This is a genomic window from Mycolicibacterium hodleri, from assembly GCF_025822245.1.
GTDB lineage: Bacteria > Actinomycetota > Actinomycetes > Mycobacteriales > Mycobacteriaceae > Mycobacterium > Mycobacterium hodleri.
Window position 1 is genome coordinate 57672 of record NZ_JACKTL010000026.1, and the last position, 57167, is coordinate 114838.

58 protein-coding genes (2 of these 58 cut by a window edge) are annotated in these 57167 nt (G+C 67.8%); 20 read left to right on the forward strand and 38 right to left on the reverse strand.

Features of this window, described 5'->3' with window-relative positions; translation table 11 throughout:
* From H7J06_RS08485 to H7J06_RS08505, 5 genes are all read right to left on the reverse strand, one after another.
* Positions 1-759, reverse strand: partial view of a WD40/YVTN/BNR-like repeat-containing protein gene (locus H7J06_RS08485; RefSeq protein WP_264038298.1) — the 5' portion only. The gene continues 270 nt to the left of window position 1, outside the view; 759 of the gene's 1029 nt are visible here — the first part of the coding sequence; the start codon lies at positions 757-759; its stop codon lies off the left edge, out of view.
* Between the two features lie 28 nt (positions 760-787).
* Positions 788-1582, reverse strand: coding sequence for an SDR family NAD(P)-dependent oxidoreductase (locus H7J06_RS08490; RefSeq protein ID WP_264038300.1), 795 nt, complete (start codon positions 1580-1582; stop codon positions 788-790).
* The gene (locus H7J06_RS08495) at positions 1579-3108 is read right to left on the reverse strand and encodes an aldehyde dehydrogenase family protein (RefSeq protein WP_264038301.1); all 1530 of its coding nucleotides are present in this window, start codon (positions 3106-3108) and stop codon (positions 1579-1581) included. Before H7J06_RS08495 ends, H7J06_RS08490 begins: the two co-directional genes overlap by 4 nt.
* Complete coding sequence (locus H7J06_RS08500) at positions 3105-4658, reverse strand: acetolactate synthase large subunit (protein ID WP_264038302.1); 1554 nt, start codon at positions 4656-4658, stop codon at positions 3105-3107. The genes H7J06_RS08495 and H7J06_RS08500 overlap by 4 nt, the downstream gene beginning before the upstream one ends.
* A gap of 163 nt (positions 4659-4821) precedes the next feature.
* Positions 4822-5562, reverse strand: a complete 741-nt coding sequence (locus H7J06_RS08505) for an IclR family transcriptional regulator (RefSeq protein WP_264038303.1) — start codon at positions 5560-5562, stop codon at positions 4822-4824.
* Between the two features lie 173 nt (positions 5563-5735).
* Here H7J06_RS08505 and H7J06_RS08510 point away from each other — a divergent pair, with 173 nt between their 5' ends.
* Genes H7J06_RS08510 through H7J06_RS08520 form a run of 3 tightly spaced genes read left to right on the forward strand, consistent with a single transcriptional unit; the run spans position 5736 to position 8592 of the window.
* On the forward strand, positions 5736-7217 hold the full coding sequence (locus H7J06_RS08510; protein ID WP_264038304.1) for an aldehyde dehydrogenase family protein: 1482 nt from the start codon (positions 5736-5738) through the stop codon (positions 7215-7217).
* A 46-nt stretch (positions 7218-7263) separates the two neighbouring features.
* A complete protein-coding gene (wrbA, locus tag H7J06_RS08515; RefSeq protein ID WP_264038306.1) occupies positions 7264-7887 on the forward strand; it encodes an NAD(P)H:quinone oxidoreductase in 624 nt (207 codons plus the stop codon).
* A gap of 36 nt (positions 7888-7923) precedes the next feature.
* Positions 7924-8592 carry a DsbA family oxidoreductase gene (locus tag H7J06_RS08520; RefSeq protein WP_264038307.1) on the forward strand — a complete coding sequence of 223 codons (669 nt, stop codon included), beginning with the start codon at positions 7924-7926 and terminating at the stop codon, positions 8590-8592.
* Here H7J06_RS08520 and H7J06_RS08525 read toward each other — a convergent pair whose 3' ends face one another.
* The 3 genes from H7J06_RS08525 to H7J06_RS08535 are packed head-to-tail and all read right to left on the reverse strand — an operon-like array spanning position 8593 to position 11282.
* Complete coding sequence (locus H7J06_RS08525; RefSeq protein WP_264038308.1) at positions 8593-8904, reverse strand: NIPSNAP family protein; 312 nt, start codon at positions 8902-8904, stop codon at positions 8593-8595.
* Positions 8901-10682 carry a bifunctional 3-(3-hydroxy-phenyl)propionate/3-hydroxycinnamic acid hydroxylase gene (locus tag H7J06_RS08530; protein ID WP_372515271.1) on the reverse strand — a complete coding sequence of 594 codons (1782 nt, stop codon included), beginning with the start codon at positions 10680-10682 and terminating at the stop codon, positions 8901-8903. Before H7J06_RS08530 ends, H7J06_RS08525 begins: the two co-directional genes overlap by 4 nt.
* Positions 10683-10709: 27 nt before the next feature.
* Positions 10710-11282 carry a PadR family transcriptional regulator gene (locus H7J06_RS08535; RefSeq protein WP_264038310.1) on the reverse strand — a complete coding sequence of 191 codons (573 nt, stop codon included), beginning with the start codon at positions 11280-11282 and terminating at the stop codon, positions 10710-10712.
* A 120-nt stretch (positions 11283-11402) separates the two neighbouring features.
* Here H7J06_RS08535 and H7J06_RS08540 point away from each other — a divergent pair, with 120 nt between their 5' ends.
* Genes H7J06_RS08540 through H7J06_RS08555 form a run of 4 tightly spaced genes read left to right on the forward strand, consistent with a single transcriptional unit; the run spans position 11403 to position 14278 of the window.
* Positions 11403-11816: a nuclear transport factor 2 family protein gene (locus H7J06_RS08540; RefSeq protein ID WP_264038311.1), complete on the forward strand. Its 414-nt coding sequence runs from the start codon at positions 11403-11405 to the stop codon at positions 11814-11816.
* A 9-nt stretch (positions 11817-11825) separates the two neighbouring features.
* A complete protein-coding gene (locus H7J06_RS08545; protein WP_264038313.1) occupies positions 11826-13037 on the forward strand; it encodes an acyl-CoA dehydrogenase family protein in 1212 nt (403 codons plus the stop codon).
* Positions 13038-13241, forward strand: coding sequence for a hypothetical protein (locus H7J06_RS08550; protein WP_264038314.1), 204 nt, complete (start codon positions 13038-13040; stop codon positions 13239-13241).
* On the forward strand, positions 13241-14278 hold the full coding sequence (locus tag H7J06_RS08555; RefSeq protein ID WP_264038315.1) for an LLM class F420-dependent oxidoreductase: 1038 nt from the start codon (positions 13241-13243) through the stop codon (positions 14276-14278). Before H7J06_RS08550 ends, H7J06_RS08555 begins: the two co-directional genes overlap by 1 nt.
* A 155-nt stretch (positions 14279-14433) precedes the next feature.
* Here the strand turns inward: H7J06_RS08555 and H7J06_RS08560 are convergent, their stop codons facing one another.
* A complete protein-coding gene (locus tag H7J06_RS08560) occupies positions 14434-14700 on the reverse strand; it encodes a hypothetical protein (protein WP_264038316.1) in 267 nt (88 codons plus the stop codon).
* 139 nt (positions 14701-14839) lie between these two features.
* Between H7J06_RS08560 and H7J06_RS08565 the strand changes: the two genes are divergently transcribed.
* Positions 14840-16276, forward strand: a complete 1437-nt coding sequence (locus H7J06_RS08565) for an APC family permease (RefSeq protein ID WP_264038317.1) — start codon at positions 14840-14842, stop codon at positions 16274-16276.
* 52 nt (positions 16277-16328) lie between these two features.
* A complete protein-coding gene (locus H7J06_RS08570; RefSeq protein WP_264038318.1) occupies positions 16329-18242 on the forward strand; it encodes a primary-amine oxidase in 1914 nt (637 codons plus the stop codon).
* A gap of 24 nt (positions 18243-18266) precedes the next feature.
* Here the strand turns inward: H7J06_RS08570 and H7J06_RS08575 are convergent, their stop codons facing one another.
* The 5 genes from H7J06_RS08575 to H7J06_RS08595 form a co-directional block, all read right to left on the reverse strand.
* Entirely contained in the window at positions 18267-19256 is a 990-nt protein-coding gene (locus H7J06_RS08575) for a 2-hydroxyacid dehydrogenase (RefSeq protein WP_264038319.1), read from the reverse strand.
* Complete coding sequence (locus tag H7J06_RS08580) at positions 19253-20809, reverse strand: xylulokinase (protein WP_264038321.1); 1557 nt, start codon at positions 20807-20809, stop codon at positions 19253-19255. Before H7J06_RS08580 ends, H7J06_RS08575 begins: the two co-directional genes overlap by 4 nt.
* 62 nt (positions 20810-20871) lie before the next feature.
* On the reverse strand, positions 20872-21714 hold the full coding sequence (locus tag H7J06_RS08585) for a class I fructose-bisphosphate aldolase (RefSeq protein WP_264038322.1): 843 nt from the start codon (positions 21712-21714) through the stop codon (positions 20872-20874).
* A gap of 52 nt (positions 21715-21766) precedes the next feature.
* A complete protein-coding gene (locus H7J06_RS08590) occupies positions 21767-22861 on the reverse strand; it encodes an alcohol dehydrogenase catalytic domain-containing protein (RefSeq protein ID WP_264038323.1) in 1095 nt (364 codons plus the stop codon).
* Positions 22858-23775 carry a DeoR/GlpR family DNA-binding transcription regulator gene (locus H7J06_RS08595; RefSeq protein ID WP_264038324.1) on the reverse strand — a complete coding sequence of 306 codons (918 nt, stop codon included), beginning with the start codon at positions 23773-23775 and terminating at the stop codon, positions 22858-22860. Before H7J06_RS08595 ends, H7J06_RS08590 begins: the two co-directional genes overlap by 4 nt.
* Positions 23776-24037: 262 nt before the next feature.
* Between H7J06_RS08595 and H7J06_RS08600 the strand changes: the two genes are divergently transcribed.
* On the forward strand, positions 24038-25384 hold the full coding sequence (locus tag H7J06_RS08600; RefSeq protein ID WP_264038325.1) for an MFS transporter: 1347 nt from the start codon (positions 24038-24040) through the stop codon (positions 25382-25384).
* A gap of 60 nt (positions 25385-25444) precedes the next feature.
* On the opposite strand, the gene H7J06_RS08605 is transcribed toward H7J06_RS08600, so the two are convergent.
* Together H7J06_RS08605 and H7J06_RS08610 are read right to left on the reverse strand one after the other, a co-directional pair.
* A complete protein-coding gene (locus H7J06_RS08605; RefSeq protein ID WP_264038326.1) occupies positions 25445-27025 on the reverse strand; it encodes an ABC transporter substrate-binding protein in 1581 nt (526 codons plus the stop codon).
* Complete coding sequence (locus tag H7J06_RS08610; RefSeq protein ID WP_264038327.1) at positions 27022-27666, reverse strand: cysteine hydrolase family protein; 645 nt, start codon at positions 27664-27666, stop codon at positions 27022-27024. The genes H7J06_RS08605 and H7J06_RS08610 overlap by 4 nt, the downstream gene beginning before the upstream one ends.
* Before the next feature lie 225 nt (positions 27667-27891).
* On the opposite strand from H7J06_RS08610, the gene H7J06_RS08615 reads away from it, so the two are divergent.
* The gene (locus H7J06_RS08615) at positions 27892-28563 is read left to right on the forward strand and encodes a TetR/AcrR family transcriptional regulator (RefSeq protein WP_264038329.1); all 672 of its coding nucleotides are present in this window, start codon (positions 27892-27894) and stop codon (positions 28561-28563) included.
* Between the two features lie 27 nt (positions 28564-28590).
* Here H7J06_RS08615 and H7J06_RS08620 read toward each other — a convergent pair whose 3' ends face one another.
* Positions 28591-29475, reverse strand: a complete 885-nt coding sequence (locus H7J06_RS08620) for a LysR substrate-binding domain-containing protein (RefSeq protein ID WP_264038330.1) — start codon at positions 29473-29475, stop codon at positions 28591-28593.
* A gap of 93 nt (positions 29476-29568) precedes the next feature.
* On the opposite strand from H7J06_RS08620, the gene H7J06_RS08625 reads away from it, so the two are divergent.
* Both H7J06_RS08625 and H7J06_RS08630 read left to right on the forward strand, forming a co-directional pair.
* The gene (locus tag H7J06_RS08625) at positions 29569-30264 is read left to right on the forward strand and encodes a 3-oxoacid CoA-transferase subunit A (protein WP_264038331.1); all 696 of its coding nucleotides are present in this window, start codon (positions 29569-29571) and stop codon (positions 30262-30264) included.
* Positions 30261-30941 (forward strand): 3-oxoacid CoA-transferase subunit B, encoded by a 681-nt coding sequence (locus H7J06_RS08630; RefSeq protein WP_264038332.1) that lies wholly within the window; start codon positions 30261-30263, stop codon positions 30939-30941. Before H7J06_RS08625 ends, H7J06_RS08630 begins: the two co-directional genes overlap by 4 nt.
* A gap of 4 nt (positions 30942-30945) precedes the next feature.
* Here H7J06_RS08630 and H7J06_RS08635 read toward each other — a convergent pair whose 3' ends face one another.
* From H7J06_RS08635 to hglS, 4 genes are all read right to left on the reverse strand, one after another.
* Positions 30946-31752 (reverse strand): SDR family oxidoreductase, encoded by an 807-nt coding sequence (locus H7J06_RS08635; RefSeq protein ID WP_264038333.1) that lies wholly within the window; start codon positions 31750-31752, stop codon positions 30946-30948.
* Between the two features lie 8 nt (positions 31753-31760).
* Complete coding sequence (gene htpG, locus H7J06_RS08640) at positions 31761-33674, reverse strand: molecular chaperone HtpG (protein WP_264038334.1); 1914 nt, start codon at positions 33672-33674, stop codon at positions 31761-31763.
* 89 nt (positions 33675-33763) lie between these two features.
* The gene (gene amaB, locus H7J06_RS08645; protein WP_308205734.1) at positions 33764-35308 is read right to left on the reverse strand and encodes an L-piperidine-6-carboxylate dehydrogenase; all 1545 of its coding nucleotides are present in this window, start codon (positions 35306-35308) and stop codon (positions 33764-33766) included.
* Positions 35305-36534 (reverse strand): 2-oxoadipate dioxygenase/decarboxylase, encoded by a 1230-nt coding sequence (gene hglS, locus H7J06_RS08650; RefSeq protein ID WP_264038335.1) that lies wholly within the window; start codon positions 36532-36534, stop codon positions 35305-35307. Before hglS ends, amaB begins: the two co-directional genes overlap by 4 nt.
* Before the next feature lie 30 nt (positions 36535-36564).
* Between hglS and H7J06_RS08655 the strand changes: the two genes are divergently transcribed.
* Complete coding sequence (locus tag H7J06_RS08655) at positions 36565-37026, forward strand: Lrp/AsnC family transcriptional regulator (RefSeq protein WP_264038337.1); 462 nt, start codon at positions 36565-36567, stop codon at positions 37024-37026.
* Positions 37027-37078: 52 nt separating this feature from the next.
* Positions 37079-38419 carry an L-lysine 6-transaminase gene (lat, locus tag H7J06_RS08660; protein WP_264038338.1) on the forward strand — a complete coding sequence of 447 codons (1341 nt, stop codon included), beginning with the start codon at positions 37079-37081 and terminating at the stop codon, positions 38417-38419.
* Between the two features lie 12 nt (positions 38420-38431).
* On the opposite strand, the gene H7J06_RS08665 is transcribed toward lat, so the two are convergent.
* The 4 genes from H7J06_RS08665 to mbp1 form a co-directional block, all read right to left on the reverse strand.
* A complete protein-coding gene (locus H7J06_RS08665) occupies positions 38432-38980 on the reverse strand; it encodes a restriction endonuclease (protein WP_372515272.1) in 549 nt (182 codons plus the stop codon).
* A 110-nt stretch (positions 38981-39090) separates the two neighbouring features.
* Complete coding sequence (locus H7J06_RS08670) at positions 39091-41697, reverse strand: molybdopterin-dependent oxidoreductase (RefSeq protein WP_264038339.1); 2607 nt, start codon at positions 41695-41697, stop codon at positions 39091-39093.
* On the reverse strand, positions 41694-42518 hold the full coding sequence (locus tag H7J06_RS08675; RefSeq protein WP_264038340.1) for an FAD binding domain-containing protein: 825 nt from the start codon (positions 42516-42518) through the stop codon (positions 41694-41696). Before H7J06_RS08675 ends, H7J06_RS08670 begins: the two co-directional genes overlap by 4 nt.
* Positions 42519-42625: 107 nt before the next feature.
* Positions 42626-42856: a microaggregate-binding protein 1 gene (gene mbp1, locus H7J06_RS08680; RefSeq protein ID WP_264038341.1), complete on the reverse strand. Its 231-nt coding sequence runs from the start codon at positions 42854-42856 to the stop codon at positions 42626-42628.
* Positions 42857-43268: 412 nt separating this feature from the next.
* Between mbp1 and H7J06_RS08685 the strand changes: the two genes are divergently transcribed.
* Positions 43269-43703: an ATP-binding protein gene (locus tag H7J06_RS08685; RefSeq protein ID WP_149480987.1), complete on the forward strand. Its 435-nt coding sequence runs from the start codon at positions 43269-43271 to the stop codon at positions 43701-43703.
* The gene (locus tag H7J06_RS08690) at positions 43700-44488 is read left to right on the forward strand and encodes an RNA polymerase sigma factor SigF (protein WP_264038342.1); all 789 of its coding nucleotides are present in this window, start codon (positions 43700-43702) and stop codon (positions 44486-44488) included. The genes H7J06_RS08685 and H7J06_RS08690 overlap by 4 nt, the downstream gene beginning before the upstream one ends.
* Positions 44489-44495: 7 nt before the next feature.
* Here H7J06_RS08690 and pucL read toward each other — a convergent pair whose 3' ends face one another.
* The 4 genes from pucL to H7J06_RS08710 are packed head-to-tail and all read right to left on the reverse strand — an operon-like array spanning position 44496 to position 48178.
* A complete protein-coding gene (pucL, locus tag H7J06_RS08695; protein WP_264038344.1) occupies positions 44496-45395 on the reverse strand; it encodes a factor-independent urate hydroxylase in 900 nt (299 codons plus the stop codon).
* 4 nt (positions 45396-45399) lie between these two features.
* A complete protein-coding gene (gene uraH, locus H7J06_RS08700; RefSeq protein ID WP_264038345.1) occupies positions 45400-45720 on the reverse strand; it encodes a hydroxyisourate hydrolase in 321 nt (106 codons plus the stop codon).
* Positions 45721-45724: 4 nt separating this feature from the next.
* Positions 45725-46246 carry a 2-oxo-4-hydroxy-4-carboxy-5-ureidoimidazoline decarboxylase gene (gene uraD, locus H7J06_RS08705; protein ID WP_264038765.1) on the reverse strand — a complete coding sequence of 174 codons (522 nt, stop codon included), beginning with the start codon at positions 46244-46246 and terminating at the stop codon, positions 45725-45727.
* Between the two features lie 15 nt (positions 46247-46261).
* Positions 46262-48178 carry a PbuX/PucJ/PucK family nucleobase permease gene (locus H7J06_RS08710; protein WP_264038346.1) on the reverse strand — a complete coding sequence of 639 codons (1917 nt, stop codon included), beginning with the start codon at positions 48176-48178 and terminating at the stop codon, positions 46262-46264.
* Positions 48179-48211: 33 nt separating this feature from the next.
* Between H7J06_RS08710 and H7J06_RS08715 the strand changes: the two genes are divergently transcribed.
* Together H7J06_RS08715 and H7J06_RS08720 are read left to right on the forward strand one after the other, a co-directional pair.
* Positions 48212-48757, forward strand: coding sequence for a nucleotidyltransferase family protein (locus H7J06_RS08715; RefSeq protein WP_264038347.1), 546 nt, complete (start codon positions 48212-48214; stop codon positions 48755-48757).
* A 110-nt stretch (positions 48758-48867) separates the two neighbouring features.
* Entirely contained in the window at positions 48868-49221 is a 354-nt protein-coding gene (locus H7J06_RS08720) for a histone-like nucleoid-structuring protein Lsr2 (RefSeq protein ID WP_264038348.1), read from the forward strand.
* On the opposite strand, the gene H7J06_RS08725 is transcribed toward H7J06_RS08720, so the two are convergent.
* From H7J06_RS08725 to H7J06_RS08765, 9 genes are all read right to left on the reverse strand, one after another.
* Positions 49218-50243: a malate dehydrogenase gene (locus H7J06_RS08725; RefSeq protein ID WP_264038349.1), complete on the reverse strand. Its 1026-nt coding sequence runs from the start codon at positions 50241-50243 to the stop codon at positions 49218-49220. The genes H7J06_RS08720 and H7J06_RS08725 overlap by 4 nt on opposite strands.
* The gene (locus H7J06_RS08730; protein ID WP_264038350.1) at positions 50240-50572 is read right to left on the reverse strand and encodes a hypothetical protein; all 333 of its coding nucleotides are present in this window, start codon (positions 50570-50572) and stop codon (positions 50240-50242) included. The genes H7J06_RS08725 and H7J06_RS08730 overlap by 4 nt, the downstream gene beginning before the upstream one ends.
* A gap of 79 nt (positions 50573-50651) precedes the next feature.
* Positions 50652-52451: an acetyl/propionyl/methylcrotonyl-CoA carboxylase subunit alpha gene (locus H7J06_RS08735; RefSeq protein WP_264038352.1), complete on the reverse strand. Its 1800-nt coding sequence runs from the start codon at positions 52449-52451 to the stop codon at positions 50652-50654.
* A 257-nt stretch (positions 52452-52708) separates the two neighbouring features.
* Positions 52709-53128 (reverse strand): SufE family protein, encoded by a 420-nt coding sequence (locus H7J06_RS08740; RefSeq protein ID WP_264038353.1) that lies wholly within the window; start codon positions 53126-53128, stop codon positions 52709-52711.
* Complete coding sequence (locus tag H7J06_RS08745) at positions 53125-54021, reverse strand: sulfurtransferase (RefSeq protein WP_264038354.1); 897 nt, start codon at positions 54019-54021, stop codon at positions 53125-53127. Before H7J06_RS08745 ends, H7J06_RS08740 begins: the two co-directional genes overlap by 4 nt.
* 31 nt (positions 54022-54052) lie before the next feature.
* The gene (locus H7J06_RS08750) at positions 54053-54181 is read right to left on the reverse strand and encodes a hypothetical protein (protein WP_264038355.1); all 129 of its coding nucleotides are present in this window, start codon (positions 54179-54181) and stop codon (positions 54053-54055) included.
* Positions 54182-54305: 124 nt separating this feature from the next.
* Entirely contained in the window at positions 54306-54959 is a 654-nt protein-coding gene (locus H7J06_RS08755) for a Maf family protein (RefSeq protein WP_264038356.1), read from the reverse strand.
* Entirely contained in the window at positions 54959-55240 is a 282-nt protein-coding gene (locus tag H7J06_RS08760) for an acyl-CoA carboxylase subunit epsilon (RefSeq protein WP_264038357.1), read from the reverse strand. Before H7J06_RS08760 ends, H7J06_RS08755 begins: the two co-directional genes overlap by 1 nt.
* Positions 55241-55272: 32 nt before the next feature.
* A complete protein-coding gene (locus tag H7J06_RS08765; RefSeq protein WP_264038358.1) occupies positions 55273-56910 on the reverse strand; it encodes an acyl-CoA carboxylase subunit beta in 1638 nt (545 codons plus the stop codon).
* Positions 56911-57084: 174 nt separating this feature from the next.
* On the opposite strand from H7J06_RS08765, the gene H7J06_RS08770 reads away from it, so the two are divergent.
* Positions 57085-57167, forward strand: partial view of a GDP-mannose 4,6-dehydratase gene (locus H7J06_RS08770; protein ID WP_264038360.1) — the 5' portion only. Its footprint extends 943 nt past the window's final position; only the first 83 of its 1026 coding nucleotides appear in the window; the start codon lies at positions 57085-57087; its stop codon lies beyond the right edge, outside the window.

The window sequence follows — 57167 nt, forward strand, 5'->3', positions numbered from 1 at the left end:
CGGGGTTCCGTCACCGATTCCCAGCAGCAGCGAGTTGGTGCCGGGGATGCGTGCCACCAGACGGGTGTAGTAGATGCCCCAGGTCGACTTGGTGCCGGTTCGCTTCCACGTCAGTCCGTCGTCCTGACTGACGAAGAAGGCGTTGACGACCACGACGACGATGGTCTTCGGTGGGCCGTCGAGGACCACGATGCAGTGCACGTCGGAGTGGGTGACGCGAAAGGGTAGCGCGTCCTCCGCACCGTCGAGACGTTCCCAGTCGTCGCCGCGGTCGCGGCTGCGCCACAAGCCGCCCTCCTCGACGCCGAACCAGACCGACTTGCCGTCGACGTGGTCGTAGGTGATCGTCAGGATTCGTGGCTTGCTGACCCCGGCGCACTTCTCGGGAAGCTCCGGGGAGAGTCGGTCCCAGGTGACGCCGGCGTCACCGGTGCGGTACATGACGGCTCGAGACGGCGCTCCGGTGCCGACGGTGATGGAATCCGGATCGTGGGGGTCGACGGCGATGGCCCAGACCTGCTGGTCGTTGAACGGCGAATCGACTCGGGTCCAATGTGTTCCGGCGTCGTCGCTGCGGCCGAGTCCGACCTCGGCGCCGGCGTAGACGACGTTCGGCTGTTCGGGGTGCACGGCCAGGGTGCGCACCACCGAGTCGAATTCGAGCCCCTGGTCGAGGGGGATGCGACTCCAGGTGGCGCCGTCGTCGTTGCTGCGTAGCACGCCCTGTCCGGCGGTCGCTACGAGAATGGTGCCCAACATGTGAAGGTTCCTTTCGGCAGTGGTGCGGTTAGAGGAAGATGCCGCGGGTGAGTCCGCCGTCGACGCCCAGCGACTCGCCGGTGATGCCGCCCGCGGTGGGACCGGCGAAGAAGGCCACCGCGTCGGCAACCTCGGCTGCGGTGAGAATGCGGCGGATCGGGGTTCGGTCGACGAAGTTCTGCTCGACCTGTTCTGCTGTGATGCCCTGAGCCGCAGCGTTCTTCGCATACAGCTCGTGAATGTGCTCGGTCTCCACCACACCCGGGTGCAGGGTGTTGACGGTGATGCCGTCCGGACCGAGTTGGTCCGACAACGCCTTCGTCATGTGGACGACCGCCAGATTCCGCATCCCCGACAGGGCGTGACTGGAGCGCCCGGTGAGCCCGCCGATGTTCACGATGCGGCCGTAGCGGTGTTCTCGCATCTGGGGTGCGACCGCCTTGATGCAGCGGAAGTACCCGACGACCTTGGTGTTCAGATCGGCCAGAAGTGCCTCGGGATCTGCGTCGCCGATGTCGTTGCGCACCAACCCAGCCGGTGCCGCGGCGCCGTTGACGAGGATGCTGAGCCGCCCGACCTCGGCGGCGGCCTCGGCCATCGCTTCGACCGATTGGGTGTCGGTGGTGTCGGCGACCACCGGCACGATCCTGGCACCGGTCTCGGCGGTGATCTCTGCGGCTGTCGCCTCCAGGATCGCCATGCGTCTGGCGGCGATGACGACCGTCGCGCCGCGCAGTGCAAGGGCCCGTGTGACGGCCTTGCCGATGCCGAGGCCGCCGCCGGTGACGATCGCAACCTGATTCTTCAAATCCGTTGTAATCACGTGAGATTCACCCATACGCTCTTGGTCTCGGTGTAGTGTTCCAACACTCCGCGACCCATCTCGCGGCCCCAGCCGGACTGCTTGTAGCCGCCGAATGGTGACGCGGGATCGGTTAGGTTGTAGCAGTTGATCCAGACGGTGCCCGCCTTCACGGCCGCGGCGATGCGGTGTGCGGCGGTGATGTCGTTGGTCCAGATGCCGGCCGCCAGCCCGTACGGCGAGTCGTTGGCCTTCTCGATCAGGTCGTCGACGTTTCGCCACGGCATCGCCACCAGGACGGGTCCGAAGATCTCTTCCTGCACCACCCGCATCGACTGGGTGGTCTCCGACAACACCGTCGGGGCGAGGAAGTAGCCGCCGCGGTATTGCTCGTCGAGCCCCGCCGGAGTGACGCCGCCGGTCGCGAGCGTCGCACCCTGGCTGAGGCCGGATTGCACGTAGCCTCTGACGGTTTCGAGTTGGCGCCCGGACACCAGCGGACCCATCTGGGTGGCGGGGTCCTGGCCGGGGCCGACCACGATGTCCCTGGCCTTGTCGATGAGGGCGGACATCACGTCGTCGTAGACGTCGGCGTGGACGTACAACCGTGATCCCGCGGTGCACGTTTGGCCCTGGTTGAAGAAGATGCCGTCGGCGGCCGCGGCGGCCACCGCCACCGGGTCGGCGTCGGCCAGCACGATGTGTGGTGACTTCCCGCCGAGTTCGAGGGAGACCTTCTTCATGTTCCCGGTGGCAGCGGTGGTGATGCGCCGTCCCACCTCTGTCGAGCCGGTGAAGGCCACCTTGTCCACGCCGTGGTGCTCGGCGATCGCCGCGCCGACGACCGTCCCGAGACCTGTGACGACGTTGACCACCCCGGGTGGGAAGCCAGCTTCGGAGATCAGCTCGGCCAACCGCAACGTCGACAGCGACGTCTCCTCGGCAGGCTTGAGCACCAGGGTGTTTCCCGTTGCCAGGGCGGGCGCGAGTTTCCAGGACGCCATCGACATCGGGAAGTTCCACGGCACGATGGCGCCCACGACGCCGACCGGCTCGTGCACGGTGTAGTTGAGGATGCGCATCCCGTTGCGGGGTGACAGCGGGATCGTCGAGCCCTCGAACTTGCTTGGCCAGCCGGCGAAGTAACGGAACAACTTGGCCGTCGTCCCGGCGTCGACGGCGCGGGCGACCGAGAGGGGCTTGCCGTTGTCGAGCGATTCGATGAATGCGAGCTCGTCGGCGTTGGCCTCGACCAGTTCGGCGAGCCGGTGCAACAGCTCGCCGCGCTCCAGGGGATTGATGTCTCGCCAGGCCGGGTTGGACAGCGCGCGCCGTGCGGCGGACACCGCCGCGTCGACGTCGGCGCCGTTGCCCGCGGCGATGGTGGCGAGCGGCGCACCGGTGGCGGGGTTGACGCTGACCAACCGTTCCCCGGAATGGTTTGCGCGCCAAGCGCCGTCGATGAAGAGCCCGTGTTCGCGCGAGATGAACTTGGCCACGGCGGGCGGCGTCGAGGCCGGGAGTGTCGGGTGTTCGACTCTGGTCACAGCGCCATCTCGATCAGGTGGGGTCCGTCCGAGGCGAGGGCGTCGAGCAGTGCCGCGTGCAAGGCTCCGACCCGGTCCACCCGGCGTGCCGGCACTCCGAATCCGGTGGCCAGTGCTACCCAGTCCATCTGCGGTTCGGCCAGGCTGGTCAGGGCGCTGGCTTGCGGGCCGAACTCGGCGTTGTCGTGGCGCGACAACTCGGTACGCAGCACGTTGTAGGTGTGGTTGGCCGCGATGAGGACGACGACGTTGGTGTGTTCCCTGGCCATGGTCCACAACGCCTGCAGGGTGTACAGGCCGCTGCCGTCCGACTGCAGGGCGATGACGCGACGGTCGGGCGCGGCGATGGCGGCCCCGAGTGCGACGGGGAGCCCCTGGCCTATCGCGCCACCGGTGTTGGTCAGCACGGTGTGGGCGGCCGCCCCCGCCGACGCGGTGTAGAAGGGGTAACCGCAGGTGCCTCCCTCGACCGAGACGATCGCGTTCTCGGGCAGGCACGCTGCGACGGTGGCGCCGACGCTGGGGCCGGTCAACGGCTGGTCGGCGGCGGGCAGCCCGGGCGGAGCTGGTGGGGTGGAAGACATTGCCCTGCCGACGAGTTCGGCGAGCGCCACGAGCGCCGCCTCGGCGTCCTTGTCAGGGTCGGCGAGGTGGACGACGGTGTGCGGGGGTGCCAGCTCGCTGGGAATGCCTGCGTAGCCGAAGTAGGCGACCGGCTCGTCTGCGCCTGCCACGACGACGGCGTCGGCCTCCTTCAGGGCGGCTACGGCGTATTCGGGGAAGTAGGGCAGCCGGTCGACGTCAGGTAGCCCGCCGCCGCGTTCGGCGCGCGCCGGGAACGTCTCGCAGTACAGTCTGGCCCCGGTTCCGGCCGAAATGCGCGCCGCCGCAAGCTGTCCTACCTGGCTGAGGGCATTGCCGCCGAGCAGGAGGACCGACCGCGGACCCGCCGCACGGAGCCGGTCCGCGACCTCGCGCACGTGGGCGTCGAGTACCTGCGCGTATCGGACGACGTCCGTGCTGGGTGTCGCCGACGGCTCGACGATGTCTTGCTGATGGTCGGCCGACACGACGATCGTCGCGATGCCTCCGGTGTGGTTGGCCTGATCGACTGCCGCACTGGTGCATTCGTCGACGCTCGCGGCACTGGTGGTGGTGTGTACGGAGCCGACGGTGCCAGCCAAGGCGGCGATGTCGGAGGTCAACGGGGCGTCGTAGGGCAGGTGCCAGCTGGCGTGGTCACCGACGACGTTCACCACGGGCGTGCGAGCGCGCCGCGCGTTGTGAAGATTGGCCAAGCCGTTGGCCAGGCCGGGGCCCAGGTGCAACAGCGTGACCGCGGGTCGACCGGTGATCCTGGCGTAGCCGTCGGCGGCTCCCGTGCAGACGTTTTCGTGCAGGCCCAGCACCGCCCGGACGCCGGGCACCTCGTCGAGCGCGGCGACCAACGGCATCTCCGTGGTGCCGGGGTTGGCGAAGCAGACCTGGACGCCACGTCGGGCCACTGCCTGAATCAGTGCGTCGGCACCGGTCGTCTCTTTCGCGGGCACGAGCCGCCTTTCGATAATCGAACGTCGTGAACGAATATCGTCAAGAGTAGCGGACGCAAAGCCGCCACGGAACCCCCACGGGTCGAGTGGCGGAAGAACCGTCAGCGGCGGGTTGGGCGGGGCTCGCCTGCGAGGACAGGCAAAGTGCTTGCGGGACTGATGTTTACGCTGGGCCTGTGCTCAACGCGACGTCGCCGAGCAGCCGGCGGGTGGCGTCGGCGGCCGCGGTGGTCACGGCCCCGGTCACGCTGGTATCGATGTCCGCCTCGTCGTCGCCGAGGCGGACGATGCCGATGCTGGCCGTCGCCCAGTCGGAGGTGGTGATGGGTGCGGCGATGCCCGCCGCGCCAGCCTGCAACGCCCCGATGCTGACGGCGTACCCCCGTTCCCTGGCTCGACGTATTTCGGCCGTGTCGGTGGGCGCGGGTGGTCGGCCCGCGAGGATGGCCAGCCCGTCGGCGCCGAGGGCCAGCGGATGGCGGGCGCCCTGCCGAATCGCCAGGTGCAGTGTGCTTTCGGCGGGTTCCACGGTGAGCAGGATCAGGGCTTGGTCACCGTCCGCGATGCTCAGAAGCGCGGTGCTGTTCGTGGCTTCGGTGAGGCGGCGCAACACGGGAAGGACGGTGATCTGCAGCTGTGGCCGCAGTCGACTGGCCAGCTCGGCGATCCCCATTCCCAGCACGTACCGGTTGTCGATCCGCCCGACGAGGCGATGCAACTCCAGCGTCCGCAACAACCGGTACACCACGGCGCGCGCGGTCGACAACTCCTGCGCCAACTCCGCGGCGGTCAACCCGTCGGTGTTCTTGGCGAGGAGGGTCAAGACGGTCAAGCCTCGGTCCAGGGTCTGAGAGGTCTCGCCGCCAGCTGCGGAACTCGCTTGTGCCTTCGGCTCTTTGGCCATCGAAACCCCTCGCTCATCGGTGCTGCTCGCGCGCGCCGCGCCTTCCCTGTATTAGACACCACCTCTGTTCGGTTATCGGACGCTCCTAGCGTGAAACGGACGGGGATGCGGTTGACGGCCGGCGGCACGATGGTTATCGTTCGATAATCGACCGAGAAAGACGGTAATCGAACATGACGAATCGCGAAGCCGCCGAGGCGCTCGCCCGCAGTCTGCCAGCTCACCCCTATCTTGCCGGTCGATGGCACACGACGTCCGCCGCCGAACCCTTCGACGTCGTCGACCCGGTGACCGAACGTTCGATCGTCACGGTCGTCGAAGCCGACGCGGCGACCGTCGACGCCGCGGTGACCGCCGCCCGTGCCGCGATGGCCGAGGGGGAGTGGGGGCGCCTCGACGGCCCCACCCGGGGTCAGCTGTTGAACCGCCTCGCGCAACTGATCGAAGACCGCACCGAGGACTTCGCGAACCTGGAATCACTCGACGTCGGCAAGCCCGGGTTCGAGCCACGCGTCATCGACCTGCCCCAAACCGTGGCCACCTTCCGTCATTACGCCGGGTGGGCCGACAAACTTGAGGGCCGCACCATCCCGACCCCCGGCTACATGGGGCGCGCCACCCTGAGTTACACGGTTCGCGAACCGATCGGCGTGGTCGCGGCCATTACGCCGTGGAACTCGCCGACGATGATCGGTGCCTGGAAGATCGCACCGGCGTTGGCAGCCGGGTGCGCGGTGATCCTCAAGCCGCCGGAGGATGCGCCGCTCACCTCCCTACTGCTGGCGCAACTGGCCGAGCAGGCCGGCTTTCCCGCCGGAGCCTTCAACGTCCTTCCGGGGCGTGGGCCGACGACGGGCAGCGCGCTGGTCAACCACCCCGGCGTCGACAAGATCTCGTTCACCGGCAGTCCGCAGACGGGTCACACGGTCGCCATCGCCGCGGCGAACGGATTTCGGCCCACGACACTGGAACTCGGCGGCAAGAGCCCGCAGATCGTCTTCGCCGACGCCGATCTCGAGGCGGCCGCCGACGGCGTGGCGGCGGGAATCTTCGCCAACCAGGGCGAAGTGTGTGCGGCCGGAAGCCGAATCCTGGTGGCCCGCGAGATCCACGACGAATTCGTCGACCTGCTTGCCGTGCGCGCCGCAAAGGTGGTGTTGGGTGACCCGTTCGAGGCGAGCACCACGATGGGCGCGCTCGTCAACGCGAGACAACGCGACCGGGTGGCGCACTACGTCGACCTGGGGCGTTCCGAAGGTGCCCGCGTGGTGGTCGGCGGTGGCCGCCCGGACCGGACCGGCTTCTTCGTCGAGCCGACACTGTTCGCCGACGTGTCCAACTCCATGACCATCGCCCGCGAGGAGATCTTCGGACCGGTGGGCGCCGTCATCGGCTTCGATGACGACCAGCAGGCCGTCGCCCTTGCCAACGACAGCCGCTACGCGCTCGCGGCGACGCTGTGGACCCGAGACCTGACCAGGGCGCACACCGTCGCCCGGCGGGTGCAGGCCGGTGCCGTGGCCGTCAACGGTTGGTCACCCTTGGATCCTCGCTTGCCCTGGGGCGGTTCGAAGTTCAGTGGGCTGGGCCGCGAACTCGGCCGAGCTGGACTCGACGCCTATACCGAGGAAAAGACCATCACCGTCGTGCTGTGAGCGCGACGTTCAATCCATCCTGTTCGACCTAGAAGGGGCTTCACCCATGGCACGCGTACTCGTCACCTATTACAGCGCAACCGGATCCGTCCACCGCCTTGCCGAAGCGGTCACAGCGGGCGCGGATTCCGCCGGAGCCGAGGTCCGGCTGCGCCGGGCACCGGAGCTCGCTCCGGCCGAAGCGATTGCGGCCAACGAGGATTGGGCCAGCCATGTCGCGGAGACGCACGGCTCGATTCCCGAGGTCGAGCTGGCCGACCTGGAGTGGGCCGACGGCTATGCGTTCGGCACCCCGACGCGCTTCGGTGGCCCGGCCGCTCAACTCAAGCAGTTCATCGACACCGCCGGAGGACTCTGGCAGGAGGGCACGATGGCCGACAAGCCCGTCACGACGTTCGTCTCCGCCGCCGAGCAACACGGTGGCCTCGAATCCACCATCTTGGCCCTCAACAACGTGTTCTATCACTGGGGCGCGATCATCGTGCCGGTCGGCTACACCGACGACACCGTCTACGCCTCCGGCGGCAACCCCTACGGCACGTCGTGGGCCGCCGGCTTCCCGTCGTCGCTGCCCGACGAGGCGACGCTGGCGTCCGCCCGTTACCAAGGCAGTCGGCTCGCGCACTTCACCTCCGTGCTGGCTGCCGCCAAGGCCAAGGTCGTGGCGTAACCTCGTCCCCGCTGACCACTGATCGGGGGACCGCCGGTGACCACCACCGTCGACGTGTGGTCGGACATTCATTGCCCCTGGGCGCTGGTTGCCGTGCACCGGTTGCGCGCGGCGCGGGAACGACATGGCCTCGACGTCGTCTTCGGGCCGCGCGCTTGGCCTTTGGAGTGGGTCAACCGGCACGGCACGCCACGTGACGTCGTGGTGACCGAGACCGCCGCACTGGCGAGCCACGAACCCGACCTCTTCAGCGCCTACACCGACGCCTCCTGGCCCTCGACGTTTCTCCCGGCCTTCGAGATGGTGGCGGCGGCGCGGCGCATTCATGGGCTCCGCGCGGCCGAGGACGTCGACTACGCGCTGAGGCTGGCGTTCTTCCGCGACTCGGTCGACGTCAGCGTCAAGGCGGGGTTGGAGGCGGGCCTGTCCGTCGCCCGCGAGAATGGCGCCGACCTCGACGTCGAACGACTGCTGCGAGAGTGGACGATGTCCAACCCGCGTGCGGACGCGTACGACGACTTCGTTCTAAGTGCATCGCTACCGATTCAGGGCAGCCCGCAGATCTTTTGGCCCGACGGCTCCACTACCCACAATCCCGGAATGACCGACCACGACTGGCATGGCGGTCTGGTGCGCATCGGCGCGGTCGACCCGTCTGCGGCCGAGCGGCTCCTGCTGGCCCAGATGGGTCGTGACGCAGAGTAGTCAGTCTCCGGCACCGGGAACGGGCAGCAGGATCCGGTTGTGCTGGCCGACGAGTAGACCGCGCACCTCCCCGCGAAATGCGGTGAACCGGGGATCGTTCATCAGGTGGGCGCGGCGGTCGGCGCGGTCGGCGACGGATGCGTACTGCCACAGATAGGTCAACGTGTTGAGATCGCCCACTTCGCAGGTGAAGACGCCGAGGGGCGAACCGAGGGCTTCGATCTGGGCCTCGCGGCCGTGCTGGTTCCACGCCGCGAGATACCGCGGCACGCCACCGGGAATCATGGTGTAGACGCGTTCTTCGACGATCACGCAGTTCTCCTGTCGGGTGGGGGTGTAGCAAGAGGTGCTGCCAGCGAGAGCAATTCGGACACCTGGTGCCCGAGGTCGAAGCGCGTCGCTGCGGCGGCGACGTAGCGATCGGGGCGTAGCACCACGTAGTCGGATCCGGTGTCCTCGAACCATTGCCTCAGGTCGTTGTCGCGGTCCTCGAGCACCGTCGTGGCGATGTCGTCTACGGCACGGTGTGATGCCGGCGGGCACGAGCCGACCACCTTGACGATCGAGACGCCCATGACCCTCAACTGGTCGAGGACGACGGGAGACAGGTCGACGGCGGGGTCACGCTGCCACCCGAGCACGGTGATCCAATCACCCAGTGCATCGTCGAGTTTGGCGATGTCGCCGGTGGCGGTGCGTACGTCGGGTTGGATGAACATCGTCCCGACACCGGCCGCAGCCACACCTCCGGTGACGGCGAGGCCCTTGTCGTAGCAGGGCATGGGTTTGAACTTCATCTCCAGCGCCCACCGCTTCACCGGGGGCAACCACCCCGAGGCGTGCAGGAAGAGGTCACGGGCGACCGCGACGCTGCGGTGGGTGGGGCTCAGGATCCGGCCAAGCATCGTCGACATGGCGACCATGGCGGCGGCGTGGGGCCTTCGCTCGGTGTCGTAGGTGTCCAACACCGAGCTGGCGAGCTGGCCCCGCAGGACACCGGCCAGCTTCCACGACAGGTTGACCACGTCGCGTATTCCGGTGTTCAGTCCCTGGCCGGCCCACGGTGGCATCAGGTGCGCGGCGTCACCGACGAGAAACATGTTCCCAGAACGGAAGCGGGTGGCGACCCGGGAATGATGGGTGTACACCCGCGCGCGGACGACCTGAACGTCGGCCGGATTCTCCACTCGCCCGGCGAGCAGCTGGCGCACCATGTCGTCGGCCAGAAACGCCTCGGCGTCCTCGCCGGGGAAGAGCATGAACTCCCACCGCCGGAAGCCGTGCGGCAGATGGATGCAGACGTAAGGCCGGGCGGGGTCGCAGTGCAACGCGGTGAACGGAGCGTCGACCGAATCGTTCTCGCAGTCCACGACGACCCACTTGTGCGGGTGGGTGTCACCCTCCATCCGGATCCCCGCCCAGCCGCGCACCGAACTGCGTCCTCCGTCAGCGCCGATGACGAATCGCGCTCGCACGGTGCGTGTTCGACCGTCAGGACCGGTCAGGTGTAGATCGGCGCCCGAGTTTGTCGTGGCCAGCTCGACGACGTCGTGGCCGAGGAGTTGGTGAACCCCTTCGAATCGGGTCAGGCCGCGGCGAAGTTCGTGTTCGAGGTTCTGCTGCATGAAGATGTTGCGCCGCGACCACCCGAACTCCTTCGTGCTTGGCCGGACGTCGGCCACGCATCCGCCCTTGCGGTCGAATAGTCGCAGCGGCACGTTGGAGATGACGTCGTCGACCACGTCGTCGACCAGGCCGGCCAATTGCAGGGCGCGCAGGGACTCGTCGTCGATGCCTACTGCGCGTGGGTATTCCACGATGTCGGTGCTGCGGTCGATCAATGCGGTTTCGATGCCGTATTGCCCCAGCATGTTGGCCATTAGGGCGCCGCAGGGGCCGGCTCCGACGATCGCCACGTCGACGCGCAGCGGTGCTGCTGCTGGCGAACCTCGCATCATTTGGTCCTCGTAAACAGATCGTCCCCGGGTGCAGTTCCGGAGTTGGGCCGGGTCACCATATTGTTCAGTAACCGTACGACATGTTCGCAAATCGAACAATGCCGAGGGCGGCATTGGTCGTCGAGCCGTCATGACGTATGGCCCTGCGGAGTTCGTGTTCTACGAGTCGCTGCCGGAGCGAGGGAACCGACGATCGATGATCGACAGGGCGTGCTCGGCCCAGCGGATGTTGTCCTGTTCGAAGGCGATTCCCCGAAGCAGGGTGAGGTAGGGGCCAACGGCGTTCGTCGTTGCCAGGTGCTGGTCTTCGGAGTCGTCGCCGAGCATCCGGGTCCTGATGCGTTCGAGAAGTACCAATTTGTCCGTGGCCCGATGGATTTGGTTGGCCACGGCGTCGCGAACCGCCGTTGCATCACCTGCGTCGAGGGCTTGCACCATGACGAGCAGATCGTCGCGGATGGCGGTGGGCTTTGGCTGCTGGCAGGTGAACACGCGGATTGCGTCGTGGCCCGCGGTGGTCAGGGTGTAGAGCCGCTTGGTGGGGCGACGTTCCTGAGGGACCACCCGAGCTTCGATGAGGCCGTCGGCGGCCAAGCGGTCGAGCTCACGGTAGAGCTGCTGCGGAGTGGCGGTCCAGAAGTTGGCGACTGAACGGTCGAATCGCTTGGCCAAGTCATAGCCGGAGGCTTCACCCTCGAGGAGCGCTGCCAACACCGCGTCGCGAAGCGCCATCCGACGACACTACCTGTTCGCTAGTCAACGAAGTGAATAGTCGCATCTAGACATTTTGCCGGCACCGCGGTTAGTGTCGCTATCGACTAATCAACTTTATGACTAGGTAGGAGTGGTGGCATGCAGCAGTTTCGCCGGGCAGTCGAGGCGCGCGACGAAGAGGCAATCGCCGCGCTCCTCGCCGAAGACGTGGTGTTCACCAGCCCGGTCGCCTTCAGTCCGTATCCGGGCAAGGCGACCACCGCGGCGATTCTGCGGGCGGTACTGCGGGTGTTCGAGGACTTTCACTACGTCCGCGAGATCGCCGACGCCAACGGTCGGGATTCGGCGCTGATCTTCAAGGCCGTCGTGTCCGGCAAGCAGGTCAACGGCTGCGACTTCCTCCACGTCAACGACGAGGGCTTGATCGACGACTTCACCGTCATGGTCCGTCCACTGTCGGCCGCGGTCGCCGTATCGGAGGCCATGAGCGCCCAATTCGACCGAGTGCAGCGAGAAGCCGCGGCCGCGGCCACTGATCACTCCGACATGTAAGGAACGGCAATGGCATTCAGCTTGGATCTCACCGAGGAGCAACTCGACCTGCAGAAGTGGGTGCACGGCTTCGCCACCGACGTGTTGCGTCCGGCCGCCGCCGAATGGGATGAACGCGAAGAGCTGCCTTGGCCGGTGCTGAAGGAAGCCGCCCAGATTGGCCTGTACAGCTGGGAGGCGCTCAACCAGTTCTTCGCCGATCCCACCGGATTGCTGATGTGTCTGGTCGCCGAGGAGCTGTATTGGGGTGATGCCGGTGCGGCAATGGTGATCTTCGGGACCAACCTTGCGCTGGGCGGCCTGTTGTCGGCCGCGACCCCCGAGCAGTTCGCCGAATGGGGTCCGCAGTGCATCGGTGATGCGGCCAACCCGAAACTCGGGGCCTTCTGCGTATCCGAGCCCGACGCCGGATCCGACGTCTCCAACCTGCGTACGCGCGCCCGCTACGACGAAGCCACCGACGAATGGGTGCTCAACGGGCAGAAGGCGTGGATCACCAACGGGGGAGTGGCCGCAGTGCACGTCGTGGTCGCCTCCGTCGACCCCGAACTCAAATCCCGCGGACAGGCCACCTTCGTGATTCCGGAGGGCACCCCCGGCTTGATCGGCAACCGCAAGATCCTCAAGCTAGGGCTGCGCTCTTCACATACTGCCGACGTCTTCCTCGACGACGTGCGAGTGCCCGGTCGGTGCCTGCTGGGCGGCAAGGACCGGCTCGACGAGCGACTGGCGCGGGCGCGGGAGGGCACCCGCACCGGCACCCAGAACGCGATGCGCACCTTCGAACTGACCCGGCCCATCGTGGGGGCCCAAGCGTTGGGCATCGCCCGCGCCGCATACGAGTACGCGCTGGACTACGCGAAGGGTCGGCACGCCTTCGGGCGGCCCATCATCGACAACCAAGCCATCGCATTCGCCCTGGCCGACATGCGCACCGAGATCGACGCGGCACGTCTGCTGGTGTGGCGCGCGGCGTGGATGGCGGCCAGCGGCAAGACGTTCGAGGCCGGCGAGGGATCGATGTCGAAACTCAAGGCGAGCGAGGTCGCCGTCTGGGCTACCGAACGGGCCGTGCAAATCCTCGGCGGCGCCGGCTACAGCCGCGAACACCCAGTCGAACGTTGGTACCGAGACGCCAAGATCTACACCATCTTCGAGGGTACGTCCGAGATCCAACGCCTCGTCATCTCCCGGGCCATCTCCGGAACCAAGATCCGCTGAATGACCGGCACCATGCATCCGTTCCAGTACGCCGTCGAAGCGCGTGACGCCGCGGCGGTTGAGAGGTCACTGGCCGACGACGTCGTCGTCATGGTCGGGCCGCTGTCGGCGGCCAACGCCTTGCAGGTAGCCATGGGAGCCGACATGGAACGGATTCAGCACGAAGCTACGATGACCGTCGAGTCCGATCGGAAAGAGGCATGATGCGTATAGGCCTGGGTATCAACTACGCCGGTGGGTTCAAGGAAGTCGCCGCTGAAGTCGCGGATCTCGAACGCGCCGGCCTGGACATCGTCTTCGTTCCCGAGGCCTACTCCTTCGATGCGGTCAGCGCGCTGGGGTATCTCGCGGCCAAGACCGATCGCATCCAACTGGCGTCGGGAATCCTGCAGCTCTACACCCGGACCCCCACCCTGACGGCGATGACCGCCGCCGGATTGGACTACGTCTCCGACGGCCGCTACATCCTCGGATTGGGAGCGTCGGGACCGCAGGTGATCGAGGGCTTTCACGGAGTCCCGTACGACGCTCCGATCGGGCGCACCAGGGAGGTCGTCGACATATGCCGGGCGGTGTGGCGCCGCGAGCGGCTGCAGTACGACGGCAAGCACTATCAGATTCCGTTGCCCGCCGATCGGGGAACTGGGTTGGGCAAGTCGCTCAAGCTCATCAATCATCCCGTCCGCGAACGCATTCCGGTTCTTCTCGCAGCCCTGGGACCCAAGAACGTCGAACTGGCCGCTGAGATCGCCGAAGGGTGGCAGCCCATCTTCTTCCTGCCGGAGAAGGCGGAGCAGGTGTGGGGCCAGCCGTTGGCCGCGGGTAGGGCCAAGCGAGATGCCGCGCTGGGCGACCTGGAGGTGTTCGCCGGGCCGCCGCTGGCCATCGGCGACGACGTCGACGGCCTGCTCGAGTGGGTCAAGCCCCACCTTGCGCTCTACATCGGTGGGATGGGCGCCAAGGGGAAGAACTTCTATCACACGCTGGCCGTCAAGTACGGCTACGGCGCCGAGGCCGACCGCATCCAGGAGCTGTACCTGGCCGGCGAGAAGGAGCTGGCCGCCAAGGCCGTACCCGATGCGCTGGTGCGCGACGTGTCACTGATCGGTTCGGCGGCCTTCGTGAAGGAGCGTGTCGCAGCGTTTCGCGAGGCCGGCGTCACCGCCTTGAACGTCGTTCCCTTGGCCGGCACGGCCGCCGAACGCCTGAAGCTGGTCGAGAAACTGCGCGCGATCTGCTGATTGCGTGCGTCGTGCTCGGATGCGGTCGAGAGCGTAATCCGGCTGCCCCGCTTCGCCGTTCGTGACGTGACGTCGTCCGAGGATACCTGCCGCACGATGACGTTGACGTATTCGGATTCGATTTCCAACGTACGTGCGGCCGCTTCGTGTACCGCCTACGTGTGATCGATGGATCCCAGGTAGAACTGGCTCGTTCCGGATGGCGCGTGGCCGTGCGCGACCGCCGACTCGATGATGCTCGCCGTCCGCGGTGCGGTCGACATCGCGATTCTTCTGCCCAATATCGCCGTGGCGCAGGCGATCACGTCGTCCACCGGGACCACCAACTGCGGGGCGGGCAAGGATTCGTCGTCGATGCCCACCGCGCGCGGGTAATCAGCGTCGACGCGCAGCGGTGCGGCTCCTGGTGAACCTCGCGTCATTTCGTCCTCGTGAACAGATCGTCCCCCTGTTGACTTTGGGGGTGGGCAGGGTCACTATTTTGTACAGTAAACGAACGATGTGTTCGAAAATCGTACAGCGATCGTCTTCGGACCTCGAGATGGCAGCCCAAGGAGCGGTATGAGTCAGCCTGCAGTCAACCCGCGAGAGCGCGGCACGGTCTCGATGACGGGAGTGATGGCCCAGTCGGTCGGCTTCATGGGGCCCGTCTTCTCGGTGGCCACCCTGCTGCCCCTGGTCGTCGGCCTCTCGGCCACCGGGCACGGTGCCGGTGTCGCCACCCCGGTGGCGATCATCATCGCCGGCATCGGCATCTTCGGGGCCGGGTGGATCATTGCCCAATACGCCAAGCGAATTCACCTCTGTGGCTCGCTCTACGAGTACATCTGCGACGCGTTCGGACCAGGCCTCGGCGTGGTGGCGGGCTGGCTGTACTACGGCGCGATGCTCGTCCTCGCGTCGGCTACCTTCCTGGTACTCGGCGGCATGACCTCGGATCTGATGCTCAGTGCCTTCGGCGTCGATGTGCCCTGGTGGCCGCCCGCGCTGGCGTTCGTCGTGGTCGTGGTCGCCGTGGTGATCGTGGGCGTACAGATCTCGGTGCGAGCCCAACTGGCCCTGGTGTTGATCTCGTCGGCCGTGATCCTGCTGTTCTCGATCTACGTCATCGCCAAGGGTGGTGCCGGTGGACACAGCCTGTCAGCTCAGCCGCTCAACCCGCTCGCCGTCGCACCGATGGATCTGCTCTACGGCGTGCTCTACGGCATCAACATGTTCATCGGCTTCGAATCGGCGGCGAACCTCGCCGAGGAGACCGACGACCCCAAGCGCCACATACCCCGGGCGGTGCTGTGGTCGCTGACCATCGTGGGCGTGTACTTCGTCATCACCGCATATGCCCAGGCGGTCGGCTTCGGTCTCGACGCCGACGCCTGGAAGACCAGTGTCTTTCCGCTGCAAGCGTTGTCGAACGACTCCGAGTTCGGCTCGACGTGGTTCGGCAACCTCGTGTCGGTGCTGATCATCCTTGACGTGCTGGCCGTCGCCATCGGTGTGGGCGTGGCCGCCACCCGAGGCATGTTCGCGATGTCGAGGGCTGGCCGGCTACCGGCCACGTTGGCCACCCTGCATCCCTCGCGGGGCACGCCCGTGGTGGGCGCGGCCGTGGTCGGCGTCGCCGCCGTCGTCTCGATTGCGCTGGTCGTGCTTGCCGACGGCGTCTTCTCCCGGGCGACCGAGGACCCGACGGTGCTGAGCCCCCAGTGGGCCCCGATGTTCGGCTGGATGGCCGGTTTCGCAGGCACCGGTCTTGCCTTGATCTATCTGGTGGTCAGCTGCGCAGGCGCCAGGGGGTTGTGGAGCGAGGTCAACCGGGTGAAGCTGGTTCTGGCGGCCGGCGCTGGCGTCATCGTGGCGGCCGGGGCCGTCTTCGGCGCCCTCTACAAGACGCCGCTGACGAGTTTGCCGTGGGCCCTGTGCATTTGGATCGCACTCGCGCAGGATGGTCCGCCTACGTGGCCCGACGGCGAACAGTGCTACCCCCGCAACCGGTCATGACCGACAGCAAGTCCGCCTGACCCACCTAGTCCTCAAGGAGCTGGACCTCACCGTGACCGCAACGCAACCGCGCATCTCGACCGCGCATCCCTATGATCCACTCACCGCCGCCGAGATCACCGGCGCAGTGGGCACCCTCAAGGCGGCGCATCCCGCCCTGACCGCACTGAGATTCCCGATCGTCCGACTGGACTATCCGGACAAGCAGGCCGTCCGGGAGGGCATCGCAGGGCCCCGGATGGCGTTCGTGGTGGCCTACGACCGGGCCAGCCGTGCCACGTACGAAGCGCGGGTCGACCTCGGATCCGAGTCGGTGGTGAGCTGGGATCGGATCGAGGGGGTGCAACCCGCCATCATGATCGAAGAGATCATGGAACTCGACGGCATCGTCAAGGGCGATCCGGCGGCGGTGGAGGCGTTGACGCGTCACGGTGTCACCAATCTCGAACTGCTGCAGATCGACCCGTGGTCTACGGGCACCTTACCCGTTCCCGGGGTGGACGCCCGGCGCCGCATCATCCGCGCGAGTGCCTACGTTCGGGAGTTCCCAGAGGACAACGCGTACGCGCGCCCGGTCGGCAACCTGGTCTTCGTCATCGACTGCGACGAGAAGTCCGTGGCGGCCATCGAGGAGGAGGATCCGGTGCCGTTGCCGCCCGAGAGCGGCAACTACGACGTGTCCAGCGTCGGTCCGTTGCGTACCGACGTGCGGCCGTTGGAGATCCACCAACCAGACGGTCCGTCGTTCACGGTGTCGGGCAACGTTCTCGAGTGGCAGCGCTGGCGTCTCCACGCGCACGTCGACGCCGTCGAGGGCTTGGTGATCAGCGACGTGTCCTATGCCGTCGGCGACCGTCGGCGCTCGATTCTGCACCGGGCGGCCATCAGCGAAATGGTGGTGCCCTACGGGGACACCAGCAACGACTTCTACTTCCGCAACGTCTTCGACGCCGGCGAGTACAACCTCGGCAAGACCGTCGGATCGCTCTCACTGGGCTGTGACTGTCTCGGCGAGATCCGCTACCTCGACGCCACGTTGGCCGACGAGTCGGGCAACCCGCACACCATCGTCAACGCCATCTGCATTCACGAGGAGGATTACGGAATCCTCTGGAAGCACTGGAACTTCCGTTACCAAGAGAAGGCCGAGGTGCGCCGCTCACGGCGGCTGGTGGTGTCGGCCATCCACACGATCGGCAACTACGAATATGGCTTCTTCTGGTACTTCTACCAGGATGGCACCATCCAGTTCGAAGCCAAACTGACCGGCATCGTGCAGACCAGGGCCATCGCGCCCGGAGCCGTTCCCGAGTTTGGCACCCTCGTCGCGCCGCAACTCGACGCGCCCAACCACCAGCACCTGTTCAACATGCGGCTGGACCTCGAGGTGGACGGTCCCGGCAACACCGTTGTCGAGGTGGACGCCGTCGGCAGGCCAATCGGACCGGGTAACGAGTACGGAAACGCCATCGTCGCGCAGAAGACCGTCATCGCCAACGAACGTGACGCCCGCCGGTTCTGCAACACGGCGACCGCACGAACGTGGAAGGTGGTCAACCCGAACTCGCACAACAGATTCGGTGAGCCGGTCGCCTACAAGCTCGTTCCGTTCGCCGGGCCGCTCCTGCTGGCCGCGGAGGGGAGCGACCTCGCGCGCCGGGCGGAGTTCGCCCGCACCCACCTCTGGGTGACCCGGTATGACCCACGCGAGCTACATGCCGCGGGAGACTATCCGAACCAGCATGTCGGCGACGGGATCGGGGAGTGGGTCAAGCAGGAACGCGATCTGGTCGACACCGACGTCGTCCTGTGGCACACGTTCGGGACGTCTCACCTGCCCCGGCCGGAGGACTGGCCGATCATGCCGTGCGAGTACGTCGGTTTCACGCTGAAGCCGGTCGGGTTCTTCGACCGAAATCCGTCGCTCGACGTGCCGCCACCGTCATCCGGAAAGCCCTGTCACTGACGACCGACTAGTGCCGGCTCCTCGTCAGCGCACCGGCGTCAGGGGAGCGTTCCCGGACAACACCGCCGCGACGTTGTCGACGGCGAGGATGCCCATGGTGTCGCGGGTCGCCTCGCCGGCACTGGCCGTGTGGGGAGTCAGGACGAGCCCGGGGGTGTCCAGCAGGGCCGGGTTGACCCGGGGTTCGCCCTCGAAGACGTCCAGTGCGGCGCCACGAATCTGGCGCCGGTGAAGGGCGGCCATCAACGCGGCCTCGTCGACCACGCCGCCGCGGGCGGTGTTGATCAGATACGCGGTGGGTTTCATCGCCTCGAGAGCCGACGCGTCGATCAATTGTCGCGTTTGGGGCGTCAACGGCGTGTGCACGGTCACCACGTCGCTGTCGCGCAGCAGGGTGGCCTGGTCGACGAACGTGACGCCGTCTTCGACGCTGCCGGGGGTGCGACTGCGCGAGCACGCGATGACCGTCATGTCGAAGGCGTGAGCGCGGCGAGCCACGGCCTGGCCGATGCGCCCGTAGCCGAGGATCCCGAGGGTCGCACCGGCACTGAGGTCGAGGCCCACCAGCATCCTCGGCCCCCACACCCACGGCTCCTGGCTGCGAATCAGCCTGTCGCCTTCGGTGATTCGACGGGCAGCGGCGAGAATCAGGGCGAAGGTGTGGTCGGCGGAGGCCCGGTCGAGTACGCCGGGGGTGTTGGTGACGGTCACGCCGGCGGCGTGGGTCGCCGACAGGTCGACGTTGTCATACCCGACCGCGACGTTGGCGATCACCTTCAACTGTGGGCCTGCCACGGCGAGCAGTTCGGCGTCGACGCGTTCGGTGAGGGTGATGACGGCGGCGCTCGCACCCGCGATGCCCGCCTCGAGCTCGGAGCGAGACGGTGGCGCCTCCGACCCGACCCGCAGCGGGGCGCCCAGCGAGTGCAGGTGACTCATCGCCCGGTCGGTGAGAAGTCGCGACAGGTAGATCATCCCGGTGACGGGACGGGCTGTTGCGGGGAACGCGGTCACGTGAGGACCCTTCCGGTCTGGGTGCGATATGGCAGTTGGGAGGCGGACGGAGGCGGTTGTCGTACGGACTCGTCCAGGGTGCTGGGCGGCGGCGTCCCCGTGACGCTCGACCAGACGTGGCGGTAGCGCTGCCATCGGTCGGCGACGGGGTCGCGCCATTCCGGTCGTGGCGTCACCAGTCGCGCTCGCGGGGGAGCCACGACGGCGCCCTCCAGCACCTCGACGCACATCGCCGCGGCGCCGATGGCGGGAAGGTGGCTCTCGTCGACCACGAGGATGTCGCGGTCCAGGGCGTCGGCGAGCAGTTGCGGGAGTTCGGGCTCGAAGCCGAATGCTCCACTGGCGTAAAGGGTCCGCTGTTGGTCGCCGATGCAGGATTCGACGATGATCCGGTCGGCGAACAGCACGCCTTCGACGACGCCGCGGGCGGCAGCGGCGGTCGCGGGATCGGGGATGTCGCCGATGAGCGCGGTTCGCGGTTCGGCGAACCACAGCGGACCTCGCTCTGGCCGCGTGTGCGGTATGAACACCGGGGCGTCCGTCACCTCCGTGGGGTGTGCCTGAAAGGCCGTTCCCACCAGTGCTTCGACGGCGATGTCACCACGCCCGTAGCCCAAGAGCTCCGCCCCCTCGGCCAACGCGTCGCCGCCGTTGATGACCCCGTTGATGAGCCAGCGGCCGGCATGCACGTCCACCCGTTGCAGTGCCTTCGCGCGGAAGTCCGGCGCGGCAAGGGCATTGGACACCACGTGCGTGGTCCCCATGATGAGCAGCGGACGACCACCCGGCTCGGTCCCCAGTGCGTAGGAGGCGGCGGGGGTGTCACCCGATCCGACCATGACGGGAATGCCGGAGGGGAGGCCCAATGTCGCCGCGGCGGTGGCCCGTAGGGGGCCGAGCACGCTCAGCGACGGCCGCACCGGCGGCATGTGGTGCGGTGGAATCCCCAGTTCGTGCAGGACTTCGGTCAGCCAGCGGCACGACCCGTCGGTGCTGGCCATCAAGCCGGTGTAGGACGCCTGGGTGGGGTCGATGGCCCGCTCTCCGGTCAGCCACTGACCCAGCCAGGTGCCGGCGAGTCCGAAAGTCGTTGCCGCCAAGACCGCTTCGGGCTCGATGAGTTGCAACAGCCGATGAGCAGCCCCCATCGCGGTGGCGGGCATCAGGTGGTTGCCGACCAGACGACGGTGTTCGGGGTCGAGCGCCGCGATCAGCTGCGCGGTGGGCTCGACCAGTCCTGGGTGATCCCAGGTGACGCCCGCGGTCAGCGGTTCGCCGTCATCGTCGAGCAGCAGAGCGGTCGGACAGTGGGTGTCCATTCCCACGCCTCGGACGGTCGCGGTGTGCGGGGCCAAGGCGAGGACGGCAGCGGTGATGCTGGTTCGCCATGCCGACGGGTCGGCCCGCCCGGCCCTCGCTCCGCGTGCTGCGGGATGCGGAACCCGGGACCGGGCGACGACCGTTCCGTCCGAGGCCAAGACCACTGCCTTGGTGGCGGACGTGCCGACGTCGATTCCGAGGTAGGTCGCCTCAGCGGCGTGCTGATCAGGCATATCGGAACCCACTCCTTCGGGGGTCGCGCACGTGACGGTCGGCGGTGGACCAGGGGGTGTCGTCAGTCGAGCAGCTTGGCCGCGACCTCGGGGCTGTCGCCACCGTGGATGACGGCCTTGAGGGCGGCGACCATCTTGCCGGGCTCCGGTGCCTGCCAGATGTTGCGGCCGGCGGTCATTCCGTGAGCGCCGGCCTCGACGACGGAGGCTGCCTGCTTGAGCACGTCCAGCGGGCTCTCGGCGGGGGCGCCGCCTGCTGCGACGACGATGGCCGGGGTTCCCTCGACGACCTTGGCGAACTCAGAGGTGGATCCGGTGTACCAGGTCTTGACGATGTCGGTGCCCAACTCGGCCGCGGCGCGGGAGGCATAGAGGACCGATTCGGTGGAACCCTTGCGGTCGCCCCACATCTCGCCGGACGGGTAGGCGTGGCACACGACGGGGAGTCCCCAGGTGTGAGCCTCTTCGACGACGCGGGTGAGCATTTCGAACATGGCGACCTGGTTGGAGGACCCGGCCGAGATGCCGACGGCGACGGCGTCCGCGCCCAACCGCACGGCGTCCTGCACGGTCGCGATCGTCGCGTCGTAGGTGGGGTGGAACTCCACCGAGAACATGGACGCCTTGAGGATCCACGGCATCGGCGAGCGGTTGCCGCCGAGCAGCGGGCCGGCGAGGCCCTTGGTGATGGTGACGGCGTCCGGTTCGCCCTCTGCGATGCTGGCGAACGTGGAGCCAATCGTCGCGAGCCGCGGAGCGACGCCCCGGGGCACGGCTTGGTCGAGCGCGACGGTGAGGGTGCGGCCGTCGGCGGCGAAGAGCCTGCGCAGCCGCAGGTTTCGGCCGAGGGCGGCAGTGGTTCCGGTCGGGTTGACGTCGAACGCGGGTGTGAAGGTGGCGGTCATCGTGGGTACTGCTCCTTTGAGTGGTGGGACGGGGCCGGGGACGAGCCTGTGATCAGGCCCAGGGGTTGACGCCGACGCGCATGTCAGCGCCGGAACCGGCGAGGTCGAGGGCCTCGACGGCACGGTCGAGCGGCAACTGGGTGCCGATCAGGTCGGCAACCGGCAGTGCGCCGGAGGCGACCATGGGGGCGACGGCATGGAAGCCGTCGAGTCGGCATGACGAGGCACCGACGATGTTCCACTCGTTGTAGTGCACGTCGTTGGCCGACACGGCCAGATCGGCGTCCGCACCGAACCCGGCGAACACCGACACGCTGGCACCGGGGGCGAGGCAGCCCAAATACGGTGTGAACGCGTCGATTCGGCCGATGGCCATGACGAGCACGTCGATGCCGCCGTCGCTGAAGTCGTTCAGTTGATCGGCGGTGTCTTCGCCAGGCTCGAGGACCAGGTCCGCTCCGAATCGGGTGGCCATGGCTCGCCGCTGGGCGATGGGGTCGACGGCGGCGACCCGTTCCACGCCGAAGCTCTTCGCCAGCCCGGTGTGGATGAGGCCGAGCGGCCCACACCCGACGATGAGTGCCGTCTCGGCACGCGCCATGTTGGCGAGCTTCTGCCCGTTGTAGGCACACGCGACGGGCTCGATGATCGCGGCCTCGGCGGCGGTTACTCCTGGCACCGGAACGAGGTTCTGGCGGGCGGCGGCCGGGACGTGGACGTACTGCGACAGTCCACCGGTCAGCTGATAGCCGAACGCCTTTCGGTTCTTGCAGATGTTCTCGTGTCCCTTGCGGCAGGCCGCACACTCGCCACAGGTGACCAGTGGGTAGACCGCGACCTGGTCGCCCATCGACACGCCCTCGGGCAAAGGACCGTTGACGTCGACGACGGTGCCCGCGAACTCGTGGCCCAGGACCGTGGGGAAGGTGACGTTCTTCTGCTTGCGTCCCTCGAAGATGCGAACGTCGGTGCCGCACAACAGCGCGGCATCGACGCGGAGTAGGACGTCACCGGGTTCGAGTCGCGGCATTGCCACCTCCTCGATCCGCAAGTCGTTGGGCCGGTGCAGGATTGCCTGGCGAAGTGTCGTCCGTTCGGAGGCCGGAACCGACTGCGCTGCCGCAACCGAGTCCGAGGTGGTCGTCACGATGGGGAACCTTTCAGAGTGGTTGGCTCGGTGAGAGCCCGGAGGGGTGAGACGAGATCCACGTCGGCGCCGACGGCGCGCAGGTCACTCAGCGCCTTCGCGTCCGCGTCGTCGTCGGTGATCAGCCGCCACCGGGTCGGAACCGGTGACCAGTAGTTGAATTGGTCGGTGTTGATCTTGCGTCGATCGGCGACGACCACGATCTGACGTGCGCGTTGCATCATCAACGTCTTGAGCCGGCTCTGCTCCAAGGTTCTCGACGCGACGCCGTATTGCGGATGGACCGCGTCGGCGCCGATGAACGCGTAGTCGGCCACGACGGAATGGAGCATGTGCTCGGCCTCGGCCCCGCTGATGGTCTGATTGACCGCGCGCAGCCGACCGCCAAGGACGACGACCGAGACGTCGTCGTTGCCGAGGAGGACGTTGATCGCACCGATGCCGTTGGTGAAGACGGTCGCGTCGTCCGCGTCCAGATGCCGCGCCACGAATTCGGTGGTGGTGCCCGCGTCGAGTATCACGACGGCGCCGTCGGCGACCAGTTCGGCGGCGCGGCGGCCGATCGCGTCCTTCTCCGCAGTGAACTCGAGGTGCCGTTGATGGATCGACAACTCCGCCGGACCGGTCAGGGCAACGCCGCCGTAGGTGCGGGTGATGTGGCGGTCTTGATGCAGGCGGCTGAGGTCGCGGCGCACCGTCGCGAAGGAGACGCCGAACCGCTCGGCGATCTCCTCGACGCTCAACGCCCCGGATTCGACCGTCTGCAAGAGCTGCAGGATCTGCTCGCGCCGCTTGCCGCCGCGAACGTCGCGGCGGCGTGCCACGAGCTCGTCGTCAGTCTGCTCTGCCGTGGTCTGGGGCTCGAACTGCTCCGTGCCGTCCGGCTCACCTGCGTTCGGGTCGTCGATGCTCACAGTGACCCACGCTACATGCGCGGTATGAACGCGTCAATATTATATGCGCATATCAATCATCGAAGGTCCGCCGTTGATCATCTAACTGCCAGATATGCGCACTCAAGCGTGTCCGACATCACTTCTTGACAATGTCGATGATTGGTCCAATCATGTGGAACGAGGATTCTGATTGTGTCGCGCACCACAGCGGCGCCCACTCAGCGTCCGCCTCTCACCTTCAGTGAGCGAAACGATCACGAGTCCACCCTTGGAGACACAGATGACTAGCAGTTCGGCTACGAAATCGGATACGCCGGCAGATCCCTCGGGCACGAGCCGCGCCACCAAGGTGCGCTGGGCCGTAGCGGTGTTTTGCGCGCTCGGTCTCGCCATCAACTACATCGACCGCTCGGCGATCTCGGTCAGCCTGCCGTTCATGACCGCGGACTTCCACCTGACTCCCACCGAGAAGGGTCTCGTTCTGAGCGCCTTCTCGTGGAGTTACGCACTCATGCAGATCCCGGCCGGACGGCTGATCGACCGGTTCGGTGAGCGTGTGATGTTCGGCGCCTCGGTGCTGGTGTGGTCGCTGTTCACCGCCGCCACGGCCGGCGTCTCGAGCTTCGCGGCCCTGATGGGCCTGCGCCTCGGACTGGGCGTCGGTGAGGCCGGCGCCTACCCGGCCGCCGCCAAGACGGTGTCGCAATGGTTCCCGTTGCGGCTGCGCGGTCGCGCCACCTCGGTCTACGACAGCGGTGCCCGCATCGGTAGCGCCGCCGCGACGCCGATCATCGCGCTGATCATCGGGTTGTTCGGATGGCGCGCCGCGTTCGTCTTCGCCGGTGGGATCGGTGTGCTTTGGGCGATCGGCTGGTGGGCGTGGTACCGGCGGCCCGAGAACAAGGCCGGCGTCAACGAACTGGAACTGGAGATCATTCACGAGAGCCACCGTGAGCAGAGCTCCGGCAACCTGCACCCCGACGCCAAGCCGATGGCCATTCTGGACCTGTTCAAGCAGCGCACGGTGTGGGGCATGATGCTGGGCTTCTTCTGCCTAAACTTCATGATCACGTTCTTCCTCACCTGGTTCCCGTCGTACCTGGTCGAAGAACGCGGGTTCAACATGCTCAAGCTCGGCGTCTTCGGCATGATCCCGCCGTTGGCCGCCATCCTCGGCAGCTGGGCGGGCGGCATCGTCGGCGACCATCTGCTGGCGCGCGGCTGGTCGCTGAACAAGGTCCGCAAGACGTGCCTCGTCGGCGGCATGATGGTGTGCTCGGTCATCGCCTTGGCCGCCGTCGCACCCGAGGCGTGGCAGGCGTTGGTGCTGATGTCGATTTCCTATGCGGCAGCAGCCTTTACGATTGTCTCGATCTGGTGCCTGCCGGCCGACGTCGTCGACTCGAGCACCGTTGCCACCCTGGGGTCCACTCAGAACTTCTTCTCCAACATCGGCAGCGCGCTCAGCCCGATCGTGATCGGGGCGCTCTACGGCGCGACGGGCTCGTTCCAGGTCCCGCTCCTGCTCACGGCCGCGATCATCGTCGCCGGGGCATTGTGCTTCGGATTGTTGATCAAGAAGGTCGAGCCCATCCGGCGTCGCGAGCTGAGGGGCACCACGGCCTGACCGCGTCACGTTGGACGGCTACGCCCCCCCGCTTCGGCGGGGGGGCGTATGCGGTACCGGTCAACCGACGCTCAGAGCTGCCAACCGTAGGGTCTGCGGGCTGGTGACGACGTGTGCCTGCTCGACTCCGCGCAACCACGGCTGAGCCACCATGAAGTCGTTGACGTCGGCCATGTTGAGCCAGCAACCGGTGTCGGCTGCGCTACCGGCCGCTTGGGAGAAGGCCTGCGTGTCAGCGCTTTCCAATCCTCGCGCCAAATCTGAGGTGATCGCCGGAGCGGAGCAACCGAAGTAATTCAGTGCGCCGTCGGCGTCCCAGGAGATGTGTCCCCACATGTACGGCGAGGCCGCATCCGGCCAGCCGGTGTAGGTGAGGATGTCGGGTGCATCCGCGGCGTCGGTGCCGATCCACCCGAAGATCTGTGAGGTCGGGTAACTCTGCACCTTGACGTCGAGACCCGTGGCGGCAAGCTCAGCTTGCAACAGGTTGGAGATCAATTGGTTGTCCGGCATGCTCGAGTCGTATCCGACGACGATCGACTTCTGGTCGGCTGGCAGACCGGCGACGACGGTCGTCAGAGGTGCCGGGTCGTGGGTGACGTTCTGCTTCCCCAATTCTGGGGCAATGACGTTCGGCGGAAACATCTGTGAGGCGACCGTGCCGCGCCCCGCATAGGTCTGCTTGACCAAGGTGTCGAGGTCGACCGCCTGCAGAAGGGCCTTTCGGCGGGTGGCGTCGGTCAGCATTCCCCTGCGTGGATTGACGTACAGGTAGTTGGACACCATCGTCGGCAACGAATAGTGGGAGAACTTCGGGTCGTCGAGGTAGGACTGGACCGCCGAGGTGGGGAGATCGTGCAGTACGGCCGCAAGTTGGCCGCTGTTGAATTGCAGCTGCTGAGAAGACGTGTCGGTGACTACCGGTACGTCGACGGTGTGGAAGTACGGCTTTTGTCCCCAGTAGCCGTCGAAGGCCTTCAGCGTGTACTTCGATCCCACGCTGGCCTCGGCGAGCGTGAACGGCCCCGTTCCCAAATCGTGCGTGGTGAGGTAGGTCTCGGCATGGTCGGCACCGGCGTTGGACTTGAGCCCCTCGGGGCTGAGCATGCGCGGACCGTAGGCCGATGCCAGATAGTCCAGGAAGGCGGAATTGGGAGACTTCAAGGTGATGGTGACGTGGTAGTCGTCCTGCGCGACGACGGAGTCGACGCCGGTGACCATGTACGCCGGTCCCTGGTTGACGGCGAGTCGCCGGTCGAACGAGCCCTTGACCGCCGCGGCGGTGAAGGGTGTGCCGTCGTGGAACTTCACACCCTGCCTCAGGGTGAACGTGAAGACCTTGCTGTCCGGCGACTTCGTCCACTCGGTGGCCAGTAGTGGTTCCAGTTCCGGGGTGGCGGTGCCACCCTTGTACTGCAGCAGACCTTCATACAGGTTGGTCGTGAGCAGCAGGCCCTGTCCGGCGTAGAAGATGTCGGGGTCCGGTGGCTGGCCCGGGTCCTGAAGGAATGACAGGTGCAGCACCTTGTCGGTGGGTGCGGCACTAGCGGCCGAGTTCCCGGACTCCGATCCGCTGCAGCCAGACAGGCTGACGACGGCGGCGAGACCGGCTGCGGCGAATGCCCGAGCGCGAGAGCTCATTTGGCGGCTACCTCGAGCCCGGGAGCATCGACGCTGGACAGCTGCTCGAAGGCGCCGAGAATCTCCTCGGAGGTGCGCAACGCGCCCGTCTGCAGGTACTCCATGGCGTCGAGCGCCGCGTCGTGGCGGTACGTCGAAGATCCGCCCACGCAGTCGGTGACCACCCGCACGTAGTAGTCGCGTTGGTGGGCGTCGGCGAAGGTGTAGTGCACGCACACGTCGGTCAGTCCGCCGAGCAAGATCAGGGTAGAGGCCTTGAGACCGCGCAACACGATGTCGAAGTCGGTCCCGATGAAACCCGAGTATCGCCGCTTGACGATGTGGAACTCGTCGTAACCGGGTTCGGGCTGCAGGCTCGGCTCCAGATCGGTGCCGGGACGGCCCTCGACGCAATGAACGCCCTCGGTGCCGTCGAGCTCGCGCCCGAAGTCGACGCCGCTGGGCCGGTGCACCTCTTGAAAGAACACCACGGGCACCCCGGCGGCTCGCGCGGCGGCGACCAACCGCTCGGCGATCGCGACGCGGTCGGAGTGACCCGGCATGTGGACGATGCCGACTTCGTCGGCCGGCATGGCCCCGCTTCGTTGGATGTCGACCACGACGAGAACGGGGTTGCCCACGAGGAGCGGTTGCTTCGGCATGTTGCCCTTCCTGATGTTCGTCCTGGTGTTCGTCGCAGTCCCGACCACTGACCAGAGCTCGTTTAGTTTCCTATCGCGCTATAGTTTATTGGCAGGCAAGGCCAGTGGGTGTCGGGCGTGTTACAGCTGTTGAGAAGTGTATTAACGCGAGGTTTCGTACGTTCCGATCAAGCGAACGAATACATTGTCCTGGCCTTGGGTTCGGACGTCGGGCACGATGAGGCGATGGGTGCGAATGCCGGACAGTCGGGGGCGGCGGTTCAGCGGCGACTGGGAGCGGGGGCGCGCGATCTCATCCTCGACGCCGCCGCGGAACTCTTCACCGATCTGGGATACGCGGGAACGTCCACCAGAGCGATCGCCGACGCCGTCGGCATCCGCCAACCGTCGCTCTACAACTACTTCAAGACCAAGGAGGACATCGCCTGCGCCTTGCTGAACCAAACGGTCACGCCGACCTTGGACCTCATTCCCCACCTGTTGGGCACGACGCCGACGGGTCATCTGCACGCGCTGGCGGTCTTCGACGGCGGTCGCCTAATCAATCGGCGGTGGAACCTCGGCACCCTGTACCTGCAGCCGGAACTGCGTAGCCCCGGTCTGAGCCCGTTCTGGCAGGGCCACGACCGGCTGCGGTGGCACTACCTCAACCTCAGCCAGAGTGTGCTCGCCGAAACCGAGATCGGCCGGGCGGCAGCGGAACTACCGTTTCGGATGGTGGAGTCGTTGGTCTTCATGTGGGACACCGAACCGGGGCCCGACCGCGACGACCTGCCGACTCAAGTCGCGGATGCGTGCTTGCGGGTCCTCGGCGTCGAGGAATCCCATATCGCACGGATCCGTGCGACGAGCCACGAACTGCTCGACCGCTACGCCGCCTCACAGTCGGCCACATAGAGCTGGGCCGGTGGGCGGCGCGCGCGGCTACGGCGCCAGGCCGCGCAGCACGACGAGCGCGCGTGCGACGGCTGGCGGTGCCGCGTCCCCGAGGTGGGCCGCCACCAGGTCGACGCCCAGCGTTGACGGCTCGAGCGGCCGGTAGGTGACCCCGGCGACGTCCAGATCGGCCGTAGGAGCCGGGACCACCGCGACGCCGAGACCGGCGGCGACCAGGGTGACCAGCGTCGAGGTTTCCGATACCTCCTGCCGGATCCGTGGGACGTATCCGGCGTCGGCGCAGATTGCCGACAAGAGGCGTCCCATCACCGAGCGGCCTTGTCCGGCGTGGGCGATGAAGTCCTCATCGCGCAGATCCGCCATGTCGAGGGCGTCCCGTCCGGCGAGCGGATGTGCCGTCGGAAGGGCGACGATCAGCCGGTCCCGACGGACGAACTCGGTCTGCACCTCGGGATCGTCGACCGGCGGCCGCAGCAGGGCGATGTCGACGTCACGGCTGCGGAGAGCGTCGAGTTGGGCGGGGGCGAGCATCTCGCCGCGGATGCTGATCTCCACCAGCGGCAACTGTTCGCGCAGAGCCCGCACCAAGCGGGGCAGCACCGAGTACGTCGCCGAACCGACGCACCCGATCGACAGGTGTCCCTCGAGGCCCTGCGCCACCCGACGGGCCTGGTGACCGGCGTCGTCGACGGCGTCGAGCACGGCAATTGTTCGCCGCAGATACGCTTCGCCGGCCCTGGTCAGTTCGACCCGGCGGGTGCTCCTGGTCAACAGGCTCACGCCGAGTTCGCGCTCCAGTTGGCGGATTTGTTGGGACAGCGGCGGCTGGGCGATGTGCAGCCGCTCGGCCGCCCGCCCGAAGTGCAGCTCCTCGGCGACCGCCCGGAAGTAACGCAGGTGGCGCAGTTCCATTATTGAAACCTCTCACCTATCAATGGCGACGATATGAGTATTTCAGAATACCTATGAGTGGCTTTATGGTCGAGGTATGGACGAGGTGACCTCATGAGCCGCACGACGATCCACGCCGATGCCGCCGACGCCGTGGCGGGGATCGGCGACGGGGCGACCGTTCTGGTCGGCGGGTTCGGCATGGCCGGCATGCCCACCACGCTCATCGACGCCCTGATCGAGCAGGGGGCCACCGACCTGACCATCGTGAGCAACAACGCCGGCAACGGGGACACCGGGCTGGCCGCCCTCCTGTCCGCCGGGCGCGTCGCCAAGGTGATCTGTTCGTTTCCGCGACAGTCGGATTCCTACGTCTTCGACGAGCTGTACCGCGCCGGCAAGGTCGACCTCGAAGTGGTGCCGCAGGGCAACCTCGCCGAGCGCATGCGAGCCGCCGGCGCGGGCATCGGGGCCTTCTTCTGTCCCACCGCGGTGGGGACTCCGCTGGCCGAGGGCAAGGAGACCCGCACCATCGACGGCCGGGAGTACGTCCTCGAATATCCGATCCGGGGCGACGTCGCCCTGATCGGCGCCTGGCGGGCCGACACCGTCGGGAACTTGTTGTACCGCAAGACCGCCCGCAACTTCGGACCCGTCATGGCCACCGCCGCCGAGCTCGTCATCGTCGAGGTCGCCGGCGTCGTCGACGCCGGCCAGATCGATCCGGAGACGGTGGTGACCCCCGGAATCTACGTCGACCGGGTGTTGGACCTGTCCGTGCTGTCCGACGCCCAGGAGGCGGCATCATGACCCGTGTACTCGACGCGACCGTCGAACACCTCGACCGCGGGCCGCTGGACCGCGACGAACTCGCGGCCATGGTGGCCAGCGGCATCCCGCCCGGCTCCTACGTCAACCTGGGCATCGGTCAGCCGACCACGGTGGCCGACCACCTCGACCCGGCCGCCGGCATCGTGCTGCACACCGAGAACGGCATGCTCGGCATGGGCGGGCAGGCCTTCGGAGACGAGATCGACGGCGACCTGACCAACGCCGGCAAGATCCCCGTCACCGAAACTCCTGGCGCGTCGTACTTTCACCATGCGGACTCCTTCGCGATGATGCGCGGCGGTCACCTCGACGTCTGCGTGCTCGGGGCCTTTCAGGTCAGCCGGCACGGCGATCTCGCGAACTGGCACACCGGAGCCCCCGACGCCATCCCCGCCGTCGGCGGTGCCATGGATCTGGCCATCGGCGCCAAGCGCGTGTACGTCATGATGAACCTGTTCGCCAAGGACGGCACTGCCAAACTCGTCCCGCAGTGCACCTACCCGTTGACCGGAGTCCGCTGCGTCAGCCGGGTGTACACCGAGGTCGCGACCTTCGACATCGATTCCGCCGCAGGCGAAGTGGTCGTGCTGGAGACCTTCGGCGTCGACGTCGCAACCCTGTCCGAACGGGTCGAGGTCGCGCTGACGACCCGATGACCGATCAGCCCAGCGTGCCCTGGTAACGACGCATGCCCGCGATCCATCGCTCGTAGTCGTCGCCCTTGCGGCGGTACATGTCCAACACCGCCGGGTGCGGCAACACCAGGAACCGGCCGTCGCGGACCGCGTCCACCGTCATGGCCGCCACCCGATCCGCGCCGATGACCTCTCCTGCGGTGGCCACGGCGGCGCCGGCCATCCGGGCCACGGGGTCGGGAGAGTCCCGAATGCCGCTCAACAACGGCGTGTCCACGCCCATCGGGCACACGCACGACACGCCAATCCCGCTGTCGCCGTAGGTGATCGACAGCCATTCGGCGAAGCCCACCGCCGCATGCTTGGTGACCGAGTACCCCGCCGCTCCGAGCTGGGTGAGCAGGCCAGCCGCCGAGGCCACGCTGACGAAGTAACCCTCGCCGCGCTCGACCCAGTGGGGCACCAACGCCTTCGCCGCCCGCACGTGCGCGCGCAGGTTCACGTCGACGACGGTGTCCCAGGCGCCTTCGTCGTCGCCGAGACCGGGCGGACCCATGATGCCCGCGTTGGCGACGAAGACGTCGACCGGGCCGAATTCCTTCCGCGCACGGTCGATCAGGGCGTCGACGCCGTCGACGGAGGCCACGTCGCCGACCACGGCCACCGCCGATCCACCAGCCGCCGTCACCCGTGCGACCGTCTCCTCGGCACCCTCGGCGGCGAGGTCGCCCACCACCACGGAGGCACCCGCCGCGGCGAAGGCGACGGCCAGTTCACGCCCGATCCCCGAACCGGCACCCGTGACGGCGGCGACCTTGCCCTCGATCTCCACGACGGCGGCTATACCGTCCGGGCCAAGCGGTCGGCCAGCAGCGCCGCGAACCGGGCCGGATCGTCCAGCACCCCACCCTCGGCGAGAAGGGCCGTGCCATAGAGCAATTCGGCGGTCTCGGTCAGACCGTCGGAGGGCTCGGCGGCGGCGCGGGCATCCCGCAGGCCGGTGACCAACGGATGATCCGGGTTCAGCTCGAGGATCCGCTTGCCCACGGGAACCTCCTGGCCCGACGCGCGATACATGCGCGCCAACTGGGGGGTGATGCCGAACGCGTCGGTGATGAGGCACGCCGGCGACGACGTCAGCCGCGTGGAGAGCCGCACCTCCTTGACGTGCTCGGCCAGCGTCTCCTGCAGCCAGGTCAACAGTTCGGCGAAGTCGCCGTGCCCGGCGTCGTCGGAGTCGTCGGAGGCACCGAGGTCGACCTCTCCCTTGGCCACCGACTGCAACGCCTTGCCGTCGAACTCCGGCACCGACCCCACCCACACCTCGTCGACGGGGTCGGTCAGCAGCAGGACCTCGTAGCCCTTGGCCTTGAACGCCTCCAGGTGCGGTGAACGCTCGAGGAGCTGCCGCGACTCGCCGGTGGCGTAGTAGATCTGCTCCTGGCCGTCCTTCATCCGTCCCACGTAGTCGGCGAGAGTGGTGGGAGCAGCGTCGCTGAACGTGGACGCGAACGACGACAGCCGTAGCAGGGTGTCGCGGTTGTCGGCGTCGGAGATCAAGCCCTCCTTGACGACCCGGCCGAACTGCGTCCAGAACGTCTGGTAGTCGTCCGGACGGTTGGCCTGGATGTCCTTGATCGTCGAGAGCACCTTCTTGGTGAGGCTGCGACGAATCACCTTGATCTGGCGGTCCTGCTGCAGGATCTCGCGAGACACGTTGAGCGACATGTCTTGTGCGTCCACGACGCCCTTGAGGAACCGTAGGTACTCGGGCACCAGCTCGTCGCAGTCGCCCATGATGAACACGCGCTTGACGTAGAGCTGCACCCCGGTGTGGCCGTCGAGGTTGAACACGTCGAACGGCGCCATCGAGGGGATGAACAGCAGCGCCTGGTATTCGAAGGTGCCCTCGGCCTTCATCGCGATGACCTCGAGCGGCTCGTCCCAGGCGTGCGCGACGTGCTTGTAGAACTGGGCGTATTCCTCGTCGGAGACCTCGCTCTTGGGCTTGGCCCACAACGCGGTCCGCGAGTTGATCGTCTCGGTCTCGACGGTCACCGTCGGCTCGCCGCCCTCGTCGGCCGCCGGGACGGTCTTCTCGACCTCCATCCGGATCGGCCAGGAGATGAAGTCGGAGTACTTCTTGACCAGCTCCCGGATCTTCCACGGCGACGTGTAGTCGTGCAGCTCGTCGTCGGCGTCCTCGGGCTTGAGGTGCAGCGTCACCGAGGTGCCCTGGGGGGCGTCGTCGACCGCTGCGATGGTGTAGGTGCCGTCACCGCTGGATTCCCAACGCGTGGCGGTGCTTTCGCCGGCCTTGCGGGTCAGCAGCACGACGGAGTCGGCCACCATGAACGTCGAGTAGAACCCGATGCCGAACTGTCCGATCAGCTCTTCGGCATCGCTGGCCTTGTTGGCCTCGCCGAGCTTCTTGCGCAGCTCGCCGGTGCCGGACTTGGCGAGGGTGCCGATCAGGTCGACCACCTCGTCGCGCGTCATGCCGATGCCGTTGTCCCGAATGGTCAGCGTGCGCGCACCCTTGTCGACCTCGATCTCGACGTGCAGATCCGAGACGTCGACGTCGAGGTCCTTGTCGCGGAACGCCTCGAGCCGGAGCTTGTCGAGCGCGTCGGACGCGTTCGAGATCAACTCCCGCAGGAACGAATCCTTGTTGGAGTAGATGGAGTGGACCATCAGCTGCAACAGCTGGCGGGCCTCGGCCTGGAATTCCCTCTGTTCGACGTGCTCGCTCACGTCGCGATGATACCTAGGCGCGAACGTCGAGTTGACGTCGCCGCCCGGCGTCCCGGGCGACGTCAACTCGACGTTCGGCGAGGATGTGTCTAGCCGAAGTGCACGCCCTGGGCCAGGGGCAGCTCGGAGCTGTAGTTGACGGTGTTGGTGGCCCGCCGCATGTAGGCCTTCCAGGAGTCCGACCCCGACTCGCGGCCGCCGCCGGTCTGCTTCTCACCGCCGAACGCGCCGCCGATCTCGGCGCCCGAGGTGCCGATGTTGACGTTGGCGATGCCGCAGTCCGACCCGTCGGCGGCCATGAAACGCTCGGCTTCGCGCACGTCGGTGGTGAAGATGGCCGACGAAAGACCCTGCGGCACGGCGTTGTTGAGCTCGATCGCCTCGTCGAGGGTGTCGTAGGTCAGGACGTAGAGGATCGGCGCGAACGTCTCGTCGTGGACGACGGCGGTCTGTGCGGGCATCCGCACCACGGCGGGCTCGACGTAGAACGACCCCTCACCGAGGTCGCGTCGGTCGCCGCCGGTGACCTGGCCGCCGTCGGCCGCCGCCTTCTCCAGCGCACCGACCATGTCGCGGTAGGAGCGTTCGTGGATCAGCGGCCCGACGAGGGTGCCGTCGGAGGAGGGGTCGCCGATCGGGAGGCTGCGGTAGGCCGCGGTGACGCGCTCGACGAGGGCGTCGACGACCGACGTGTGGGCGATCACCCGTCGAAGCGTCGTGCACCGCTGGCCCGCCGTGCCTGCGGCGGAGAACACGATGCCCCGGACGGCGAGGTCGAGGTCCGCCGACGGGGTGACGATGGCCGCGTTGTTGCCGCCGAGTTCCAGCAGCGACTTGCCGAACCGCTGGGCGACCCGAGGTCCGACCTGCTGACCCATCCGCACCGAACCGGTCGCGCTGACCAACGCGACGCGGGAGTCGTCGACCAGCTGCTCGCCGATCTCCCTGCCGCCCTGAATCAGTCGTGCCACGTTCGCCGGTGCGCCGACGTCGGCGGCGGCCCGCTCGATCAGCGCCTGGCACGCGAGGGCCGTCAACGGCGTGAGCTCCGAGGGCTTCCAGACCACGGTGTCGCCACACACCAGGGCGACCGCGGTGTTCCACGCCCAGACGGCGACCGGGAAGTTGAAGGCGGTGATGACGCCGACGACGCCCAGCGGATGCCACGTCTCCATCAAGCGGTGCCCGGGCCGCTCCGAGGCGATGGTCCGCCCGTACAGCTGCCGCGACAGGCCCACGGCGAACTGGCAGATGTCGATCATCTCCTGCACCTCGCCGAGGGCCTCGGAGGTGATCTTGCCCGCTTCGACGGTGACCAACGTGCCCACGTCCGCCTTGTGCTCGACGAGGAGCTCTCCGAGGCGTGCGACCAGCGCGCCGCGCACGGGCGCGGGCGTGACCCGCCACGCCGTGAAGGCGGCCGCCGCTTCGGCGATGGCCGCGTCGGTCTCGGCGGAGGTGGTCTCCGCGACGGTGAAGAGGACGTCCCCGGTGATCGGGGTGCTGGCCTGCCGGCCGGTACCGCCCGGCTGGCCGAGTTCGACGGCGGAGCCGACGGCCTTCAGCGCGGCGCGCGCCCGGTCGCGGAGCTCGTCGGCGGTGGGAAGTGCGGTCGTCGTCGGGGTGAGCGTCACTGTGCTGCTGCTTTCTCGTAGAGGTCGTACGGGTCGTGCACGTGCTGGCCGATGGCGCTGGCCAACCACGTTGCGTCATAGATGAAGTCGTTCTCGGCATCGGACGGGGCGGAGCGGCCGGTGGTCGGCTCCGCGTCGAGGTTGGACCGGAAGATGCCCGCCGCCGAGATGGGCAGGAAGTCCTCGTAGACAACGGGTTTGGTGGGGTCACCGCCACGGTAGTAGGCCAGACCCTGGGCGGCCAGTTCGGCGTGGCTGGACGGGAAGTGGTCGGACCAGGTCGACGCGGGGTCTGGGGCGTGCATCGCCGCGTCGTAGCGGTCGCGGCCGGCTCGGGTCAATGCGACGCCGCGGGACTCGACCTCGCCGAAGCGCACCCGCAGGGTGCCCTCTGTGACGACGCCCCGGGCGTCGCGGAAGCGGCGTGGTTCGGCGAGCGCGCGAAACGACGTCTGGCGCAACAGCACGTCGGGGCCGTCGGTTCGGGGCGGGCCCTGGATGGCTTGGGTCATGGCGACGCCCTTGGCGACCATTCGGCGGTACAGCTCGTCGATGTCGAGCACCCGCGGGGTCAGATGGTTGACGTGGGTGGTCCGCACGCCGGCGATGTCGGCTGCCACGGCCGACACCCGCGACAGTTCGTCGTACCAGCCGGCGTCGATCGGCTCGCGCGACAGGGCGAACGCCGACACCGCGCGGGTGACGAACTCGTCGGCTTGCTCGGGTCCGCACCCTCCGTCGGCCGCGATGGTCCGTGCCGTGGCGATCAGCTCGGGGTCGAAGAGCTCACGTGCGCCGAGGAATCGTTCGACGCGGGCCCGCAGCCCGGGGTCGAAGAACCTGGTGTCGGCGGTGGCGAGCATCGAGGTGAACACGCGAAAGGGGTTGTGCGCCAATTCGTCGGCGTCGACCGGCCGGAATGCGGTGGAGACCACGGGGACCGGGGAGGCCGCGTCGCGCAGGTCGTAGAAGCCGACCGGGTACATCCCGAACGCGGCGAACAGGTCGGCGACGTCGGCGAGCTCGCGAGGGCTGCCGACGCGTATCGCACCGTGGCGTTCGGCGGTGACGCGCTCCAGCGAGCCGAGACCGTCGTCGCGTCGGTGGTCACGGTTGACCTCGGTGCTGACGTCGACCAACGTCGTGTAGGCGGGCACCTCGGCGCCGTACATCCGGGAGAGCGCCGCCGCGAAGCGACTCCTCAGGTCGGCGGTCATGACGTTCATCCCCGGGACACCCTGCGATAGTCTCCGGCCATGGCCGACGCGTCCGACGAGCTCGACGACATCGACAGGACGCTGGTTCGTGAGTTGGTGGCCGACGGTCGGGCCACGCTGGCGCAGCTGGCGGTGAGTGCGGGTTTGTCGGTGTCCGCGGTGCAGTCCCGCGTCCGACGGCTGGAGACGCGCGGGGTGGTGACGGGGTACCACGCCCGGATCGACCCCGAGGCCGTCGGGAACATGCTCTCGGCGTTCGTGTCCATCACCCCAATCGACCCCTCTCAACCCGATGACGCGCCCGCGCGGCTCGAACACATCGACGCCATCGAGTCGTGTCACTCGGTGGCCGGGGACGAAAGTTACGTCCTCCTGGTGCGTGTCCGGTCGGCGCGGGCGCTCGAAGACCTGCTGCAACAGATCCGGACGGCAGCCAACGTCCGCACCCGAAGCACCATCATCTTACAGACTTTTTACGAGGACCGCGACGTCCTACCGTAGAAAATCCTGCTTTAGGTCGCGCACGCCGTAAATGTTCCGTTAGGATGCCGGTATGACCGCTGTCCTGCCTTCCCGCGTCCGCACGTCCGACCACTCCGTGGCACCCGACGACGTCCGAGAGGTGCTGAGCCGCAGCATCCTGGCCGACGGGCTCGACTTCGTGCTCGACGTCGACCGGTCGACCGGCTCGCACCTCGTCGACGCCCGCACCGGCGAGAGCTATCTGGACATGTTCACCTTCTTCGCGTCCTCGGCCCTCGGCATGAACCACCCGTCGATCGCCGATGACGAAGCGTTCCGGGCCGAGCTCGCCGCCGCGGCGGTGAACAAGCCCAGCAACTCCGACGTCTACACCGTGCCGATGGCCCGGTTCGTCGAGACGTTCGCCCGCGTCCTCGGCGACCCGGCCTTGCCGCACCTGTTCTTCGTCGACGGTGGCGCGCTCGCCGTCGAGAACGCGCTCAAGGTCGCCTTCGACTGGAAGAGCCGGCGCAACGAGAGCAAGGGCGTCGACCCGGCACTGGGCACCAAGGTGCTCCACCTGCAGGGGGCGTTCCACGGCCGCAGCGGCTACACCCTGTCGCTGACCAACACCGACCCCAACAAAGTGGCGCGGTTCCCCAAGTTCGACTGGCCGCGGATCGACGCGCCCTACCTACGGCCCGGCGCGAACGTCGACGAGCTCGAGGCCGAGTCGCTGCGTCAGGCCCGCGCGGCATTCGAGGCCAACCCGCACGACGTCGCGTGCTTCATCGCCGAGCCGATCCAGGGTGAGGGCGGCGACCGTCACATCCGCGCCGAATTCTTCGCCGCGATGCGCGACCTGTGCGACGAGTTCGACGCGCTGCTGATCGTCGACGAGGTGCAGACGGGCTGCGGAATGACCGGAACCGCTTGGGCCTATCAGCAATTGGGTGTCATGCCCGACGTCGTCGCCTTCGGCAAGAAGACCCAGGTGTGCGGTGTGATGGCCGGGCGGCGGGTCGACGACGTCGCCGACAATGTGTTCACCGTCAGCTCGCGGATCAACTCGACCTGGGGCGGCAACCTGACCGACATGGTCAGGTCGCGGCGCATCCTCGAGACCATCGAGGGCGACGGGCTGATGGCGCGCGCCGCGGAACTCGGCGGGTACCTGCTCGGTCGGCTTGAGGATCTGGCTGTCGAGTTCCCCGGGCTCGTCGTCGACCCGCGTGGTCGTGGCCTGATGTGCGCGTTCAGCGTGGCAACGGCAGAACAACGCGACACGCTCATCGCCAAGCTGTGGGACCGCCGGGTGATCATGCTGGCCAGCGGACCCGACAGCGTGCGCTTCCGACCCGCGCTCACCGTCTCGCGGGACGAGATCGACGCCGCGGTCGAGGCGGTGCGCGCGGTGCTGGCCGAGCTCTAACCGCCGCGTCGGCTATCGGGCCGGTTCGGCGTTCACCAGCCGGCGGATCGTCGAGCCGAGCCGCGTCAGACCGTCACCCCCCACCAGGACGCAGCCGTGCCGCTCGGCAAGGCGTCGGGCAGCGGGGGTGAAGTCGTGATTGGTCACGACCATGGTGTGCGCGCAGTCGTGCATCGCGGCCCCGGCCACGACTTCCTGGACGGCGCCCGAGCCGACCGGTCGGGACTGCCGTTTGCATTGAATGGCAAGGCGATTGGGCCGTCGGCCGACCACGAGGTCGACGCCGAAGTCACCCGTCGCCGCCGTCATGATCACCGAGGCGCCGCTAGACCTGGCGATCCGCGCCACGTGGTCCTCGAAGTCGGTGCCGGTCATGGACTGCTTGGCGACGGCGGGATCTTCCCGGGCGGCGGGGGTGCGTGCACCCCTCAGCATGCCCACCAGGAACGCCGGCAGCGCGGGCACCACAACCGCCGCCGCCACGCTCCAGGAGAGATCGAGACCCGCCACGTGGGCGGCGATTCCGGCTGCGACCGCCACGACGGCGTAGACCTTCCGCACGGGGGGAATGGTAGGCCGCCCAACCGACAAGCCGACGACGTTGGCGTGCGCGAACTCGCGAAGGTGACCGGCGTGTCTTCCCCGGACACGCACGCTCGCGGGGAGGGGGATCAGGCGTTGAGTGCGCGCCACACCCGCGCGGGCGTCATCGGCAGCTGACGCAGGCGGGCGCCACATGCCCTCGCGATCGCGTTGGCGAGCGCCGGGGCCACCGGGTTGTAGGGCGACTCGCTCATCGACTTCGCCCCGAACGGCCCGAGCACGTCGTACGTGTCGGCGAAGTACACCTCGGTCACCGGGAGGTCGGCGAGCTGCGGAATGTGATAGTTCCGCAGGGCGTCGGTCGTGACGGCGCCGTCGGGCCCGGTGCGCACCTCCTCGTACAACGCGCTGCCAATGCCCTGGGCGACACCGCCTTCGACCTGGCCGCGGCATTGCTCGGGGTTCATCACCACGCCAGCGTCGGCCGCGTGGACCGACTGCAGGATCCGCACCTCGCCGGTGGTGACGTCGACCGCGACGCGGAATCCCTGCACGTTGAACGCCACCGACCGGGGGGTGCCGTCGTGGCGTCCGTAGCCGGTCAGTGGCCGGGCGTCCGGGGTGGCCTCGAGGGCGGCGCGCAGGTCCCGGCACGCCGCCTGGACCGCAAGCCCGGCGACGACGGTGCCCGCCGAGCCGAACGCCCCGGTGTCGTAACTGGTTGCGTCGGTGTCGGATTGGCGAATGCGCACGCGACTGACGTCGACCCCGAGCTCGGAGGCCACAATCTGCCCGTGCACCGTGGACGTTCCGTTGCCGAACTCGGCGGTGCCGACCGAGAGGGTGAAGTCGCCGTCGACGTCGAGGGAGATCGACGCGTCGGCGAAGTGACCCCGTGGGGGAATGGTGGCGATCATCGCGAGGGCCACGCCCTCGCCGACCCGCCAATGGCCTCCCTCGGGCGGGGCCGCACCCGCGCCTGCGGTCAGTGTCCCCTGGACGAGGTCCAGGCATTGGTCGAGCCCATAGCTGCCGTAGGTCAGGTCGTCGTCGGCGACGTGGGCGTCGGTGAACGGGTCCCCGGGGACGACGACGTTGCGGCGCCGAAGGTCAACCGGGTCGACGCCCAGTTCCTCGGCCAGTTGATCCAACGCCGACTCGACGGCGAAGATGACCTGGCCGAGGCCGTAGCCGCGGAACGCACCGGAGGGAATGTTGTTGGTGTACACCGCCTCTGCGTCGACTCGCTTGTTGGGGCAGCGGTAGACCGACACCGACTCGCTGCACCCGTGAAACATCACGCCGGGGCTGTGGTTGCCGTACGCGCCGGCGTCGACCAGAACGTCGACCGACAGCGCGGTCAGCACCCCGTCCGGCCCTGCCGCGACGGTGGCGTCGACCCGGAACGGGTGGCGGCACGGTGCGCCGGTGAACTCGTCGGAACGGCTGAACTCGTAGCGCACCGGCTGGCCCAGCCGCAGCACCGCCATGGCGACCAGGTCCTCGGTCAGCATCTCCTGTTTGCCGCCGAAGCCGCCTCCGAGCCGGCGGGTGAACACGTGGACGTCGGCGCGGTCCAGGCCGAAGACGTGGCACAGCTCGTCGCGCACCAGGAACGGTACCTGCGAGCTGGTGCGAATCACCAAGCGTCCGTCGTCGTCTCGCCATCCGGTACACCCGTGCGTCTCGAGGTGCACGTGCTGCACGCGCTGGGTGTTCCACCGCCCGCGGACGACGGCGCCACCGGAGCGCACCGCCTGGGCCACGCCCTCGTCGACGTCGCCGACGCCACCGTGCACTTCGGCGACGAGATTGCGCGTCGGGTCGGCAATGCGGGCCTCGGTGGACTTGCCGTCGTGCAGCAGTGGTGCCCCCGCCGCCCGGGCCTGCTCGGGGTCGAACACCGCGGGCAGTTCGTCGTACTCGACGATGATTGCGCGGCAAGCCGTTTCGGCGACGGCCAGGGTGTCGGCGACGACGGCGGCGACCCGCTGACCGACGAATCGGACCGTGTCGTCGAGGACGAAGGAGTCGTCGGGGTCGTCGAGCCTGCTGTCGTGGCGCGCCGTCGAGAACGCGACGGCAGGGCTGTCACGATGGGTGAGCACCAGCCGAACGCCGGGAATCCGTTGCGCCGCAGCCGTGTCGATCGACGCGATCCTGGCGTGCGCGACGGTGCTGCGCAGCACCGCGAGGTGAAGCAGCCCGTCGACGGCGTGGTCCATGGTGTACTGCTCGGTTCCGGTGACCACGCGCATGCCTGCGGGGGCGCCGACGGAATCCCCGGCGCCGCCGACCTTCTTGGTGTTCACCGAGCCGGCGAGGGCATCGGTGATCGCGCGGTAGCCGGTGCACCGGCACAGATTGCCCTTGAGGTTCTGCGGCAGGTCGGCCAGTTGCCCTGGGGTCAACGTGGACGCCGTGGTGATCATCCCCGCGGTGCAGAATCCGCACTGGAACCCGGCGGCGTCGACGAATTGTCGTTGTAGGGCATGCGGTCGATCGGGGGTGCCGAGGCCGGCGACCGTCGTGACGTCGCGGCCCGCAGCCCGGAATGCGGGGTAGATGCACGAATGCACCGGTGCCCCGTCGACCAGCACCGAGCATGCGCCGCAGTCGCCTCCGTCGCAGCCCTTCTTGACCTCGAAGTGGCCGTGGTCGCGCAGGTAGGTCCGCAGGCATTGCCCGGGCCACGGATCACCCTGCAGCGCTTGGCCGTTCACGGTGGTGGTCACGGGCCCAGCTCCGCGCAGATCTGCTCGGCCAGCACCAACGACACCGCGCGGCGCCAATCCGGATCACCGTGCGGATCGACGGTCCAGGCGTCGTCGGGAATGTCGGCGTGGGCCCGCCGCACCGCGTCGACGTCGACCGATGCCAGGGTGAAGACGTAGGGCCGCACCGTCGCCGCGGTGATCGACAGCACGAATGTCCCGTCGCGGTCGACGCGGCCGATGACGACGATCCCCGAGCGACCCAACGGCGAGGGGGCCAGCTTGCGGTATGCGGTGCGCCCCCGCAGGGCCGAGGCCGGCAGATGAATGGAGCGCAGCACGTCGCCGACGGACAGCACGTTCGCCGAGTTGCCGGTCACGAAGTCGGCGACGGGCATTCGGTAGTCGTCCCCATCGGGCCGCCACACCAGGACCTCGCCGGCGAGAGCAGAGCTCAGCGAAATCATCGAACCGGCGGGGAAGGACAGACAGAGGTTGCCGCCGACGGTCGCTTCGGCCCAGACCTTGAACGACGCGAGCAACGCGGTGCAGCACTGGTGGAACAGTGGCGCGGCCAGCCAGTCGGGGTGGGTGAGCGGAAGCTCCGCCGACAGGGCGGACACCTGGGCCACGGTGCAGGTCGCGGCGAGCTCGATCCCGTTCGCGTCGACGAGGACCGGTGCCCACCCCAGCTGGGTGAGGTCGACGAGGCGGCGGGTCCGCAGCTGCGGTTCGGAGAACAACCAGGTGCCGCCCGCCAGGACGGCGTCGGACGCACCGATCGGCCACAACTCGTCGCGCTGACGCGGCGTGCTTACCGTCTCGACGGTGGTCAAGTCCACTCTTCGAAGGTAGTCAAGCTCCGCGACCGCCGCACGTTCTCGTGCGCGACGACCAACGGGCCCGACCGGGGATGCACCCCGGCCGGGCCCGTCACGGTGTCGTAGCGCTACTCGGCGGCCTTCTGGCGCGCCTCGGCTGCCGCGGCGCTGCCGCGGGCGGCCTCGGCCTCGGCTTCCTTCTTCGCGACGTCGCGCTGCGCGTCGGCCTTGTCCTGCTGCGCCTCGCCCTCGCGGGAGAGGTCGTCGTTGCCGGTCACCGTGCCGGCCACTTCCTTCGCCTTGCCCTTGACGTCCTCGACGACGCCCTTGATGCCTGCTTCTGGTCCACTGTCGCTCATGGTTGCCTTTCGATCGTGGGTGCAATGGCGGTGACGCGGGTCACGCCATCCTCGGTTGGGGCGATCCAGCTCTACTCACCCCGTGCACTGAAGGCTGCCCATCGAACCAACGGGCTAAACGAGCACCACGCCGGACGACGGCTTCGCGCCAATTGCGTTGTTTTCCGCCCGAATTGAGACGTGCTGCGACGGGTGGCCCGAGTCGGCAATGGTTTAGTCACAGACGCGCTGGGCATCCCCACCGGGAACGAGTCGTAACAACCTAGCGAGAGGCGGGACGTCATCGTGGCCACACGTACGATCACACCGCCCACCCGTGGTTCCCGTTCGTCCGCATCTCGTGACGGGAGTGCTGGTGGTTAGCTACGAACCACCTCGGGGTAACCTCGCGTGGAGATCAGATGGAGGGCGCGTGTCAGACGGTGAGTACGGCCACGACAGTGGGCATCGAAGCCCCAGATCTGTCGAGGTTCGAGTCGCGGCAAAGCTGGAGAATCTGGCGGTGTTGCGCACCGTGGTGGGCGCAGTCGGTACCTACGAGGACCTCGACTTCGACAGCGTGGCGGACCTTCGGCTGGCGGTGGACGAGGCCTGCACCCGGCTCATCCGATCCGCGACGGCCGACGCCACCCTCGTGCTGGTGGTGCATCCGCTCGAAGAGCAGCTCGTGGTCGACGTGTCGACTGCATGTTCGTCACCTGACATCGTGGTGCCGGGCAGCTTCAGTTGGCACGTCCTGAGTTCCTTGACCGACGACGTCAGTACCTTCCACGACGGTCATGGCCCCGAAGACTCGCACATCTTCGGCATCTCCATGACGACGAGACGAGCGAGCTCGCTGAGGTGACGACGTCGTCCTCCCGGGGTTCGGCGTCACGCTCGAATTCCGAATACGCGGACGTGGTCGACATGTTCCGCACACTGCAGGGGCTCGAAGAGGGCTCGGCCAAATTCCTTCGTCAGCGCGACTCGATCGTGGAGCGGTGCCTGCCGTTGGCCGACCACATCGCCCGCCGATTCGACGGCCGCGGCGAGCCGCGTGACGATCTGGTGCAGGTGGCCCGCGTCGGGTTGGTGAACGCCGTCATCCGGTTCGACGTCGACGCGGGGTCGGACTTCGTGTCCTTCGCGGTGCCCACCATCATGGGCGAGGTTCGCCGCCATTTCCGTGACAACAGCTGGTCGGTCAAGGTGCCCCGGCGCCTCAAGGAACTCCACCTCCGGTTGGGAGCCGCGACCGCGGAGCTGTCGCAGAAGCTCGGGCGTGCCCCCACCCCGTCGGAGCTCGCGGCCGAACTCGAGATGGACCGCGACGAAATCGTCGAGGGCCTGGTCGCGGGCAGCTCCTACAACACGCTGTCCATCGACGGCGCAGGCGGCGGCACGGAAGAGGCCCCCGCCATCGCCGACACCCTGGGCGACGTCGACCTCAACCTCGACCAGATCGAGAACCGGGAATCGTTGCGGCCCTTGCTCGCCAGTCTCCCGGAACGCGAGCGTCAGGTGCTCCTGCTTCGCTTCTTCGAATCGATGACCCAGACGCAGATCGCCGAGCGGGTCGGGATATCGCAGATGCACGTCTCGCGCTTGCTCGCCAAATCCCTGATGCGCCTGCGCGATCAGCTCGAGTGACGGCGGCCTAGGAAAGCCAGCCCTGATAGACGTCCCACGCCGCACCGGCGGGGGGAGCGTCGTCGCGGGTGACCGTGGCCTGGATGAGCCCGTACGGTCGGTCGTCGGCGTTGAACACTTCGTTGTCGTTGGTCAAGCCGAACGGTGACAGGTCGTAGATGAAGTGGTGCTTGTTCGGCGCCGACAATCGGATCTCGGCGATGAACGGATAGGCCTCCAACACGGCCTTGCCCATCTCGAACAGGGTCTGTTGCAAGGCAAGTGACTGCACCACGGCGAACTGCTTGACCAGGTGAGCCTTGATGCCGACATAGGTGGGCTCCCAGTCGACGTCGGTCGTGGTGAACCGCCACTGAGCCACCAGCGATGTCGCCATCACCCGGTCGTGCGTCGGCTGTAGCACGGTGTAGCGATCCTCGAGGAAGCCGGCGAACTCGGAGCCCGTCGACTTCAGGATGACCATGTCCTTGAGGCCGCCGACGACCGTCTCGCCCCGGGCGTCGACGGTGATCGCGGCGGTGCGGACCTCCTGGCCCTTCCGAACCCAGGTGTGGTCGTGCTCGCTGCCGTCGACGATCGCGCGTTCCCAGGCGTACTCCTCGAGCTCGACGCGGGCGCCCTCCACCGGCTCGACGTCGTGAACGAAGTGCCTGGCCAGGGTCAGACCGTAGTCCTCGACCGACGACAACCCCTTCTCCTTGGCATAGGCGTACGCGGTCTGCTTCTGCGTGTCGGTGGGCAGCACCTTCGACTGATCGCCGGTCAAATATGCCTGGCTGAAATCACCACGCAGGCAGGTGGTTACGTTGACGTCGTGGATTTCGTGACGGTGGGTGTCGCGGTAGATTCTGACGACGCGGGTCTCGGCCTTGCCGTACTGGTTGCCGCCCAAGACGATCTCGGACACCGGCTCAACTCCCTCGGTAGGTGGAATAGGCGAACGGCGAGAGCAGCACCGGCACGTGGTACTTGCCTCCCGCGTCGGTGATCTCGAAGGCGACGATCACCTCCGGGTAGAACGTCGCGACGTCGCGCGCGGCGAAATAGGCGCCCGTGCCGAAGTGCAGCCGATACACCCCGGCGGGCAGGTCGACGCCCAACTGCGCGATGCGGCCGTCGTCGTCGGTGGTCGCGGTGGTCAGAGGCCCACCGTCGCGGTCGGTGAGCGTGACGGCGACGCCGGCGGCAGGTCTGCCGGTCGTCGAGTCGAGGACGTGCGTGGACAGACTCATGTGGTCATCTTGCCCCGGGGTCGGCTGGCGGCTCGCTCAGGAGACGTTCGAGCCGAAGCCGGTTGATCTTCGCGAGCTCGTTGCGCATCACCCGGCGCTCGGTCTCGGGATCGTTGTGGAGGCGCTCGGTGAGGATCGCCAGCAGTTCCTCGGCGGAACGCCCGCTGGCGCACACCAGGTAGACGTAACCGAACTTCTCGTCGTATTCGGCGTTCTTCGTGGCCAATTCGGCCTTGACGGAGTCCGCGGCGGTCACCACGGCGGCTTGTTCGCGCGCCGAGGACGCGTTGTCGACCTTGGCGCCGATGCGTGGATGACCGTCCAGGGCGGCGTCGATCTCGGCGTCGGGAAGCTCGGCCAACACCCGGTCGGCGCGGTCGAGCAGGGCGTCGACGTCGCGAAACGGCCCGCCCGCGAGGACCCGTCGCGCCCAGATGGTGGACGAGCAGACGCCGAACAGCACGTTCATCCGCTGCCGCTCGCTCAGCCGGGTGAAGCCGTCCAGGCCCAGTCTCTCTCGGGGCAACCCCACGCCAGGCACCTACTGCAATTCGTTGAGCCGGCCAAACCGCGCTGCGGCAATCGGATTGGCGTCGGCCACCAGGTCGTCGAAGCGGTAGTTGGCGATCTTGGCGATCTCGATGAGCGCGAACGCGCGTTCGGCGGCGGGGGAGTTGTCCATTCGCGACCACCCGTTCTTGAGGACCCGGTCGAATCGCTCGGTCTCGCGCGCGCAGATGATCAGCGGGAAGCCGAAGTGCTCGCGATACGCGCCGGCCAGGTCCACGACGTCATTGTGGTCGTCGTCGTCGAGGCTCGACAGGGCGACGTGGTCGACGGCCAGTGCGTGCCCCGTCTCGTCTTCGGCCCCGAGATCGTGGAAGGCGTTGAGGAGTTCGTCCTGTTGTGCGGACGTGCCCGTCAGCACCGCGTCCTGGAAGGCCTCCCGCAGCGCGGTGGTGCCGGCGAACGGCCGCTGCTCGAAGGCGCGTTCCACCGCCCACGGCACGTCCTGCACCACGTGGCCGAACACCTCCGTGAAGCGGTCCTTCGTCATCGAGTTCACCTCGTCGAGCGTGATCGCACCGCCGCCGGCCACGCGCGGACCCCGCGAACCGGTGTGGAAGAACACGATGTTGAGCAGGATCGCGGCGACCGCCCCGATGCTGATGCCGCTGCCGAAGATCAGGTTCAGCCCCGTCGGCATGGCCTTGGCCAGGTCCGGGTAGGTCGTAACCCACAGTGCGAGAGCAAGACTGGTAGTCACGATGATGAGGTTGCGGTGGTCGGTGAAGTCGACCTTGCCGAGGGTCTGGATGCCGACGACGGCCACGGTGGCGAACAACGTCAGCGCGGCGCCGCCCAGCACGGGATTGGGGATCGACGCGACCACCGCGGCCACCTTGGGAAGGAAGCCCAAGATGATCATGATGACGCCCGCCGCGGCAACCACCCACCGGCTCTTGACGCCGGTGAGACGCACCAGGCCGACGTTCTCGGAGAAGGCGGTGTACGGGAACGAGTTGAAGATGCCGCCGATGGTGGTCGCCACGCCGTCGGCCCGCAGGACGTTGCCGATGTCGGAGGCCTTGACGCGCTTGCCGACGATCTCCCCGGTCGCGATGGTGCTGCCGGTCGACTCGACCGCGGTGATCAGCAACACGATGATCATCGTGAGACAGGCGACGAAGTCGAACTTGGGCAGGCCGAACAGGAACGGCGGCGTGAAGCCGAACGCCGACGCCTCGGCGACCTTGCCGAACGTCATGTCGCCCAGCGCGTAGGCCACCGCGCAACCGACGACGAGACCGAGCAGCACCGCGATGGTCGCCAGGAATCCCCGGAACAGCCGTTGGATGCCGACGATGATCGCAATGGTGCCCAGGGCATACAGGAACCACCGGATGTTGGTCGGGTCGGGTTGGTGGGTGCCGGGATTGGTGACCGCGTCCAGTGCGCCCACCGGCACCAGGCACAGGCCGATGATGGTGATCAGCGTGCCGGTCACCACGGGTGGGAAGAACCGCAGCAGCTTGATGAAGATCGGCGCGATCAGGAACGTGAACACGCCCGCGACGATCACTGCGCCGTAGACGTACAGCAGGCTGGGCGCGCCGCCGCCGTTGGCCAGCCCGATGGCGATGATCGGGGAGACCCCGGCGAACGTCACACCCTGCAGCAGTGGCAGCCGCACGCCGATCTTCCAGAACCCGACGGCCTGGATGATCGACGCGATCCCGCAGGTGAACAGGTCGGCCGTGATGAGCTTGACGAGTTGATCCGCGGGCAGGTCGATGGCGCCCGCGATGATGATCGGCACCAGCACCGCGCCTGCGTAGAACGCGACGACGTGCTGGAACCCGTAGGTCGCGAGCTTGGGCAGCGGCAGCACCTCGTCGACCGGGTGCACGCGCTTCGCGCCGGTGGTGAGTGGCGGGGCCGACCTTGGGGTGGACACACTCCAAGAATCGACCAGGTTGAGACTGTTCGCATGTCGAAAGCTCGCGCCGTGGTCGGCGTCCTGCTGGCCGCCGGGGCGGGAAGTCGCTACGGCATGCCGAAAGTGCTTGTCGGACAGGGTCAATGGTTGCGCATCGCGGTCGGCGCGCTGGCGGGCGGTGGATGTGACGACGTGGTGGTGGTCTTGGGCGCCGCGGTGGTCGACGTGCCACCGCCGAGCCGCGCGGTGGTGGCCGAGGACTGGGCGGCCGGAATGAGTGCGTCGCTGCGCACCGGGCTGGGCGCCGCGGGCGACGCCGACCTGGCCGTTCTGCACCTGGTCGACACCCCCGACGTGGGCGCCGACGTGGTCAGACGCGTCCTTTCGGCGGCAACGGATTCGGAGCCAGGGCTGGCCCGCGCGACCTACGGCGGCCGTCCTGGTCACCCCGTGGTGATCGCGCGGCGGCACTGGGCCGCGCTGTCGGCGACGCTGCACGGCGACGAGGGAGCCCGCACCTTCCTCAGGGGCACGCCGGGCGTCGTCCTCGTCGAGTGCGGCGACCTCGCGACCGGGGCCGACGTCGACGAGCCGTAGAACGGAGGTGGTATACACCTCGTAACGCAAAACTGGGGAGTTCTGCGGACGGTCGCCGACACCGGCTTCCGGGGGGCTGGCGCTTGACGGCGTCATGGCAAGGGGGGCGTGTGGCCACGAGCAAGAAGAAGACAACCGGGTCGGTCGACGCCCTGGACGGCACGACCGCCGACGAGACCGTCCACTTCGGTCTCGACGGTCAGATGTATTCGATCGAGCTGTCGGCGGACAACGCCGCCGAGCTCCGCCGGATCGTCGGCGAATGGGCCGAATGCGGGCGACGGGTGCGGGCCGCGCAGCGACGGCACCTGGCCCGCGTCGACCCGTGGCGAAAGCAGGTCAGCGGTCAGGAGCGCATTCAGATCCGGGAATGGTGCCACGACAACGGCTATCGCGTCGGCAGCCGCGGGCCGCTGCCGTTCGACGCGGTGGACGCCTTCCGGACCGCGAACTCGGTGGGCTAGAGCAGACCGAGCGCGGCCACGGCCGCGCGTTCGGATTCGAGTTCGGCCACCGACGCGTCGATGCGCTGCCGGGAGAAGTCGTTGATCTCGAGGCCCTCGACGATCTGCCACACGCCGTCGACCGCGCGCACGGGCAGCGACGCCACGACACCCTCGGGGATGCCGTACACGCCCGGTGAGGGAAGCGCCACGGACGTCCAATCGTCGGCGTCGGTGCCGTCGACCCAGTCACGGACGTGGTCGATGGCGGCGTTGGCTGCCGACGCGGCCGACGACGTGCCGCGGGCTTCGATGATCGCGGTCCCGCGCTTGGCGACGGTGGGGATGAATTCGGTTGTCAGCCACTCGGTGTCGGCAGCGAACTCGGCACCGGGTCGGCCGCCGACGACGGCGTGGAAGACGTCGGGGTACATGGTCGGGGAGTGGTTGCCCCACACCGTCACCCGTGAGACGTCGGTGACGTGGACGCCCGCGTGCGCGGCGAGCGCGGCGACGGCGCGGTTGTGGTCGAGACGCGTCAGTGCGGTGAACCGTTCCGCCGGGACGTCGGGTGCGTGGGCGGATGCGACGAGGGCATTGGTGTTGGCCGGGTTGCCGACCACCACGATCCGGACGTCGGACGACGCGCCCGCGTTGATCGCCCGCCCCGCGTCGGCGAAGATCGCGGCGTTGGCAGCCAGCAGGTCGGCGCGCTCCATGCCCTTGCTGCGGGGCTTGGCGCCGACCAGCAAGGCGACGTCGACCCCGTCGAAGGCACGGACGGGATCGTCGTGGATCTCGACGTCGGTCAGCAGGTCGAAGGCGCTGTCGACGAGTTCCATCACCACGCCCTCGGCCGCCCGCATCGCCGAGGGTAATTCCAGCAGCCGAATAGTCACCGGCACCCCGCGGCCGAGCAGGGCGCCGGCACCGATGCGGAAGAGGGCGGCGTAGCCGATCTGGCCGGCGGCACCGGTGACCGTGACGACCTTCGGGCGGGCGGAGCTGGGTGGGTGAATGTTCGGGCGGGCGGAGCTGGTCACGTGTGCACCCGGATGTTGAGTATCTCGGAGGCGTAGCGGCGCACGGTGTCCTCGGACATTGCCGCCGCGTCTTCGTGGCCGGGCCGCGCCCTGCTCTGCATGAACCCGGTCTTCGGATTCAGCGTGATCTCGGCGAGCAGTTCACCGGTCGAGGGTTCGCACACCGCCCAGGTGTACATGCTGTCGTCGGCCCAGCCGTCCGCGGCGTCGTGGACGTAGTCGAGGTCGGTCTCGCCGAGGTCAGCGAGCTCGGGACGATCGTCGACGCGGTCGTCGTAGCGCAGCCCGCGCAGATACCACGTGCCGTTGTTGATTTCGACGGGTTCCATGATGGTCAACCGGTCGAGTGGCCACTTACTGCGCGCACATCGCGAAAGTGCGTGCGGCAAGTGGCCACTCGGCGGGTCCTCAGTCCTTGATCTCGGCGAGCACGGTGCCCTGGGTGACGGCGGCACCCGCCTCGACGGCCAACCCGGTGACCGTGCCGTCCTTGTGGGCCGTGACCGGGTTCTCCATCTTCATGGCCTCGAGCACCGCGATGAGGTCGCCGGCGGCCACCTGCTGTCCCTCTTCGACGGCGACCTTGACGACGGTGCCCTGCATCGGCGCGGTGACCGCGTCACCCGAGGCCGCGGCACCGCCCTGCGCGCCACGCTTGCGCGGCTTGGGCTTCTTGCGGATGACACCGGAGGCCGCGCCACCGCCCCCGCCGCCGATGGCCAGATCGCCGGGCAGCGACACCTCGACGCGACGACCGCCGACCTCCACGACGACCTTCTGGCGGGGGAGGGCGTCCTCCTCGTCCAGCGGTGCGCCGGAGGTGAACGGTTCGATCGTGTTGTCCCACTCGGTCTCGATCCACCGCGTGTGGACGGTGAACCCGTTGTCGTCGCCGATGAAGGCGGGATCCGAGACGACGGCGCGATGGAACGGGATGACCGTCGCCAAGCCCTCGACGGTGAACTCGGCCAGCGCCCGACGCGACCGGTCCAGGGCCTCCTCGCGGGTGGCGCCGGTGACGATCAGCTTCGCCAGCATCGAGTCGAACTGGCCGCCGATGACGGAACCGGTCTCGACGCCGGAGTCCAGGCGGACGCCCGGACCCGTCGGCGGGTCGAACAGGGTGACGGGTCCCGGCGCGGGCAGGAAGCCACGGCCCGCGTCCTCGCCGTTGATGCGGAATTCGAACGAGTGCCCGCGCGGCGTCGGATCCTCGGTGATGTCGAGGGCCTCGCCGTTGGCGATGCGGAACTGCTGGCGCACGAGGTCGATCCCCGAGGTCTCCTCGGTCACCGGGTGTTCGACCTGCAGACGGGTGTTGACCTCGAGGAAGGAGATCAGCCCGTCCTGGCCGACCAGGTACTCGACGGTGCCTGCCCCGTAGTACCCGGCTTCCTTGCAGATGCGCTTGGCCGACTCGTGGATCTCCTTGCGCTGCGCGTCGGTGAGGAACGGCGCGGGCGCCTCCTCGACCAGCTTCTGGAACCGGCGCTGCAGCGAGCAGTCGCGGGTGCCGGCGACGACGACGTTCCCGTGCGTGTCGGCGATGACCTGGGCCTCGACGTGGCGCGGCTTGTCCAGGTAGCGCTCGACGAAGCACTCGCCGCGACCGAAGGCGGACACGGCCTCACGGGTGGCGGAGTCGAACAGTTCGGGGATTTCCTCGATGGTGCGGGCGACCTTCATGCCGCGGCCGCCACCGCCGAAGGCGGCCTTGATGGCGATCGGAACGCCGAATTCCTTGGCGAAGGCGATGATTTCGTCGGCGTCCTTGACCGGCTCCGACGTCCCGGGGACGAGCGGTGCGTTGGCCTTGGCCGCGATGTGGCGGGCGGTGACCTTGTCACCGAGGTCGCGAATCGACTGGGGGCTCGGCCCGATCCAGATCAGGTTGGCGTCGAGCACCGCCTGGGCGAAGTCGGCGTTCTCCGACAGGAAGCCGTAGCCGGGGTGGACGGCGTTCGCGCCGGACTTCTGCGCGGCGTCGAGGATCTTGGCGAAGTCGAGGTAGGACTCCGCGGAGGTCTGTCCGCCGAGGGCGAAGGCCTCGTCGGCGAGGCGGACGTGCGGGGCGTCGGCGTCGGGATCGGCGTACACGGCCACGCTGGTCAGCCCGGCGTCCTTGGCGGCCCGGATCACCCGGACGGCGATCTCGCCCCGGTTGGCGACGAGCACCTTGGAGATCTTCGAGCTGGCGTGACTTGGCACTGCGCCTCCTGATGGCATGTTCTCTAAGAAACCTCTTTAAGAATGTATCGGAGGCAGTTTAAGCGGCGCGCTAGGCCCGTCGGCGCGCCGGTCCCCTACTGATGAGTAGGTATGTTCGGCCTGCCGGGTGTCGCCGCTGATCGCCGGGGTTCGCCGCCTGCGCATCGCGTTCCGCTCCGCCCGTGCCGACTGACGAACGCGGAGCTGGGCTCCGGAGGCGCTCGGCAGCGCCGGCGACGACGTCGGTGCGAGGGACGCTAGGGCGCGCTCAGCCGACGCTTGATGCGAGTGAGCATGGCCGACATGCCTCGCAGGCGCAGTGGACTGATCAGCTTGGCCAGGCCGAGTTCGGCATAGAAGTCGTCGGGCACGGCGAGGATTTCGTCGGCCGAGTGCTCGTCGAGGCCCGCGGACAGGATCGCCGCGAAGCCGCGGGTGGTCGGCGCCTCGGCGGGGGCGCTGAAGTACAGCCGGACGCGGTCACGGTCGGAGGCGTCGACGTGGAGGAACAACGGCGACTGGCACTCCGGCACCGGTTCCATGGCGGCCTCTTCGAGGTCGGCCGGGATGGGCGGCAACTCGTTGGCGAACTCCAGCAGTAGCTGCAGTTTGTCTTGGCCCTGCATCTCCGCGAAGTCGGATACCACCTCGGCGAGTGCGGCCGGCATGGCACTCATCCCCGGCCGGGAGCCTCTCCGGGTTCGGAACCGACCGCCACGGGCACGCGTACCGCGTTGCCCCACTCGGTCCACGAGCCGTCGTAGTTGCGGACGCCCTCCTTGCCGAGAAGGTGGGTCAGGACGAACCAGGTGTGGCTCGAGCGTTCGCCGATGCGGCAGTACACGATGGTCTGGTCGTCGGGCTTCAGGAAGCCGTACAGCTCGTCGAGTTCGTCCCGGCTGCGGAACTGCCCGTTGTCCTTGGCGGCCTTGGCCCAGGGGATCGACATGGCCGTGGGGATGTGACCGCCGCGCAGGGCGCCCTCCTCCGGGTAGTCCGGCATGTGGGTGCGTTCGCCGGTGTACTCCATGGGGGAGCGGACGTCGATCAGCGGCTGTCGGCCGAGGGTCGCGAGCACGTCGTCCTTGAAGGCGCGAATCTGGGCGTCGTCACGCTCGACCACCGGGTAACCCGACGTCGACTTGGACGGGACGTCGAGGTTGGTGTCGCGGCCGTTCGACACCCACAGGTCGCGGCCGCCGTCGAGCAACCGCACGTCCGGATGCCCGAACAGGGTGAACACCCAGAGGGCGTAGGCCGCCCACCAGTTGCTCTTGTCGCCGTAGATGACCACGGTGTCGTCGCGGCTGATGCCCTTGCGGTCCATCAACGCGGCGAACCGTGCGCCGTCGATGTAGTCGCGAACGCGGTCGTCGTTGAGGTCGGTGTGCCAGTCGATCTTGACGGCGCCGGGGATGTGCCCGGTGTCGTAGAGAAGGACGTCCTCGTCGGACTCGACGATGGCGAGCCCTGGCCTGCCGATGTTGCCGGCCAGCCAGTCGGCGGTCACCAGCCGTTCCGGATGGGCGTAGGCGGCGAGGGAGGGATGCGGGTCTGCGGGCAGAGACACCCCTAGAGCCTACTTGCTCGCCCCGGGCGGGTCAGACCCTCAGTGCCGACGGGTGGGACCGATACCACGACACCGTGTCGCGAATGCCGTCGCGCAGCGAGATCGTCGGCTGCCAGCCGCTCGTGCGCAGGGTGTCGACGTCGAGCAATGTGCGTGGCATGCCATCCGGCTTGGAGCTGTCCCGGTCGACGCGGCCGGTGTATCCGGTTGCCTCGGAGACCCTTTCGACGATCCCGGCGATGATTTGGGCGCGGCCGCATCACGGCCCATCCATCGGAATGTGCTCAGTCGGTAAGGGGGTTGGCCGCCCACAGGTCGGAGACCGACACGCCGACGCGCTCCAACAAGGTCCTGGTCAACGGAAGTCCGATGCCGATCACCGCGGACGGATCGCCGTCGACGCCGTCGACGAACCACCCGCCGAGGCCGTCGAGGGTGAAGCCGCCTGCGACGGCGGTGGGTTCACCGCTACGCGCGTACGCATCGAGGTCCGCCGCCGACGGGCGACCAAACCGGACGGTGGTCACGGCGTGCGCTGCCGCCCTGTTCTCGATCCTGTTGCCGCTCACGCGAAGTACGCAGTGTCCCGTGAACAACTCGCCCGATCGGCCCGCCATCGCCTGCCAGCCCTGGACCGCCGCGGCTTCGGTGGCGGGTTTGCCCCACAGCCGCCCGTCGCGGTAGAGCATCGAATCACAGCCGATCACAACGCAATCCGCGCCCACCTCGGCGTCGAGCGCGTGAGCGACGGCCTCGGCCTTGGCGGTCGCCAACGCCGTCGTCACCTCGCCCGGGCCTGCGCCGTCGGGGAGGGCCGCCACCAAGGCGTCTTCGTCCACCCCGGACACCAGCACGACGGGGTCCATGCCTGCGCCACGGAGCACCTTGCGGCGGCCGGGGGATGCGGACGCCAGGACGAGCCGCGTCGAACCCGTCACTAGCGTCGGAGGTGCGAGCGTTCCAACTGCGTGATCCGCTGCCAGCTGATGAGCGAGTAACGCAACTGGTCCACCGGAAGTCCCCACCGGTTGAGTTCCTGCGGGCCCGGCTCGGCGGAACCGCCACCACTGCCGGCGAGCACCGTGACCAGCGCGGCGAGTTCCTCGTCGCTGGGATTGCCCTTGAGGATCTTGATCTCGGGAACCGACGTCACGACGGGCGCGTCGATGGTCAGGTCGTCGGGATCGGAGACTTCGGTGATGTCGACGTCTTGTGACACGAGTGTTCCGTTCGTCGGGGAAGGAGAGCGGATCAGAGCGGGATGTTGCCGTGCTTCTTGGGCGGCAACTGCACGATCTTGCGTTCCAGCAGGCGCAACGCGGCGGAGATGTAGCCGCGGGTGTGCGACGGCGGGATGACCGCGTCGACGTACCCGCGCTCGGCGGCCACGTAGGGATTGACGAGGGTGTCCTCGTAGTCCTGCTGCAGCTCGAGGCGCAGCGAGTCGACGTCCTTGCCCTCCGTGGCGGCCTCCTTGAGCTGAGACCGGTAGACGAACCCGACGGCACCCGAGGCGCCCATCACGGCGATCTGCGCCGTCGGCCATGCCACGTTGACGTCGCAGCCCATGTCCTTGCTGCCCATCACGCAGTAGGCACCGCCGTAGGCCTTGCGGGTGATGACGGTGATCTTCGCGACGGTGGCCTCGCCGTAGGCGTACAGAAGCTTCGCGCCGCGCCGGATGATGCCGTTGAACTCCTGGTCGGTGCCGGGCAGGAAGCCCGGGACGTCGACCAACATGATGATCGGGATGTTGAAGCAATCGCAGGTGCGAACGAACCGGGCGGCCTTCTCGGAGGCGTTGATGTCGAGGCAGCCGGCGAACACGGTGGGCTGGTTGGCCACGATGCCCACGGTGCGGCCGTCGACCCGCCCGAATCCGACGACGATGTTGCCTGCGTAACCGGCTTGCACCTCGAGGAATTCGTCGTCGTCGAGGATGCGCGTGATGACCTCGTGCATGTCGTACGGCTGGTTGGGCGAGTCGGGGATCAAGGTGTCGAGCTCGAGGTCCTCGTCGGTGAGGTTGTCCTCGATGGCGCCGGGATGCGGCGGCGCCGGGTAGCGCGGCGGCTCGGAGGCGCTGTTGGGCGGCAGGTAGCTCAGCAGGTCACGGACGTACTCGAAGGCGTCCTGCTCGCCGGAGGCGACGTAGTGGGCGGTGCCGGACTTGGCCATGTGGGTGTGGGCTCCGCCCAGTTCCTCCATGGTCACTTCCTCGCCGGTGACCGTCTTGATGACGTCGGGGCCGGTGATGAACATCTGGCTGGTCTGGTCGACCATGATCACGAAGTCGGTCAACGCGGGGGAGTACACGTGTCCGCCGGCCGCGGCACCCATGATCAGCGAGATCTGAGGGATGACACCCGAAGCCAGAATGTTGTTGCGAAAGATCTTGCTGTACAAGCCAAGTGAGACCACGCCCTCTTGGATGCGCGCGCCGGCTCCGTCGTTGATGCCGATCAGCGGACGGCCGGTCTTGAGGGCCAGCTCCTGGACCTTGACGATCTTCTCGCCGTAGACCTCGCCGAGGCTGCCGCCGAAGACGGTGGCGTCCTGGCTGAAGATGCAGACGTCGCGACCGTCGATGGTGCCGTAGCCGGTGACCACGCCGTCACCAACGGGACGGTTGGATTCGAGGCCGAAGTTGGTGCTGCGGTGCTTGGCCAGCGCGTCGAGCTCGACGAAGGTCCCCTCGTCCATCAGCGCGTAGATGCGCTCGCGAGCGGTCAGCTTGCCCTTGGCGTGAACCTTGTCGACGGCCGCCTCGCCCACCGGGTGCAGCGTCTCCTTGGTGCGCCTGCGGAGGTCGGCCAACTTGCCCGCCGAGGTGTGAATGTCGATCTCGGGTGCAGCAGCCGGGGCGGAGGGATCCGAAACGCTCGTCATGGTGCTCGATCGTAGCGACAAGAGGGCCGGAACTCTTAAGCAGCCCTTAAACACGCCGCGCGGTCACGGCGTAGGGCCTTAAGGACAGATCCCGTCGAGCGTGCAACGATTCATCGCAGCGCATCTCGCCATGCGATTGGGCGCGGTTGTTCGAAGTCACGACGGAGGTAGCGAATGGCATCGGTGTTGGGCGAGTCCGGCGCCCCGAAGAGGGCGTTGATCACCGGCATCACCGGGCAGGACGGCATCTACCTGTC

Coding starts and splice junctions, on each gene's coding strand:
- H7J06_RS08565 (WP_264038317.1), top strand. CDS start 14,840: ATGAGTCAGCCTGCAGTCAACCCGCGAGAGCGCGGCACGGTCTCGATG.
- H7J06_RS08560 (WP_264038316.1), bottom strand. CDS start 14,700: ATGACGCGAGGTTCACCAGGAGCCGCACCGCTGCGCGTCGACGCTGAT.
- H7J06_RS08765 (WP_264038358.1), bottom strand. CDS start 56,910: ATGACGAGCGTTTCGGATCCCTCCGCCCCGGCTGCTGCACCCGAGATC.
- H7J06_RS08630 (WP_264038332.1), top strand. CDS start 30,261: ATGACCCGTGTACTCGACGCGACCGTCGAACACCTCGACCGCGGGCCG.
- H7J06_RS08600 (WP_264038325.1), top strand. CDS start 24,038: ATGACTAGCAGTTCGGCTACGAAATCGGATACGCCGGCAGATCCCTCG.
- H7J06_RS08620 (WP_264038330.1), bottom strand. CDS start 29,475: ATGGAACTGCGCCACCTGCGTTACTTCCGGGCGGTCGCCGAGGAGCTG.
- H7J06_RS08545 (WP_264038313.1), top strand. CDS start 11,826: ATGGCATTCAGCTTGGATCTCACCGAGGAGCAACTCGACCTGCAGAAG.
- wrbA (WP_264038306.1), top strand. CDS start 7,264: ATGGCACGCGTACTCGTCACCTATTACAGCGCAACCGGATCCGTCCAC.
- mbp1 (WP_264038341.1), bottom strand. CDS start 42,856: ATGAGCGACAGTGGACCAGAAGCAGGCATCAAGGGCGTCGTCGAGGAC.
- H7J06_RS08610 (WP_264038327.1), bottom strand. CDS start 27,666: ATGCCGAAGCAACCGCTCCTCGTGGGCAACCCCGTTCTCGTCGTGGTC.
- H7J06_RS08625 (WP_264038331.1), top strand. CDS start 29,569: ATGAGCCGCACGACGATCCACGCCGATGCCGCCGACGCCGTGGCGGGG.
- H7J06_RS08540 (WP_264038311.1), top strand. CDS start 11,403: ATGCAGCAGTTTCGCCGGGCAGTCGAGGCGCGCGACGAAGAGGCAATC.
- H7J06_RS08535 (WP_264038310.1), bottom strand. CDS start 11,282: ATGGCGCTTCGCGACGCGGTGTTGGCAGCGCTCCTCGAGGGTGAAGCC.
- H7J06_RS08605 (WP_264038326.1), bottom strand. CDS start 27,025: ATGAGCTCTCGCGCTCGGGCATTCGCCGCAGCCGGTCTCGCCGCCGTC.
- lat (WP_264038338.1), top strand. CDS start 37,079: ATGACCGCTGTCCTGCCTTCCCGCGTCCGCACGTCCGACCACTCCGTG.
- H7J06_RS08730 (WP_264038350.1), bottom strand. CDS start 50,572: ATGGAACCCGTCGAAATCAACAACGGCACGTGGTATCTGCGCGGGCTG.
- H7J06_RS08510 (WP_264038304.1), top strand. CDS start 5,736: ATGACGAATCGCGAAGCCGCCGAGGCGCTCGCCCGCAGTCTGCCAGCT.
- uraH (WP_264038345.1), bottom strand. CDS start 45,720: ATGAGTCTGTCCACGCACGTCCTCGACTCGACGACCGGCAGACCTGCC.
- H7J06_RS08740 (WP_264038353.1), bottom strand. CDS start 53,128: ATGAGTGCCATGCCGGCCGCACTCGCCGAGGTGGTATCCGACTTCGCG.
- H7J06_RS08715 (WP_264038347.1), top strand. CDS start 48,212: ATGTCGAAAGCTCGCGCCGTGGTCGGCGTCCTGCTGGCCGCCGGGGCG.
- H7J06_RS08655 (WP_264038337.1), top strand. CDS start 36,565: ATGGCCGACGCGTCCGACGAGCTCGACGACATCGACAGGACGCTGGTT.
- H7J06_RS08580 (WP_264038321.1), bottom strand. CDS start 20,809: ATGCCTGATCAGCACGCCGCTGAGGCGACCTACCTCGGAATCGACGTC.
- H7J06_RS08555 (WP_264038315.1), top strand. CDS start 13,241: ATGCGTATAGGCCTGGGTATCAACTACGCCGGTGGGTTCAAGGAAGTC.
- hglS (WP_264038335.1), bottom strand. CDS start 36,534: ATGAACGTCATGACCGCCGACCTGAGGAGTCGCTTCGCGGCGGCGCTC.
- H7J06_RS08615 (WP_264038329.1), top strand. CDS start 27,892: ATGGGTGCGAATGCCGGACAGTCGGGGGCGGCGGTTCAGCGGCGACTG.
- H7J06_RS08750 (WP_264038355.1), bottom strand. CDS start 54,181: ATGCCACGCACATTGCTCGACGTCGACACCCTGCGCACGAGCGGCTGG.
- H7J06_RS08530 (WP_372515271.1), bottom strand. CDS start 10,682: ATGACGGCTCGACGACCAATGCCGCCCTCGGCATTGTTCGATTTGCGA.
- H7J06_RS08550 (WP_264038314.1), top strand. CDS start 13,038: ATGACCGGCACCATGCATCCGTTCCAGTACGCCGTCGAAGCGCGTGAC.
- H7J06_RS08585 (WP_264038322.1), bottom strand. CDS start 21,714: ATGACCGCCACCTTCACACCCGCGTTCGACGTCAACCCGACCGGAACC.
- H7J06_RS08505 (WP_264038303.1), bottom strand. CDS start 5,562: ATGGCCAAAGAGCCGAAGGCACAAGCGAGTTCCGCAGCTGGCGGCGAG.